The sequence below is a fragment of the Streptomyces cavernae genome, from assembly GCF_004023625.1.
Classification (GTDB): domain Bacteria; phylum Actinomycetota; class Actinomycetes; order Streptomycetales; family Streptomycetaceae; genus Streptomyces; species Streptomyces cavernae.
The window spans coordinates 346,029-403,699 of the sequence record NZ_RPDJ01000002.1; the positions used below are offsets into that span (position 1 = coordinate 346,029).

Annotated in this window: 43 protein-coding genes and 5 pseudogenes (1 of these 48 only partly in view); 27 read left to right on the top strand and 21 right to left on the bottom strand. The window is 69.5% G+C overall.

What is annotated here, in order from left to right; all coding sequences use genetic code 11:
• A protein-coding gene (locus tag EF387_RS13950; protein ID WP_128376839.1) for a PIN domain nuclease crosses the window boundary here: on the top strand, positions 1-252 show its 3' portion. Its footprint begins 156 nt before the window's first position; 252 of the gene's 408 nt are visible here — the last part of the coding sequence; its start codon lies off the left edge, out of view; its stop codon occupies positions 250-252.
• Between the two features lie 144 nt (positions 253-396).
• Here the strand turns inward: EF387_RS13950 and EF387_RS48310 are convergent.
• A pseudogene (locus EF387_RS48310) lies at positions 397-527 on the bottom strand (dihydrofolate reductase family protein); the annotation flags it as partial.
• 290 nt (positions 528-817) lie between these two features.
• Here EF387_RS48310 and EF387_RS13965 point away from each other — a divergent pair.
• The 3 genes and pseudogenes from EF387_RS13965 to EF387_RS50000 all read left to right on the top strand — a co-directional run.
• Entirely contained in the window at positions 818-1,519 is a 702-nt protein-coding gene (locus EF387_RS13965; protein WP_238431502.1) for an MBL fold metallo-hydrolase, read from the top strand.
• An 853-nt stretch (positions 1,520-2,372) separates the two neighbouring features.
• The gene (locus EF387_RS13970) at positions 2,373-2,702 is read left to right on the top strand and encodes a transposase (RefSeq protein ID WP_128376841.1); all 330 of its coding nucleotides are present in this window, start codon (positions 2,373-2,375) and stop codon (positions 2,700-2,702) included.
• 362 nt (positions 2,703-3,064) lie between these two features.
• Positions 3,065-3,402 (top strand): annotated as a pseudogene (locus tag EF387_RS50000) (outer membrane protein assembly factor BamB family protein); the annotation flags it as partial.
• A gap of 55 nt (positions 3,403-3,457) precedes the next feature.
• On the opposite strand, the gene EF387_RS13985 reads toward EF387_RS50000, so the two are convergent.
• The 4 genes and pseudogenes from EF387_RS13985 to EF387_RS14005 all read right to left on the bottom strand — a co-directional run.
• The gene (locus tag EF387_RS13985) at positions 3,458-4,141 is read right to left on the bottom strand and encodes a DUF2625 domain-containing protein (protein ID WP_202918249.1); all 684 of its coding nucleotides are present in this window, start codon (positions 4,139-4,141) and stop codon (positions 3,458-3,460) included.
• A gap of 49 nt (positions 4,142-4,190) precedes the next feature.
• Positions 4,191-4,967, bottom strand: coding sequence for a YwqG family protein (locus EF387_RS13990; protein WP_128376842.1), 777 nt, complete (start codon positions 4,965-4,967; stop codon positions 4,191-4,193).
• Positions 4,968-5,053: 86 nt separating this feature from the next.
• Positions 5,054-6,019 (bottom strand): NucA/NucB deoxyribonuclease domain-containing protein, encoded by a 966-nt coding sequence (locus EF387_RS13995; protein WP_128376843.1) that lies wholly within the window; start codon positions 6,017-6,019, stop codon positions 5,054-5,056.
• A 283-nt stretch (positions 6,020-6,302) separates the two neighbouring features.
• A pseudogene (locus tag EF387_RS14005) lies at positions 6,303-6,404 on the bottom strand (RNA polymerase subunit sigma); the annotation flags it as partial.
• 42 nt (positions 6,405-6,446) lie between these two features.
• Here EF387_RS14005 and EF387_RS47090 point away from each other — a divergent pair.
• From EF387_RS47090 to EF387_RS14015, 3 genes are all read left to right on the top strand, one after another.
• Positions 6,447-6,923: a hypothetical protein gene (locus EF387_RS47090; protein ID WP_162467132.1), complete on the top strand. Its 477-nt coding sequence runs from the start codon at positions 6,447-6,449 to the stop codon at positions 6,921-6,923.
• Positions 6,920-7,204, top strand: coding sequence for a transposase (locus tag EF387_RS47095; RefSeq protein ID WP_162467133.1), 285 nt, complete (start codon positions 6,920-6,922; stop codon positions 7,202-7,204). The genes EF387_RS47090 and EF387_RS47095 overlap by 4 nt, the downstream gene beginning before the upstream one ends.
• A gap of 279 nt (positions 7,205-7,483) precedes the next feature.
• On the top strand, positions 7,484-8,386 hold the full coding sequence (locus EF387_RS14015) for a D-alanyl-D-alanine carboxypeptidase family protein (RefSeq protein WP_420802569.1): 903 nt from the start codon (positions 7,484-7,486) through the stop codon (positions 8,384-8,386).
• A gap of 73 nt (positions 8,387-8,459) precedes the next feature.
• Here the strand turns inward: EF387_RS14015 and EF387_RS14020 are convergent.
• Positions 8,460-9,259, bottom strand: a pseudogene (locus EF387_RS14020) (IS5 family transposase); the annotation flags it as partial.
• 209 nt (positions 9,260-9,468) lie between these two features.
• Here EF387_RS14020 and EF387_RS14025 point away from each other — a divergent pair.
• Positions 9,469-10,161, top strand: a complete 693-nt coding sequence (locus EF387_RS14025) for a response regulator transcription factor (RefSeq protein WP_128376845.1) — start codon at positions 9,469-9,471, stop codon at positions 10,159-10,161.
• Positions 10,158-11,609 (top strand): HAMP domain-containing sensor histidine kinase, encoded by a 1,452-nt coding sequence (locus EF387_RS14030; RefSeq protein ID WP_128376846.1) that lies wholly within the window; start codon positions 10,158-10,160, stop codon positions 11,607-11,609. Before EF387_RS14025 ends, EF387_RS14030 begins: the two co-directional genes overlap by 4 nt.
• Positions 11,610-11,816: 207 nt before the next feature.
• Here EF387_RS14030 and EF387_RS14035 read toward each other — a convergent pair whose 3' ends face one another.
• A complete protein-coding gene (locus tag EF387_RS14035) occupies positions 11,817-13,964 on the bottom strand; it encodes an MMPL family transporter (RefSeq protein WP_128376847.1) in 2,148 nt (715 codons plus the stop codon).
• A gap of 86 nt (positions 13,965-14,050) precedes the next feature.
• A complete protein-coding gene (locus tag EF387_RS14040; RefSeq protein ID WP_128376848.1) occupies positions 14,051-14,413 on the bottom strand; it encodes an aromatic-ring hydroxylase C-terminal domain-containing protein in 363 nt (120 codons plus the stop codon).
• On the opposite strand from EF387_RS14040, the gene EF387_RS14045 reads away from it, so the two are divergent.
• A complete protein-coding gene (locus EF387_RS14045) occupies positions 14,381-15,151 on the top strand; it encodes a Rossmann-fold NAD(P)-binding domain-containing protein (protein ID WP_128376849.1) in 771 nt (256 codons plus the stop codon). The two genes, EF387_RS14040 and EF387_RS14045, sit on opposite strands and share 33 nt — an antisense overlap.
• A gap of 92 nt (positions 15,152-15,243) precedes the next feature.
• On the opposite strand, the gene EF387_RS14050 is transcribed toward EF387_RS14045, so the two are convergent.
• The gene (locus tag EF387_RS14050; RefSeq protein ID WP_162467134.1) at positions 15,244-15,888 is read right to left on the bottom strand and encodes a TetR/AcrR family transcriptional regulator; all 645 of its coding nucleotides are present in this window, start codon (positions 15,886-15,888) and stop codon (positions 15,244-15,246) included.
• 311 nt (positions 15,889-16,199) lie between these two features.
• On the opposite strand from EF387_RS14050, the gene EF387_RS14055 reads away from it, so the two are divergent.
• The 3 genes from EF387_RS14055 to EF387_RS14065 all read left to right on the top strand — a co-directional run bounded on the left by EF387_RS14055 (position 16,200) and on the right by EF387_RS14065 (position 20,368).
• Positions 16,200-17,012 carry an SDR family NAD(P)-dependent oxidoreductase gene (locus EF387_RS14055; RefSeq protein ID WP_128376851.1) on the top strand — a complete coding sequence of 271 codons (813 nt, stop codon included), beginning with the start codon at positions 16,200-16,202 and terminating at the stop codon, positions 17,010-17,012.
• 61 nt (positions 17,013-17,073) lie between these two features.
• Positions 17,074-18,507: an amidase gene (locus tag EF387_RS14060; RefSeq protein WP_128376852.1), complete on the top strand. Its 1,434-nt coding sequence runs from the start codon at positions 17,074-17,076 to the stop codon at positions 18,505-18,507.
• Complete coding sequence (locus EF387_RS14065; RefSeq protein WP_128376853.1) at positions 18,500-20,368, top strand: purine-cytosine permease family protein; 1,869 nt, start codon at positions 18,500-18,502, stop codon at positions 20,366-20,368. The genes EF387_RS14060 and EF387_RS14065 overlap by 8 nt, the downstream gene beginning before the upstream one ends.
• 68 nt (positions 20,369-20,436) lie before the next feature.
• On the opposite strand, the gene EF387_RS14070 is transcribed toward EF387_RS14065, so the two are convergent.
• The 3 genes from EF387_RS14070 to EF387_RS14080 form a co-directional block, all read right to left on the bottom strand.
• Positions 20,437-22,083, bottom strand: coding sequence for a glycoside hydrolase family 27 protein (locus EF387_RS14070; protein ID WP_128376854.1), 1,647 nt, complete (start codon positions 22,081-22,083; stop codon positions 20,437-20,439).
• An 88-nt stretch (positions 22,084-22,171) separates the two neighbouring features.
• A complete protein-coding gene (locus EF387_RS14075) occupies positions 22,172-23,581 on the bottom strand; it encodes a non-reducing end alpha-L-arabinofuranosidase family hydrolase (protein WP_128376855.1) in 1,410 nt (469 codons plus the stop codon).
• 164 nt (positions 23,582-23,745) lie between these two features.
• Entirely contained in the window at positions 23,746-26,052 is a 2,307-nt protein-coding gene (locus EF387_RS14080; protein WP_128376856.1) for a beta-L-arabinofuranosidase domain-containing protein, read from the bottom strand.
• Between the two features lie 361 nt (positions 26,053-26,413).
• Between EF387_RS14080 and EF387_RS14085 the strand changes: the two genes are divergently transcribed.
• A complete protein-coding gene (locus tag EF387_RS14085; protein ID WP_128376857.1) occupies positions 26,414-26,656 on the top strand; it encodes a hypothetical protein in 243 nt (80 codons plus the stop codon).
• Between the two features lie 361 nt (positions 26,657-27,017).
• Here EF387_RS14085 and EF387_RS14090 read toward each other — a convergent pair whose 3' ends face one another.
• Positions 27,018-28,451 carry a glycoside hydrolase family 43 protein gene (locus EF387_RS14090; RefSeq protein WP_128376858.1) on the bottom strand — a complete coding sequence of 478 codons (1,434 nt, stop codon included), beginning with the start codon at positions 28,449-28,451 and terminating at the stop codon, positions 27,018-27,020.
• A gap of 782 nt (positions 28,452-29,233) precedes the next feature.
• Between EF387_RS14090 and EF387_RS14095 the strand changes: the two genes are divergently transcribed.
• Complete coding sequence (locus EF387_RS14095) at positions 29,234-30,787, top strand: sigma-70 family RNA polymerase sigma factor (RefSeq protein ID WP_128376859.1); 1,554 nt, start codon at positions 29,234-29,236, stop codon at positions 30,785-30,787.
• 419 nt (positions 30,788-31,206) lie between these two features.
• The gene (locus EF387_RS14100; RefSeq protein WP_420802565.1) at positions 31,207-32,100 is read left to right on the top strand and encodes a LamG domain-containing protein; all 894 of its coding nucleotides are present in this window, start codon (positions 31,207-31,209) and stop codon (positions 32,098-32,100) included.
• An 868-nt stretch (positions 32,101-32,968) separates the two neighbouring features.
• On the opposite strand, the gene EF387_RS14105 is transcribed toward EF387_RS14100, so the two are convergent.
• A complete protein-coding gene (locus EF387_RS14105; RefSeq protein ID WP_238431503.1) occupies positions 32,969-35,974 on the bottom strand; it encodes a hybrid sensor histidine kinase/response regulator in 3,006 nt (1,001 codons plus the stop codon).
• A gap of 221 nt (positions 35,975-36,195) precedes the next feature.
• Here EF387_RS14105 and EF387_RS14110 point away from each other — a divergent pair, with 221 nt between their 5' ends.
• From EF387_RS14110 to EF387_RS14140, 7 genes are all read left to right on the top strand, one after another.
• Positions 36,196-36,885, top strand: coding sequence for a response regulator (locus tag EF387_RS14110; RefSeq protein WP_238431504.1), 690 nt, complete (start codon positions 36,196-36,198; stop codon positions 36,883-36,885).
• The gene (locus EF387_RS14115) at positions 36,882-37,730 is read left to right on the top strand and encodes a glutamate ABC transporter substrate-binding protein (protein WP_128376862.1); all 849 of its coding nucleotides are present in this window, start codon (positions 36,882-36,884) and stop codon (positions 37,728-37,730) included. The genes EF387_RS14110 and EF387_RS14115 overlap by 4 nt, the downstream gene beginning before the upstream one ends.
• 729 nt (positions 37,731-38,459) lie before the next feature.
• On the top strand, positions 38,460-39,236 hold the full coding sequence (locus tag EF387_RS14120) for an amino acid ABC transporter ATP-binding protein (protein WP_128376863.1): 777 nt from the start codon (positions 38,460-38,462) through the stop codon (positions 39,234-39,236).
• A 62-nt stretch (positions 39,237-39,298) separates the two neighbouring features.
• Entirely contained in the window at positions 39,299-40,141 is an 843-nt protein-coding gene (locus EF387_RS14125) for a glutamate ABC transporter substrate-binding protein (RefSeq protein ID WP_128376864.1), read from the top strand.
• A gap of 80 nt (positions 40,142-40,221) precedes the next feature.
• Positions 40,222-40,890, top strand: coding sequence for an amino acid ABC transporter permease (locus EF387_RS14130; RefSeq protein ID WP_128376865.1), 669 nt, complete (start codon positions 40,222-40,224; stop codon positions 40,888-40,890).
• A complete protein-coding gene (locus EF387_RS14135) occupies positions 40,887-41,762 on the top strand; it encodes an amino acid ABC transporter permease (protein ID WP_128376866.1) in 876 nt (291 codons plus the stop codon). Before EF387_RS14130 ends, EF387_RS14135 begins: the two co-directional genes overlap by 4 nt.
• A 194-nt stretch (positions 41,763-41,956) precedes the next feature.
• Complete coding sequence (locus EF387_RS14140) at positions 41,957-43,384, top strand: aspartate ammonia-lyase (RefSeq protein WP_128376867.1); 1,428 nt, start codon at positions 41,957-41,959, stop codon at positions 43,382-43,384.
• A 529-nt stretch (positions 43,385-43,913) separates the two neighbouring features.
• Here EF387_RS14140 and EF387_RS14145 read toward each other — a convergent pair.
• Positions 43,914-45,182, bottom strand: a complete 1,269-nt coding sequence (locus EF387_RS14145) for a DUF418 domain-containing protein (protein WP_238431505.1) — start codon at positions 45,180-45,182, stop codon at positions 43,914-43,916.
• Positions 45,183-45,683: 501 nt separating this feature from the next.
• Between EF387_RS14145 and EF387_RS14155 the strand changes: the two genes are divergently transcribed.
• Both EF387_RS14155 and EF387_RS14160 read left to right on the top strand, forming a co-directional pair.
• Entirely contained in the window at positions 45,684-47,471 is a 1,788-nt protein-coding gene (locus tag EF387_RS14155; protein ID WP_128376869.1) for an ABC transporter ATP-binding protein, read from the top strand.
• A 72-nt stretch (positions 47,472-47,543) separates the two neighbouring features.
• Positions 47,544-47,795 (top strand): hypothetical protein, encoded by a 252-nt coding sequence (locus tag EF387_RS14160; RefSeq protein ID WP_202918251.1) that lies wholly within the window; start codon positions 47,544-47,546, stop codon positions 47,793-47,795.
• 500 nt (positions 47,796-48,295) lie between these two features.
• Here the strand turns inward: EF387_RS14160 and EF387_RS14165 are convergent, their stop codons facing one another.
• Positions 48,296-49,414, bottom strand: coding sequence for a sensor histidine kinase (locus EF387_RS14165; RefSeq protein ID WP_128376870.1), 1,119 nt, complete (start codon positions 49,412-49,414; stop codon positions 48,296-48,298).
• Positions 49,411-50,106: a response regulator gene (locus EF387_RS14170; RefSeq protein WP_128376871.1), complete on the bottom strand. Its 696-nt coding sequence runs from the start codon at positions 50,104-50,106 to the stop codon at positions 49,411-49,413. The genes EF387_RS14165 and EF387_RS14170 overlap by 4 nt, the downstream gene beginning before the upstream one ends.
• A 164-nt stretch (positions 50,107-50,270) precedes the next feature.
• On the opposite strand from EF387_RS14170, the gene EF387_RS14175 reads away from it, so the two are divergent.
• The gene (locus tag EF387_RS14175; protein ID WP_128376872.1) at positions 50,271-51,476 is read left to right on the top strand and encodes a DUF418 domain-containing protein; all 1,206 of its coding nucleotides are present in this window, start codon (positions 50,271-50,273) and stop codon (positions 51,474-51,476) included.
• Positions 51,477-51,738: 262 nt separating this feature from the next.
• On the opposite strand, the pseudogene EF387_RS48320 reads toward EF387_RS14175, so the two are convergent.
• A pseudogene (locus tag EF387_RS48320) lies at positions 51,739-51,901 on the bottom strand (PIN domain-containing protein); the annotation flags it as partial.
• 172 nt (positions 51,902-52,073) lie between these two features.
• On the opposite strand from EF387_RS48320, the gene EF387_RS14185 reads away from it, so the two are divergent.
• The gene (locus EF387_RS14185) at positions 52,074-52,730 is read left to right on the top strand and encodes a response regulator (RefSeq protein ID WP_128376873.1); all 657 of its coding nucleotides are present in this window, start codon (positions 52,074-52,076) and stop codon (positions 52,728-52,730) included.
• Between the two features lie 201 nt (positions 52,731-52,931).
• On the opposite strand, the gene EF387_RS14190 is transcribed toward EF387_RS14185, so the two are convergent.
• The 3 genes from EF387_RS14190 to EF387_RS14200 form a co-directional block, all read right to left on the bottom strand.
• Complete coding sequence (locus tag EF387_RS14190; protein ID WP_238431506.1) at positions 52,932-54,152, bottom strand: sensor histidine kinase; 1,221 nt, start codon at positions 54,150-54,152, stop codon at positions 52,932-52,934.
• Between the two features lie 239 nt (positions 54,153-54,391).
• Positions 54,392-55,660: a DUF418 domain-containing protein gene (locus EF387_RS14195; RefSeq protein WP_128376875.1), complete on the bottom strand. Its 1,269-nt coding sequence runs from the start codon at positions 55,658-55,660 to the stop codon at positions 54,392-54,394.
• A gap of 185 nt (positions 55,661-55,845) precedes the next feature.
• Positions 55,846-56,877, bottom strand: a complete 1,032-nt coding sequence (locus tag EF387_RS14200) for a MerR family transcriptional regulator (protein ID WP_128376876.1) — start codon at positions 56,875-56,877, stop codon at positions 55,846-55,848.
• Between the last annotated feature and the right edge of the window lie 794 nt (positions 56,878-57,671).

Here is a 57,671-nt window from a genome sequence, read left to right on the forward strand (position 1 = left end):
CGAGATGAGCTGGCAGAGGAACTGGACGCGCTCTGCCTGCTCTCTCCGGTTCCGAAGAACGCATGGCGGTGGGTCGACACCGCTCAGTACAAACTGACCCAGCGCGGCCAGCATCGGGCGGCGGGAGCAATAGATCTGTTGGTGTGTGCGACAGCTGTGCACCATGGGCACACCGTCCTCCACGTGGACAATGACTTCGGGACGGTGGCCGGAGTCCTCAAGGAAGTTCAGCAGCGAGACGCACGAGCCTGATCGCCTGAGGAAGGGCCCACGTGCGTCGGTCCTTTGACCTCTCAGCCCTACCTGATTCTGCTGGCGGGTATGCGAGTCGAGGAATGGCGGCGACCGGGGCTGTAACGGCCCAGCGGGACAGCGGTGTGGGTGGTGTCCGGTCCTCAGGGCGGCCACCTCAGCGGCGAGAGTCGCGCCACCGATCGCGATGTCACCCTCCCCGGCTCGGCTCGCAGCCGCTCGATCTCCTCCGCCCGGCCTCCGGAGGCCGGGCGGGCATTCCCCTGCACCGCCGCTGCCAGCGGCGGAACAGTCCGTAGAGCGTCTGCCAGGGTCCATCGCAGGGCGGGAGGCCCCGCCACGGAGCGCGGGTCCGCACTCGCCGCCGAATGAAAAAGCCGTCGTTCGCACGCGGCACCACGAGGCCCCCGCGAGCCGCTCAACGCTGCGCGGTGGTCGGCGCGGGGCTGGGCCTTCGATGACATGGCTTGACTCAGCTCGCGCAAGGCTGCAGACGCTCCCCAGGGAACTCCGCCGATGCGCCGGTGGACATCGCCGGAATCCTTCCGCGCGCGGCAGACAGACCATGGAAGGCGCGAACCGCCTGGTTCTTCACCTGTGGCGTCAACGAGGCGAGCGGCACGGCCGAATCCCGTGCCGAGAAGGCATCCTGACCGACACCGTCATCGACGCCTGCCCGCCGATCTGGCAGCCCGTGCCCGACTGGGGCGCGGTCACCCGGCGCGCCCCGGACCTCACCATCCGCACAGCACTCACCCTGCACAGCGACAGCCATCCCATCGAACTCCACCACCCCGGCCACCCCGCGCACACCAGCGGCGACCTGATCGCCTGGCTCCCCGAACAACGCGTGCTGTTCGCAGGGGACCTGCTCTTCCACCGTGTCACCCCACTGGTGTTCATGGGCTCCCTGGACGGCGCTCTCCGCTCGCTGGACTGGATCGCCTCCTTCGCACCCGGGCACGTGGTGCCGGGCCACGGCCCCGTCATCGACGCACACATCCTGCCGGCGGTCCTCGACCAGCACCGCGCGTACTACCGACTCGTACACACCACCGCCCAGACCGGCCTGCGCGACGGCCTCACACCCCTGCAAGCGGCGCGCACCTGCCGCCTCGGCCCCTTCGCCGACCTGCCCGACGCAGAACGCATCGTCCTCAACCTGCACCGCGCCTACGCCGACACCACCGGCCACCCCTTCGACCTCCCCCAGGCATTCAGCGACGCGATCGCCTACAACTCGGGCCCCCTGCACACCCGGGTCTGACCCGGCGTCGGCCTACGGCCTACCTCACGAAGCGTGCATTGCCCCACCACCATTCGAGCCCCTTCCCGAGCTGGCGGGAATCGACTGCGTGCCCCCTCGAAGTCGTCCATCCGAGGGTGCGTTCGGGACGCGTTCGGGACGCGTTCGGGGCACAAGGATAGGAACAGACCGACAAGGACTGAGTAGCTCCGACATAGCTCATCCGGTCTGACCTGCAAAAACGCTAAGGATGAGCGTTGATCGGCAAGGGCCGCCAAGATCCTCAAGGGACTCATAATCCGTCGGCCGTGGGTTCGAGTCCCACCCGCGCCACCAGTGCAGGTCGCTGACGTGCGGAAACGTCCCTTCCAGGGGCGCCGGAACCCCAACTCGGGCTGAACGGACTGAATCCGCTGCTCGCGAGTTCGGGATCTCGTGAGTCTCGTGCTGTTCGGAAGTGCCTTGATTCCTCTGACCTGCGACGGAACAGCTGAGCAAGATTGTTGTTGGCCTCCGGGTCCGCTGTCCTGGGACTCGAAGCCAAGGTCCAGGGACCAGACAGGGACCAAGACGGAGCCGACATGGTGCGTCGCCTGTGTGGGATCCAGGGCCGGGGCACTTCTCATCCACTGGCTGTAGGCCGTCGTCCGCGATGTACCCGGTCGGATGCCGCGCGCACGAGACGTAGTGGATGGTGGTGCGTCTTGGTGCTGTCAGTCGGGACGGCGCGTGTTGCTGATGGCGGCTGATCGGCGATCCCGGTTGTTGAGGGTCCGCTGTGCCGAAGAGCGGTAGTCGCCCTTGCCGCTCATTGATCGTGGCGTCGGCAAGCGCACTGGACTGTCCGGAAACGGCCCGAACAGAAAACGGCCCTGTGTCGGGTCATGCAGCGCGTAGTGTCTCCCCACCCGAACTCGACGCCGCCACACGGCATGTCCGCGACTTCGCCGCCATGATGCGCGACCTGCGCGGTGACCAGCTTCCCGGCTGGATGGACCGCGTCCTCGCCGATGAACTGCCCGCCCTGCACAGCCTGGTGAACGGGTTGCAGCGTGACCTCGATGCGGTTACCGCGGCCCTGACCAGCCCGTGGAGCTCGGGCCAGGTCGAGGGGCAGGTCACGAGAGTCAAACTCCTCAAGCGCATGGGGTTCGGCCGGGCGCACCTCGACCTCCTCCGCCGGCGAATCCTCCTCAGCCCGTGATCACGGACGACGTCACAAGATCGTTGACAGAGCCCGTAATTCCACAGGACAGTTCTCCGCCCCGGCCCCGGTACCACTGGACCACGGACCCGACTTCTACGCCCCGGCGCTGCTCCCCCCGACGGCCGGTGGTGCTGTGGAGCTGGGTCTGGGAAGCCCGCCACCCCGACTGGGCAGCCGCCTCCGGCTGGGCCGGCGTCCTCACCGTCCCCCGCGAACTCACCCCCGCCGACGACGGCACCGGGGGTGGGCAGTGGCGCGGCCGAAGCCAGGGGAGTCGTGGTGAGCGTGGCCGCGACGGGCGCGGGGTACAGCGCGTGACCAAGGCCTCCGGATACGGACCAGCCGAGCCCTCACCAGCGCGGTCGCCCACTTCGGGGCGGTGCGTACCTTGCCCAGCACACGCCAGTTCTTCAGGTGGGCGAGCCTGCAGCGGCAAGGGGCTGTACACCCTGGACGCGGTCACCGGCACCCCCGAAGTGGCGTTCCCAGGCGGGCCGCGACATCGTGCCCGGTGGTGGCCGAGGAGCGTATCCACTTCGGCGCCACCGACCACATGCTGTACACCCTCAAGGCCGACGACGGCCACCTCCGCTGGAAGCTGGAGACAGGCAGCGAGATCACCGGCTCCTCGGTGGTCCAGCGCAGACCCGTGCGTGTCGCGGTGGACGCGGAGAAGGGGACGGCGCGTACGTTCTGAGGGCGGCGGTGGGGGCTCCGGCGGTCCCGGCGATTCCGGCAATCGGAACCGAGGGCTACTCGGCGGTCAGCCCCAGCTGGCTCCGCCATTCGTGAGTGAGCCCCCACAGTTCGGCGACGGGCACCACGTTCTTCGAACGCCGCGCCCGCTCGCCCCCCTCGGCTGCCCACAGCGGCGGGTACACCAGGATCCCCTGGTCCCCGGACAGGTGGGCGACCTGCTCCCGCCAGTCCGGCCAGCGGTTGTCGGCGTAGTAGGCGTCCAGGTCACCGGTGAGCGCCCAGGACAGGAAATCCGAGTACGGCAGCTCCAGGTCGTCCCACTCCAGTGTGTCCGGAGCCAGGTAGTGCACGTCGCCAGGGTCGCCGTCGAACGCGCCGCCGTTGAGCGCGAAGAAGCCGCCGACCGCGTCATGGGCGACCAGCAGAGCCTTGCCGGACAGGCCGAAGGTGTCGACGGTGCCGTCGTTCCATGACCTGAGACTCCCGGACATCCGCTCCGAGCCGGATCCCAGCACCCGCAGCCAGCCGGAGTCGATCAGCAGCCCCCCGGTCTCGTAGGCGATCGCCCCGAGCGGCGAGCGGACGGTGACCTGCAACTGCTGGAGGGTCTGCTCGGCCTGCCGTTCGTCTCGCGGGAGGACCTCGACGCGGTCGCCCGCCGACGCGAGCCATTCCTGGATCATCGGCCAGGCCGGTTCGTCGGTCTCCAGCAGCTCCGCAACTGACTTGCGTGTCACGACTTCCCCTTTGTGCGGTGTAACGACAGTCAACCACGCCCCTCCGGCATCAGCCGGACTGCATCACGAGGTGGACGTCGGAGAAGTCCGCTTCCCGGAGCGCCTGCTCGCGGACGAAGAAGTACAGCATCCCGCCGTCCCCCCACACCATGTCCTTCGACTCGGCGAGCTGCAGCAGCAGCCGCCAGTCATCGGGCGCGGACCCCCGCCCGGTGTCGGCCAGGCACTCCTGCTGCAGGTCGCCCTGCAACTGCCAGGGATGTCCGAGGAGTTGGTGCGCCCCCTCCGCCGCGTACAGCTCGTCGACGCTCTCCAGCAGGTCGGTGTACGCGTCGGACTCGTCCTCGTCGAGGGCGAGTGCCTCCACGGCGGCGGACTCCAGCGGCGGGAGGGTGAGCCGGTGGGCGAAGCGCAGGTTCCGGGGAGCAGGGCTCCCGGCCACCTGTGTCGCGCCGTCGGAGCCTCGAGGGCCGCCGGGACAGTGGATCACCCGCCAACTGCCGGGTTCGGGCGGGTAGTCCTCGAGCGCGGATGCCTGGAAGAAGAACAGCAGCCGGCCGTCGCGGGGCAACTCGCCCGCCCCGTCGAAGGGCCGGAGCTCCGCCGGTCGCAGGTCGGCGAGGAGCGGCAGCGGCTCGCCGCGCCAGGTCGGCCAGTCGAGCCCGGCGGGGAGCCCGGCGGCGGGGCCGAAGGCGGAGCGGTCCGCCGTGGCGCTCTCCTGCTCGGCCTCGGCGACGGCGACGGCCGGCCTCAGCAGACCGGCCAGTTCCTCCGCCGACCGGGCGACTCCGCTGTCCCGGATCAGGGAGTTGATCTGATCCCTCATGGTGACCTCCCGTGGAGGGCCCGGACAGTTCTGCTGTCCGGGCCCGGTCCGTGAGCCGTGGGTTGGTGGGCCAGTGGTCTCGTGGGTTATGGCACGAAATTTATCTGGAACTGCGTGCCGTCGGGTTGGCCGCTCAAAGCCTTGCCGACGGTGGATCCGGATCCCCGGTTGTCGCTGGGGTCGATGGCGCGCACGCTGGCCCCGGCGCCGCCCTCGGCGGTCATGGCGAACGGATACTCGTCGCGGTCCTTGCCCTTCACCCTCTTGTGCCCCTTCAGGGAGAGCTTCCGCCGCTTGTTGCACTTCGTGTCCTTGTTGGCGGTGCCGGGCGGGTCCCTCCGGTCCAGCGTCAGGACCGCCGGCGCGCCCGCGGCGATGGCGTCCTTGATGTGCTGTGTGGACTCGGGGTACTTGGACTCGCTCAGGTCGACCTTGACGACGTTCCCGGCGAGGGGCACCACGTTGTTGCCGTCGCCGGAACCGCTGCCCGCCGCCGGTGCGGCGTGCACCGCGGCCTCGTCCAGGCACGGGTCGTAGCCGTCCTCCTCCGAGGTGATCACATCGCTGATCAGCTCTTCGTTGGCGTCGTTGGTGAGCGTTGCCTGGATCGTGCGGATCTCGCTGTCGATGTCTTCCAGCGCGGTGGTGATGCTGATGTCGTCGTCGCAGTCCAGCGACTCCTGGTCGGTCGACAGGATGGATTCCTGCTGCTCCCACTCGGGAAGCGCGCTCGCCAGGAGATCGTCCAGCCGGAACGCGGCGGTCGTGGCGTTGACGCTCGGACCCTCGTCGCGCATGAGCTTCAAGTCGGCGTCGATGCGGTCGCTCTCGTCCAGGAGCTGCACGTTGAAGGTGTTGGCCACGTTGTGGAGCTCGATGCAGTTCTGCGGGTCGACGATGGCCGCGTCCGCCGAGTTCGAGTCGTCGAGGGTGACGTAGCCGAAGAGGAGCGCTCCGATGACCGCGGGTACTCCGAGCAGGACCATCAGCGGGCGTTTGCGTCGGTGCCCGGCACGGCGGGACGACCTTTCCGATGTTTCTGACTCAGGCATGACAAATCCCCTGTTCTGCGGAAGCGCTCCGCACTGTGCGAGGAGGGAGGCCGGGAATTCCAGGCGGCGGTAACGCTAGGGACTGCCGATGAGGCAGAGTCAGAGGCAAACGTCCCAACCCGTGAGTAAGGTGACGGGGCTCACCGCACCCGATGCCCCCCGGCCGCGCCTCCGTCCCGCGAACAGCTCCGCCGGCCGTTCCCCCGGCAGGTTCCCCAGCGACACGAGATACGGCGCGATGGCCAGGGGCGTGAGATCACGCCGCCTTCTTCGCCGCCCAGCACTCCGCGAACGCGGTCAGACCGGCGCGCGGTCCGTCGGCCTCGCCGACGCCGACCGCCCGGTCGAGCCGGACGACCGGACTGTCGGTCAGGCCCGCCGGCTCGACTTTTGATCTCGGTTCCGCACCCGGCTGGCCGGGCATGGCATGGAACGGGTGGTCTCCGACCGGCTTTTGGAACACTGCAAGGTCGAGGGCCTGGTGGCCGCCGGGGGCAAACAGCGCACCGATTCCACCCATGTGATCAGCGCGGTGCGGGACTTGAACCGTCTGGAGCTCGCTGGGGAGAGCGTGCGGGCGGCGCTGGAGGCCCTCGCGGTCGCGGCACCGGGCTGGCTGGCCGGACAGGTCGATGTGGCCGAGTTCGCCCACCGCTACGGGCCGAGGGTGGACGGGTGGCGCATGCCGTCCTCGCAGACGAAACGCGACCGGCTCGCGCAGGTCTTCGGGCTCATCACCGCTCCGCTGAAGCAGGGAACTCGCATGGTCACCCCTGTCCTGCTGGACCACTCGGCCCAAGCCAAGGCCGCGGCCGGCTTCGACAAGGACGCCTTCACCATCGACTGGAAAGCCCGCCAGGTCCGCTGTCCCGCCGGAAAGAGCAGTGCGCACTGGAACCGGTGAAACAGCACGGCGCGGACGCGATCGTCATCACCTTCAGCGTCCGCACCTGCCGCCCCTGTCCCTTCCAGGAAGAATGCACCAGCTCCGCGCTGGGCCGGCGCGTGCTCACCCTGCGCCCCAGAGAACCGCATGAGGCCCTCGTCCGGGCCCGCGCCGAGCAGAAGACCGAGACCTGGAAGACCAACTACGCCCTGCGTGCGGGAGTGGAGGGCACCATCAACCAAGCGCTGGACATCACCGGCATACGCCGGGCCCGCTACCGCGGACCGCCGAAAGTCTGACGTTGATTCATATGAACATCCTGCGGGGAGATCCGTATTCCATAGTGGTGGGACTCGTGGGGATCCTGCGACAGGAGTGGCGAATTCCCCGTTCCGGAGTCCAAGGCGTAGACGAACACCGCACTTGTTGCTTCACCGCGAGCGCTGCCCCTGGTCGGCCGCCCACCAGCCAACTTTCCCCCACGTGAGGTCAGTGAGTTGAGCCACCGACGTGTCACCAAGAGGACCGGCGTCCTCGCCGCAGCCGCGGCGGCCGCCGTCGCCGCAGCCGCGATCATCCTGCCCGCCGCCAGCGCGAGTCCGGATGCGACTTCGACGGCGAGACCGGCCGTGTCCGCCCCTGCCTTGAAGGCGAAGACCACCGCTGCCCTGTCCGAGGAGATCACCGCCCAGGGTGCCTTCCTCGCCGACGGCGCCGAGGGAAAACCGCTGTGGAGCAAAGCCGCGGACACCCCGCGTTCCCAAGCGAGCACAACAAAGATCATGACAGCTGTCGTGGTGTTGGAGACCTCCGGTCTGGATCTCGAACGCCAGGTCAGTGTCAAACAGGAGTACCGCGACCATGTCACCGAGAACAACGCCAGCACGGCCGATCTGAAGACCGGCGACACACTGACCGTCCGCCAGCTTCTGCACGCCCTGCTGCTGCCGTCGGGCTGCGATGCCGCGTTCGCGCTCGCTGACACGTTCGGCACCGGCGAAACCATAGACGCCCGCACGAAGTCGTTCATCACCGCGATGAACGCCAAAGCCGCCTCGTTGGGCATGACGAAGACCACATACGACTCCTTCGACGGCCTCTCCCCGGACGACAGGACCACACCGCGCGACCTGGCCACCCTCGCCCGGCACGCCATGGCCGACACCACCTTCGGCGACATCGTCAAGAAGCAGAGCACCAAACAGAACGCAGCCAACGGCCGCACCTACACCTGGTTCAACACAAACCAGCTTCTCGGCTCCTATCCCGGAGCCATCGGCATCAAGACCGGCACCAGCACCCCGGCAGGTCCCTGCCTAGTCTTCGCCGCCACGCATGAGGGCCGCACCGTCATCGGAGTCGTGCTCAACGACCCCAACCGTTTCATCACCGCAGCCACCCTGCTGGACTCGGTCTTCCAGTCCGACACCGCAATCACCATGAAGCTGCGTCAGCTGCCGCCGGGGGCCCAGACCGACTGACCGCCCCGGGGTCCCCCAGCAACGCTCGACGACGCAGCGGCACCCGCTCAGAGCGGCCAGGCCAGCCCATGGGGGCCCCGGTCAGCCGGCGCAGTATCACCGCGGTCATCGCCCAGTACACCCGCGACTCCGAACTGCGTGGTAGGTGCTCGTAGTCGCGCACAAGCCTGCGGTGCAGCATCAAGATCCCGTAGGCGCGCTCCACGATCCACCGTTTGGGGATCGGCACGAACCCGGTCCGGTCCGGGTTGGCTGGACGATCTCCACCTCGATGCCCACCGCCTGGCCGTGCGCGGCGACGGCGTTCTTGAAGCCCTGGTCGACCAGGGCCTTCTCCACGGTGTCGGTGTCAGCGGCGACCCTGTCCAGCAGCGCGATGCCTGCGGCGTTGTCGTGCGCGGACGCGGCGAGCACCACCACCGCGATCACCAGGCCCAACACGTCAACAGCCAGGCCGCGCTTGCGGCCCGGTATTTTTTGCCGCGTCACACCCCGTCGACTGCGCGGGCACCCGGCCGCGGCGTGCACGCGCTGGGTGTCGAGCACGACCAGGCTCGGGTCCGCCTTCCGCCGCGCCTTCTCCCGCACCTGCCAGCGCAGCAGGTCGTGGATGGTCTGGTCGGTGCCGTCGTCGCGCCACTTGGAGAAGTAGTACATCACCGCGCCGCGCGGCGGCAGATCGTGCGGGAGCAGGTCCCACTGGCAGCCGGTGCGGCCCTGGTAGAGGAGCGCGTTGACGATCTCCCGCATCTCGTACCGGCCCTGGTGGCCGCTGATCGAGGGGTGTGCGGCCTTCCATGCGGTGATCACCGACTTGATCAGCGCCCACTGCCCGTCGGACAGGTCCGTCTTGCAGGGCTTGCGCTCACTCACGGGTGTCCAGCCCAGCACGCCCGAGCCCGCCGACCGGCTGAGATGCCGCAGTCCCACACGTTCAGGCGACGACAAATCACCTACCGGATCTCATACCGCCCTCTTAGGTATCCGTAAGAGCGCGGTCCCCAGCGACGCTCTAATCCTGGCCTCAGGTTGATCGGGGACAATGAGCGGCAAAAACATCGACTGGAAGGGGGCGGGCCGGCGTGCGGATCATGATCGCGGATGATGAAGCGGCCATCCGTGAGTCGCTGGAGCGGGTGCTCCAGGTCGAGGGTTACGACACCAGCACCGTCGCCAACGGTCTCGCCGTGCTCGACGGGGTCGGTGGGGCCGACGGTGACACGCTGGATCTGCTGATCCTCGACGTGATGATGCCCCGCCTCGGCGGGTTGGAGACCTGCCGGCGGTTGCGGGCCGCGGGTCGGGATCTGCCGGTGCTGATGCTGACCGCCCGTGACCAGGTCTCCGACCGGGTCACGGGGCTGGACGCGGGCGCCGACGACTACCTGCCCAAGCCGTTCGCCACCGAGGAGTTACTGGCCCGGGTGCGGGCCCTGCTACGCCGGCGCACGCCGACCGACGGGGAGTCGCAAATCCTGTCGTTCGCCGACGTCCGGCTCGATCCCGACAGGTTCGAGGCGTGGCGGGGCGGGCGGCCGCTGCGCCTGACCCGGACCGAGTTCTCCCTCCTGCAGGTCCTCATGAGCAACGCGACCCGGGTCTTGACCCGCGACGCGCTGTTCGAGGCGATCTGGGGCTTCGACATGAGCGCCACCGCCAACAACCTCCAGGTGTACGTGAGCTACCTGCGCCGCAAGATGGAGGCCGAGGGTGAGCCGCGATTGATCTACACGCTGCGCGGCCTGGGTTACGTGCTGCGGGAGACTCCTCCGTGAGCAGGCCCGCCGGCCGGGAAACGCGCCGGCTGACCCGATGGTGGCGCCGGCGGTCCCTGCGGACCAGGCTGACGGTGATCGCGGCGACGGCCATCGCGGTCAGCGTGTTCGTGGCCTTCCAGGTGGCCAGCGAACTACTGGGCTGGGAGCTGCGGGACACCGCCGAGAATCAGCTACGCGCCGACTCCCGCGTCCTGGCGACAAACGCGCAGCGCGCCGGTCTGGCGCAGGTCCAGCTACCGCCGTATCCCGGATCCGGTCGGCTGGTGCGGGTCATCCTGCCAGACGGCTCGACCCGGACGCCGGTCGGCCAACCCGCGCTGCCCCCCGTCAGCGAGCACGCCGGGCGCGTGGCGCAGGGCGCGTCGGCCGGCCTGATGGAGTCCAACGACAGCGACGAGGACGGCTACCTCATCTACACGCTGCGGGCAGGCGACGGCGCGGTCCAGGTGGCCCAGGTCGCCGACGACAGCCCGATCAACCAGTTCGGATTTGGCATGCTGCTGATCGGGCTGCTCTGCGTGGTCGGCGGCGCCCTTGTCGGGCGGACCGTGGCGCGGACCGGGCTGGCACCGATCGACCGGCTCACCGCCGCCGCGGTACGTGTCGCGCACACCCGGGATCTCGACGCCGACATCCCGGATGAGGGCGGCGGGGAGATCCGGCGGCTGATCCAGTCGATCAACGACATGCTCGCCGCACTCCGGGACTCCCGGCGGGCCCAGCGACTGCTTGCCGAGGACGCCGCCCACGAGCTCAAGACCCCGCTCACCAGCCTGCGCCTCAACGTCGAGCTGCTGATCCGGCTCGATCGGCGCGGCACCCTGGACAGCGCACTGCCCGCGGAGAGCCGGACCCGGCTGCTCAACGATCTCGGCGCCCAGGTGGCCGAGTTGAGCACCCTTGCCGCCGAGCTGACCGACTTGGCGCGCGGTGACGTCAGTGACGAGAACACCGAGCTGCTCGACCTCGCCGATGTGGTGGCGGCCGCCGCGACCCGGGCACGTTCCCGCGTGCCCGACATCGAGGTCGCGCTCGACGTGACCTCCGTGTGGGTGAGCGGGCGTCCCGCCGCGCTCGAGCGGGCGGTGCTCAACCTCATCGACAACGCCGGCAAGTGGTCCCCCGCGGACCAGCCGGTCCAGGTCCGGCTCCGTGCCGAGAGCGCGTCGGCGGTGCTCGAGGTCGACGACGCCGGGCCGGGCATCGACGCCGCCGACGTACCGCGGGTGTTCGACCGGTTCTACCGTGCCGACAGCGCCCGGGCGTTGCCGGGATCCGGTCTGGGGCTGTCGATCGTGCAGCGGGTCGTCGACGCCCACGGCGGCCGGGCCATCGTCGCCCGCTCCGCACGCGGTGGCGCGCTGCTTCGGGTCGACCTTCCGGCCGCGGCCCCACCCGCCCCGAGCGCGCGGCTCACCGCCGGGGATGACACCGCGGTGCACTGACCCGCCCCGGCGGCGCGGCGCAGGACAAGGGACGGCGGCCCTCGGGCATGGCCCCCGCGCGGCTCACCGTCGGGGCAGGACACCGCGGTGCGCCGACCCCAGCCCCGGCCGCACGGCGCAGGACCAAAGGGCGGCGGCCGTCGCGCCCATGAAGAGATCCGGGGCGGGCCTGGGTCCCCGTCCCGGATCTCGTCCGTGCCGCCGCGCTCACCGTTGCAGCGCGGGCTCCTCGTCGTCGGCGAGCGGCTGTTGACCGTCCGGCAGCTCCGCCGCTGGACGGGACAGCCGGCTCGGCCACCACATCCGCCGGCCGATCAGCAAGGTGAGGGCGGGCACCAGGACCGACCGCACCAGCAGGGCGTCGAGCAGCACGCCGAAGGCCACCAGGAACCCGACCTCGATCAGCATCACCAGCGGAAGTGTGACGAGGACCGCGAACGTGGCCGCCAGGACCAGGCCTGCCGAGGTGATGACGCCACCGGTGGCCGAGAGGGCTTTGAGCATGCCCTCTCTGGTGCCGAGACGCACGGTCTCCTCCCGGGCCCGGCTGGCCAGGAAGATGTTGTAGTCGACGCCGAGCGCCACCAGGAACAGGAATGCCAGCAGCGGCACCGAATTGTCGACACCCTTGAACCCGAGGATCGTGTCGAAGACGAACACGCTGCCGCCGAAGGCTGCGGCGAATGAGACGATCACGGTGGCCATCAGGACCAGCGGGGCCAGGATCGCGCGCAGCAGCAGCCCGAGGACGATCAGGACGACCGCGAGCACCAGCGGGATCACCAGCTTCTCGTCGCGCTTGGTGGTCACCTCGGTGTCGAGGTTCTCCGCACTCGGCCCGCCGACGATCGCCTCCGCCCCGCTCACCGCGTGCACGGCGGTGCGCACCCGCTTGATCGTGTCGTACTCTGCGACGGTGTCCGGCGCGTCCTTCGGGAACACGGAGATGTTGGCCCAGCCACCGCTGGTCTGCTCCGGGATGGCCAGGGCCACACCGCGAGTGTCCTTGACGATGTCGAGCACCCGCTCCTGGTGCGCCGGCCGCGTGAAGATCGTCATCGGCTGGCCGCCGAGCTCCGGGAAGTGCTGGCGGAGAACGGTGAAGCCGGTGACCGACTCAGGCGCGGACAGGAACTGGTCCTGCTCCCGCAGGGCGCCGGTGTTGCCCGCCAGCCCGATGGCGAGCACGCCGAGGACTCCGAGCGAGCCGAGCGTCGCCACCCACCGGCGGCGGCTGATGGCGGTGCCGAGCCGTCCCCACAGCCCCGGCTTCTCCTCCACGGCCGTGCTGAACCGCGGGATGGCCGGCCAGAAGATCCGCCTGCCGAGCACCACGAGCACCGCCGGGAACAGCGTCAGCATGGCCACCAGCGCGCACAGGATGCCGGCCGCACCGATCGGGCCCAACCCGCTGGTGCTGTTCAGGTCCGCGACGAGCAGGCAGAGCAGGCCGGCGACCACGGTGGCCGCGGACGCGACGATGGCCGGCGCCGCGCCGCGTAGCGCGTGGACCATCGCGACCCGGACGTTCTCATGCTGGTGCAGTGCCTCCCGATATCGAGCGATGAGCAACAGCGCGTAGTCCGTGCCGACGCCGAATACCAGGATCGTCAGCAGCGCCGAGTTCTGGTCGTTGACCACGATGCCGAAGCCCTTGACGAGCAGGTAGACGGTCCCCATCGAGGTCAGTGCGGCCGCGCCAACGGCCACCAGCGGGATGATCCACAACACCGGGCTGCGGTAGGTGAGGATGAGCAGGAGCGTGACGACGACGATGGTGGTGAGGAGGACCTGCACGTCGATGCCGTCGAAGACGGCATCCATGTCGCCGTCGATCGCGCCCGGGCCGGTCACGTCGAGTTCCAGGCCGGAGGGGCGGTCCTCCGCGGCGTCACGCAACGGGCCGACGATGTCCTCCGGTGCGCCGTAGGCCGTGCTCACCTCGAGGGTGAACATCATCGCCTTGCGGTCGGTGGAGGGGCTTGTCGGTGAGCCCTCGTCGTCCTCGCCGGCCGCCGTCGCCTTCGGCGGGTACCGCTTGGCAAGGGTGTTGTAGTGGCGCTCGACCGTCGCGCGGTCGGCGTCGGTCATGCCGCCGGCGCGGTGGTACACGAAGACGAACGTGTTGTTGTCACCGCCGGGGAGACTGTCGTCCAGCACCGCCACCTTGGTGGACTCGGCACTGGCCGGCAGGGTGTCTACGGCGCTGTCGGTGGTGACCGAGCTCAACTTTCCGCTCAGCGGGACCATGCCCGCCGCCAGCACCAGCCACAAGCCAATCACTAACCACGGCACCCACCGGCCTGCCAACCGACCGGCCGGCGCTTCCCCGGACGGCGCTGCGTTGACTGCCATCACTAGCCTCCTACATACGGGTTGCATCGCTTATCTGGATGCCTAGTTCCTACTGAGCGAACCTGAGACGACTGTTAATACGGTGCTCAGGCCGGTTGGCCGAACCATGTGCCCAGCGCACGCACCAGCGTGGTGGCGTCGAGGTCCTGCCCGGCAGGCAAGGCCCAGGCGACACAGCCGTCGGGCCGGATGAGCAACGCGTCGACGTCCACCCGGCCCGTGCGGGCGGTGACGGTGTTGACCCGTCCGGTCCACGCGGCCGCGGCGTCGCGGACCTCCGCGCGGTCGACGAGGTCGAGCAGGAGCCCACGACCCTCACGCAGCAGGTCCGCCGACCGGGTCACCGCGGTGACGACGTCCGGGTCGGGCCGCTCCAGCGTCAACTTCATGTCCGGGCACAGGGTGCCGACGAGCCGGTGGTCGTCGCCCAGGTCATACCGGACGTCCATGCCGGCGAGCATGTCGGCGACGTACCGGTGGGCGTCGCCGAGGTCCATCAGGTCGGAGCCGTCGAGGCGATGGGCGACGCCCTGGCCGGCTCCGGCACCGGCAAGCCGCTCGTCATCGCCTCGGGCACGCTGATGCTCGCGCTCGGCGGCATCAGCGGACGGGCCGGCACCGAGGCCGACTTCGTACCGTCCGGGCCGCGGATCGACACCGAGAACGCAGTGATCGCGATGGCCGAGCGCGGCGTGCGCTCCTCGGCCGTGCGGCTGCCTCCGCTGGTGCACAGCGACCTCGACCATCACGGCTTCACCCCCGCGCTGATCGGCTTCGCCCGCGCCAAGGGCTACTCCGGCTACCCCGGCGACGGTGCCAACCGCTGGCCGGCCGGCCACACCCTCGACGCCGCCCGCCTGTTCCGCCTCGCGCTGGAGAAGGCCCCCGCAGGTTCCCGCCTGCACGCCGTCGGCGACGAGGGCATCCCGCTGCGCGAGATCGCCGCGGCCATCGCGCGCAACCTCGACGTCCCCACCAAGTCCGTCCCCGCCGAGGAAGTGCCCGACTACTTCCAGTTCCTCGCCACCTTCATAGGCCTCGACAACCTCACCTCCAGCGCCCGCACCCGTGAGCTCCTCGGCTGGGAGCCGGCCCACCCCGGCCTATCGCCGACACCGACGCAGGCCACTACTTCGCCCGACTTGTATGGGGGTAGCGGTGTTCGTGATCCCGGGTTCTGCCGCTGACCGGGTTCGTCGGCGGTGAGCGGCAGGCGAGATCAGCGATGCCGCCGAGTTGCACGGAGAGGTGTCGTGCGTCCGGACTGCCGGGATGGGACCTACAGCCGCGCGGCGTTGCCGCGGAGCCCGAGCCTTGTGATCGTGCGGCGGAGTGCGGTGCGGATCGCCTGCGTCGTCGACGGGTCGAGCGGTGTGGCGAGGTGGTCGATCTCCAGACCCGCGATGACCGAGAGAATGATCTCTGAGTCCGTCTCGGGATCGTCCGAGCCGAGCCGGCTCGCGACGTGGCTGACCTGGATCTGCAGCGCCTGGCGCCACGCCCGCGAGACGCGCGCGAGATCCGGCCTGCGGGTTGACTCGATCAGGAACTCGTACTCCGCGACCAGGCTCGTGCGTGCCTCGGTCAGACCGTGGTGGATGAACGCCGTGAGGTGCTCGGCGATGTCGTCGGCATGGTCGCCGTTCTCGACACCCGCGAAGGCGGCGAGGACCCGGTCCGCCTCCCGGCGCGTGTGCAACTCGAACGCCTCAAGGATCAGATCGTCCTTGGTCTTGAAGTAGTACCCGAGAGCTCCGAGCGGCAGCCCCGCTTCCGCCGCGATGGCACGCATGGAGAGCCCGGCGAGTCCCTTGTCCCCGATGACCCGCAGGGCTGCTTCGAGGATGGCCGCTTTGCGGACCCCGCCGCGCTCGGTCAGGGCGGGGGTGTCTCGTTGCTGGGCGGATTCGCCGGGCCGGCTCATGTCTGTCGTCGTCCTTCTCGCCTGTGGGTGACCGCCGGGCGTCGCCCGACGGCAATGGCCGCACGGTAGCAATCGGGGGCAACCTGCCTGCGTGGTGCGCCGCGGCATCCTGTCGCTTCACCGGTTGAACTGGAACGAACGTACCACTCGGATCAAGAAAAGTCGGCGGTTCAGCTCGGGTCCGTGATGGGTCTATCCCCTTGCAATGCAGGTGAACTGACCATTGCCGTGCGGTCTTGCTTCCCTTACTGTGACGAACGTTCAACTCAGTTACGCCATGAGGCGTCCAGGGATTCGAGGGTGGGCACCACATGAACCCGACCAACGCCGACGGCCGGCCCGTCGCGATCATCACCGGGGTCGGCAGTGCATCCGGCATCGGTTTCGCCTGCGCCAAACGATTGGCCGACGACTACTCGCTGCTGATCACCTCGACCACCGGGCGGATTCACGAGCGGGTGGCCGAGCTGGCGGGGAGCTGCCCCGTCCGTGGGGTCGCAGGCGATCTCACCGATCCCCGGTTCGCCGAGTCGGTGGTGGCTGAGGCGCTGGATGCCTTCGGCCGGATCGACGTTCTCGTCAACAACGCCGGCATGGTCTCGGTGGCCGAGCCCGAAGATCCGTCCAGCCTCGCGACGGCCTCCGACGGGCAGTGGCGTTCGGCGCTCTCACGAAACCTCGACACCACCTTCTACATGACCCGCGCCGCGCTCCGGCCGATGCTCGACCGCCGGTACGGCCGGGTGGTGAACATGTCGTCGCTCTCGGGTCCGGTGATGGCCTACAAGGGCGACGTCGCCTATCACGCGGCCAAGGCCGGCCTGATCGGTCTCACCCGCTCGACAGCCATGGACACGGCTTCGCGGGGGATCACGGTCAACGCCGTCGCACCTGGCTGGATCGCGACCGGGGGACTCGACGAGCACGTCGACGCCCTCGGGGCGGCAACGCCGGTCGGTCGTGCCGGGCGTCCCGATGAGGTGGCCGCACTGGTGGCGTTCCTGGCCTCGCCGGAGTCGTCCTACGTCACGGGACAACTGTTCGTGGTGGACGGCGGCAACTCCATCCAGGAGGAGCGCGGGCTGAGCCCGGCAGGCGGTCCCCTGACGCTGTTCGCGCAGTAGCCAACTATTCGCACATTTTGCCTAGTTCGCCCGTGCTGCCCATCGCCAAGAGGAGCGAAGGATGGACCTGAACTATCTGTCGGCCGACGAGATGCTGGGGGCGTTTCGGCGGCGCGAGCTGTCCCCGGTGGAAGTCCTGGACTCCCTGATCGAACGGGTCGCCAAGACCAGCGAGGTCAACGCGGTCGCCGAGGAGATGTTCGACGAGGCCCACGATGTCGCGCGGGCTGCCGAGGCCAGGTACGCGGGGAAGGGCCCGGCGCCCCGGGCGCTCGAAGGCGTCCCGGTCGCGGTGAAGGAGGAGATGCCGATCGCCGGCAGGTCCCATCGCTTCGGCTCCCTGCTGACCGAAGGCAACGTCGCGACGCAGACGCAGCCGATGGTCCAGCGACTGATCGACGCCGGTGCGGTCCTGCACCTGCGGACCACGACGCCGGAGTTCTCGATCGCCGTGACCACCCACTCCGAGCTGTGGGGCGTCACACGCAATCCATGGAACCTCGACTACAGCCCCGGCGGTTCGTCGGGCGGCTCGGGTGCGGCACTGGCTGCCGGACTCGCCCCACTGGCCACCGGCTCCGACATCGCGGGCTCCATCCGGGTTCCGTCGGCTCTGTGTGGCGTCGTCGGGTTCCGACCCCCCTACGGACGGGTGCCGTCGCTGCCGCCGCTCAGTCTCGACACCTACTGTCAGGACGGGCCGATGGCCCGCACGGTCACCGACTGTGCTCTCTTCCAGAACGTCATCGCCGGACCGGACCCCGTCGACCACGTCTCGGTACCCGCTGCTCCACCGCTCCCGACGACCTTCGGATCGTGTGCGGGACTGAAGGTCGCGCTCGCGGTCACCATCGGTGACTTCCCCGTCGTTCCCGAGGCGGCGGCCAACGTCGAGCGATTTGCGAGCGCCCTGCGGGACGCCGGAGCCGAGGTGACCCCGGCCGAGATCCCGATCACCCGTCAGTCGATCATGGCCACCGCCATGGCGCACTACGGCCTCCTCCTCGGGCCGTCCCTATTGGAGTGGGCGCCGGCTGACCATCCGCGCTGGTCCCGGAACGTCCTCGATGTCGTCGAGGCGTGCGGGGCAGCCCTGGAGAACATCGGCGCCCTGCGGATCGCGGAAGAGGAAGGCCGCATGCACGCCGTGCTCGCCGAGATCCACCGCGACCACGACGCCATCATCTGCCCGACCATGGCCACCACCGGCTACCCGGCGGACGCCACGTCCGCGGAATCCGTCGAGCTCGCCGAGGGCGTGCGGTTCGCCAACATCGTGAGCCAGTGCCTGACCCAGCTCTTCAACATCGCGAGCCGCCATCCGGTCCTCAACGTGCCCTCGGGTCGCGCGGGCAACGGGGTGCCGACCGGCGTGCAGATCGTCGCCCGACCGTTCGACGATCTGACCGCGTTCCGCCTCGGGGCGGCCGCCGAAGCACGTCTCGGCCTCTGGAACGACCCGGACTGGCGGCCGAAGCTGGCGCACCATGGCTGAGGCACAACGGTCGTTCACCGACGAAGGCGCGGTGGACGTGGCCGCCTCCGCCGCACCTGGAACACCCGCCACTGAAGCCGGCATCGAACTGCATCACGTCGATCCGGTGCCCGAATCCCACCGACGAGGCCGCCCCCGCGACCTCTTCCACGTGTGGTTCGCCTCCAACCTCAACGTCGGCAACGCCATCTTCGGCGCGATCATCTGCTCGGTCTGTCGCAATATCCCGCTGGCGCTGCTCGCCGCCGTCATCGGCAACCTGGTCGGTACCGTCCTCATGGCCCTGCACTCGATCCAAGGTGCCAGGCTGGGGATTCCCCAACTGATCCAAAGCCGCGGCCAGTTCGGATACCTCGGCGCCCTGGTACCCGTCGTGGTGGGGTCCGTCATGCATGTCGGTTTCACGGTCTCGGTCTCGCTCGCGGGCGGTATCGCGCTCAAGGTGGCCACCGGCGGGCGGATCCCGCTGCCCCTGGCCATTTGTCTGATCGCCGCGCTGAGCGTGCTCCCCGCACTGATGGGAAACCGAGCCATCCACGTCGTCGCTCGCTACGCGACGTGGCCGCTCGCCATCAGCCTGATCGTCGTCAGCGGCTACACGCTCGTCCGAGGGGGCGACGTGGCGGCGACGTCCGGTCCGGTGTCGCTCGCGTCGTTCCTCGCCGGCACCGGAGTCGCCGTGACGTTCGCGCTCACCTACGCCACCGCCGTCTCGGACTACTCGCGCTACCTGCCGAGCGACGCGTCGGGCCGGGCGGTCTTCTGGTGGACGGCGGCCGGGGTGTTCCTGTCGTCCACCTTCTGCTGCGTCATCGGTGTGCTGCTCGCGGCCAAGTTCGCTGCCGCGGACGTCTTCCAGAGCGCCAGTGCCGCGCTCGGCGGTGGCGCTCTCGCCACTGTCGTCCTGGTGGTGACCGCGCTGGGCCTGGCCGTGACGGCCAGGCTCCCGCCGACGCCCTGCGGATCGCGGGCCGGGTCGCCGCGGTGGTGGTCGCCCACCCCGGTGCGATCACCTGAGCGGACGTTCCGCTGCTGCCGGCCGGGTGAGGAACTCCGGTCACGGGACTGTGCTCCGCTACCGGCCGGGCCGTGGGGCTGGCATCGCTCCGACCTGCGCGGACATGTTGGTCCGGCGCCGGGTCAGGCCACCGTGGGCGGCGTGTACGAGGGGTTGGACGCCGAATTCGGGACGTCGGCAGGACGCGAGAATCGGCAGTGCTGTCCGGTGACCTTCGAGTACGCCCCGCCGCCGGGGGTCGGCGGGTCGGTACGGCGGTCCACTCGAGTGCGCCACGACCCGAGCCGGGTGCCGGGGAAACGGCCCAGTCCGTGGGCCGGGTGCAAGTGCACGGAACGAGGGCCGCTCGTCAGTGGGGCGTCGCCGCGATGCCGCCGCCGGGCAGTGCGGTCGGCGAGGTCTTGGTGCCCGTCCGTCCGTGCGACCGCGCAGGCTCTACTGCTGATGGCGACGGAGCCCCGTCACACGCTCGCCACCGGGCCCCCGACGACATCGGTCGACTCACACTCGCGCAGGGATGCGGACGACCCTCAGGGAACGCCCGCCGATGCATCGGTGATCGCCGGGATCCTTGAGCTGAAGGCAGGCAGACGTCCGCGCCGGAATGCGCCGGGGCCGCCGGCGGCAACCGCCGACGACCTGCTGGCCTTCCCGATCGAGTCGGAAACCGACGAGACCGTCCTGCCCGTCGAACTCACCGCATGGCCTCAGAACCAGATCACCGAGGGCCGTCGGTACACCACCTCGGCGGACGTGACCTGCCGCGGGAGCACCCGGCCGGTGACTGCGGCGATGGGCTCGAAGTCCCGGTTCCCGTGCAGGAAGGCAGTCCCCGCAGCTTGACCTGCTGTCGTGGGACTGCCCTCAACGATCGGGCGTCTCCCTGCGCGGTGGTAGGTAGGGGTGGCGGGTTACGGGAGCGTGGTCCACTTCTGGTTGTTCTGGCCGTTGCAGGTCCACAGGATGACTGGGGTCCCGCTTGCGGTGCCGGCCCCGTTGACGTCGAGGCACAGCCCGGCGTGGACGTTGCGGATCGACCCGTCGGCTTGCGTGGTCCACTTCTGGTTGTTCTGGCCGTTGCAGGGCCAGATGATGACCGGCGTGCCGTTGGCGGTGCCCTGGCCGGAGGCGTCCAGGCACTTGTCGCCGTAGACGCGGATCTCGCCTCCGGCCCACGTGGTCCAGAGCTGGTTGGCGGCGGTGTGGCAGTCCCAGATCAGCGTCGTCGTCCCGGCCGCGGTGGAGGCGCGATCCACGTCCAGACAGCGGCCGGACCCGGTACCGCGCAGCCGCGAGGTGGTCGCGGCCAGCGGGCTGCCGCCGGTCATCTTGAACACGGCGACGCCGTGCGCGGGGACGCTGGCCGAGACCTGACCGGAGGTGCTGGACGTGCCGCCGGTCCACAGGTCGGTGAGGGTGAACGGCCCGCCGCTGCGGCCGACTTGTGCGGCCGTGGTGGTCACGGTCGCGGTGCTCTCTCCCCGGTTGAGCAGGCCGACGGCGACCGAGCCGTCGGACAGGGGCTTGGCGAACACCTCGGTGCTGCCGTCGTCGCGCACCCGGCGTCCGCCCGCGCCGAGCGAATCCTGGTTCACCGCGAGCAGGCGGGGGTTGCGCAGGATCGCGCTCACGTCGGCGGACATGGTGCGGATGTCGTTGCCGGCCATGAGCGGGGCGCCCATCAGCGACCACAGGGCGAAGTGGGAGCGGGACTCCGTCAGTGACAGGCCGGGTCGGCCGACGACCAGCATGTCGGGGTCGTTCCAGTGGCCCGGGCCCGACTGGGCGGCCAGCGGCGCGGTGACGTCCAGGACGTTGCCGACGCCCATCGGATAGCTGTTGGTGTTGGTGTTCTGCCAGATGTCGAGCAGGTCCTCGGTCGTCCGCCACAGGTCGGCGACCTCGCCCCAGTTGTACTTGTCGCCGGTGGGGGAGTGGAAACTGTTGGGATTGATGCTGTAGACGATCGGCCGCCCCGTGGCGCGCAGGGCGTCGCGCATGATGGTGAACTGTGCGATCTGCTCGCTGAGGGTGCCGCTGCCGGAGCACCAGTCGTACTTGAGGTAGTCCACGCCCCACGAGGCGAATGTAGCGGCGTCCTGGGCCTCGTGGCCCTTGCTGCCGGTGGAGCCGGGGTAGGTGCCCACGCCCTGGGCGCACGTTTTCTCGTTGGGGGCCTGGTAGATGCCGAACTTCAGGCCCTTGCCGTGGATGTAGTCCCCGAGTGCCTTCATACCGCTGGGGAACTTGGTCGGGTTGGCCCGCAGGTTGCCCGCGCTGTCGCGCTGCGGGTCGAACCAGCAGTCGTCGACGACGACGTACTGGTAGCCCGCGTCCTTCATGCCCGAGGACACCATCGCGTCGGCGGCCTGGCGCACCTGCGCCTCGGTGATCCCGCACCCGAAGCTGTTCCAGCTGTTCCACCCCAGCGGCGGGGTGAGCGCCGGGCTGCCCGGTGCGGCCTCGGCGGTCGTGCCGGCGGAGGCGGTGACGCAGGCGGTGAGCGTCAGCGCGGTGGCTGTGAGGAGACGCAGCAGTCGTCTGTGTATGGGAACCATGGGGGTCCTTCCTGGGAGACAAGGCGGAAGCCGCTTGTGACCGTGCCTCACAGGCACGGTCACAAGCTTCTGGTCGTGTGCCCGCGGGTCAGCGCTGCAGGGTGAGCAGACCCGGCCGGTACGGCAGTTTCAGGTAGTCGGGGTCGTTCGCGTTGGGGTCCCTGCCCTGGTAGAGGAACTGCAGGTTGCAGGGGTCGATGGTCATGGTCTGGTCAGGGTTGTTGCGGACCAGGTCACCGTGGCTGATGTCGTTGGTCCAGGTGGCGCCGCTGTTGGCCTTGCCCGCGAAGGGGCTGCTCTCGCTGCCGGCCTGCACGGTCCACGGACCGTTCAGGCTGGAGGCGGTGAACGAGCGGAAGTAGCGCTGCCCGTTCGTACCCTTTGCCTCGACGAGCATGAGGTACTGGTTCTGGCCCTGGACCTTGTAGACCTCTACCGCCTCGAACAGTTTGTCCTCCGTGTCGCTCATGACCGTCGTGTACGACGAGCCGAAGCTGCTCGGGAAGTTCCCGATCGGCATGGTCGACTTGAAGATGCTGCCCTTGTCATTGGCGAAGAACAGGTGCATGTTCTGGCCGTCGCCGATGATGGTCGGGTCGATCGGGCCGCCTACGGGGAGGCTGGCGGTGAACAGCTCCTGCGGCGCGGACCAGCCGTTGGGGTTGGTCGGGTCGCTGGACGTGCGGTAGGTGAAGGACCAGTTGGTACCCCACCCGTTTGAGATCAGCACCCAGATGTTCTTGGGCGCGAAGTAGAACAGTCTGGGCGCCACCGCGAGCTGGTTCATCTGGGTCTGGCCGGCCGAGGCCATGTCGGACCAGTTCGTGAAGGGACTGAACATCATCGAGCGCCATCCCGATGACGTAGCGTTCGTCGCGTAGACCAGGTGCTTGCCGTTGTACGTCACGGTGGTGAAGTCCTTCAGCGAGTACCACCCGTTCGCCGGCTGCGCCAGCGGACCGGTCGAGGTCCACCGGTACGTCGACGGAAGAGAGCACGTGCTGCCCGTCCCGGACAGGCCGGTCCACTTCTGGTTGTTGCCGCCGTTGCAGTTCCAGAGCTGCACTGCCGTGCCGTTGGCCGTGGCGCCGCCGCTGACGTCCAGGCACAGCCCGGACTCCACGGCGACGATCGTGCCGTCGGAGTTCGCCCGCCACTGCTGGTTGGTGCCGCCGTTACAGGCCCAGATCACCGGCCGGGTACCGGCCGTGTTGGCGTGGCCCGGAACGTCCAGGCACTTGTTGCCGTACACGGTCAGCTGGTTGTTGTCCGTCAGCGTCCACCGCTGGTTGGTCCCGCCGTGGCAGTCCCAGATCTGCACGTTCGTGCCTTCGGTCTGGCTGGCGCCCGACACATCGAGACACCGGCCGGAAGCGACACCGCGCACTTCGCTGGTGGTGGCCGCCTGAGCGGGGTTGGCGACGAGCGTCGCCGTCGAAGCGACCAAAGCCGCGAGCAGCACAGACAGATGTCTGCGGCTGAATGTACGTCTGAGCACGGGGATCTCATTCCTTGAGTTGAGCGGTTCCGGTTGGCCCCGTCAGAGGCTGTCCGGACTGATGTGCTGCGACCCGACCCTGCGTTCGGAATGTCGAACGATGATCGAAGCGTCGAGCAAGCTGAAGGGCGGAGAGCGACCAATACCTGGTTCCGGGGCGGATCTCAGTTCCTCACGATGCGCCACCGGTTGTCGGCGGTACCGTCGTCCGAGTCCTGGACTGCGAACGCGCCCACAGCGGTGGAGTTGTTCGCGATGGCGAGCAACTTGCCGCTGTTCTCGTTGCGGATCTTGTAGGTCCCGTCTCCCTGGTCGAGCAGCGTCCATCTGTGGTCGGCTGTGCCGTTGTCCGACCACTGCAGGACGGTCGCGTCGTCTGCCGTGGACATGCCCAGGACGCCGAGCACCTTGCCGCTGTGGGCGTTGCGGAAGCGGAACCCGTTCCCGTCGGTGATCATGTACCAGTCGTGGTCGGCGGTGCCGTTGTCCGCCCACTGCAGCGCGCGGCCACCGTCGGCCGTGGACATGTTCTGGATGCCCAGCAGGAGACCGCTGCCCACGTTGACCAGACGGACGCTGCCGCTGGCGTTCCAGTAGACGGTGTAGTTGTGGCCGTGCGCGTCGTGGAAGGGGCCCAGGTTGACGGTGGAGCCGTTGGCGGTGGCGGTGAAGGCGAGCGAACTGCTGCTGGTTCGTGTGATCGACGACGTGTTCAGTGTCGGGAGGGAGCTGAGCGCGGAGTTGCCGTAGTTGCCGGACAGGACCACCGGGCCGTAGGTGATCGCGGCGACGTTGGTGTTGTCGTTGGCCCCTCGCATGACGATCCGCATGGGCAGGCGGACGGTGACCGTGTCGCCAGAGCTCCAGGAGCGGTTCAAGGTGGCGTAGCTGCCGGGGTTGGTGGTGATGTTCTGCTGCGTGCCGTTGACGCTGATGGTGGCCCCGGTGGTCCAGCTCGGGATGCGGATGCGCATGGCCCAGGTTCCGCTGACATTTCCGGTGACCTGCAGGGTCGTGGTGTCGCTGACGGGGTATGTCGTGGTCTGGGTGACCGTGATTCCGCGTTCTGACCAGTTGAGCACCGAGGGCACGAACAGGTTCACGATCAGTGTGTTGTCACTGCGGTAGTAGATGGAGTCCATCAACCTGGTGTGCATCTCCAGGCCGGTGCCCTGGCAGCACCAGAAGGTGCCGTAGTCGGTGCTCCAGGTGCCGCCGCCCCACGCCGGGCCCACACCGCGTCGGGCTCCCGGGTTGAGCGGGGTGAAGTAGGTGACGTGGCCGTGGCTGTCGGCCGGGTTCTGCTGGCCGATCATCTGGTTCAACCACGCCCGCTCGTAGTAGTCGAACAACGCGACCCGGTTCGGGTCCAGCGCGAACAGTTCCCGGGTCAGGAGGAGCATGTTGAAGGTGTTGCAGCTCTCGCACGTGTCCTTGTTCAGGTAGCCGGCGATGGCGTTCGGGGCGCGGAAGTGCTCCGCCTGGCTGTTGCCGCCGATGGCATAGGTGTGCGAGTTGACGGTGAAGTTCCAGGCGTTGGTGGCGATGTCCCGGTAGCGGGTGGTGCCGGTGGCCTTGTACTCCCGGGCGGCCCCGATCCACTTGGGCACCTGGGTGTTGGCGTGCAGTCCGCCCAGCCGGTCCTGGTTGGACGCCAGCGGGTCGAACACCGCGGCGTGGTCGAACCGCCGGGCGGCGGTGAGCCACCGCGCGTCGTTGGTCTGCTGGTAGAGATCGGTCAGCACGGTGTTCATGCCGCCGAACTCGGTTCCCAGCATGGTCTGCATCTGCTGGCTGGTCAGGCGGCCGGTGCGCCAGTCGACCCATCCCGCCAGGGCGAGCAGCACGTCCCGGGCCTGTGTGCTGCCGATGTGGCGCCATACGTCCAGCAGGCCGGCGAGGGTCTTGTGGATGGTGTAGTACGGCACGTTGCCGTTGCTCAGGGTCCGCTGCTCGAGAGCGGTGAAGTCGGACTCGGGGTAGCCGGAGAGGTACCCGGCGTTGAAACCGGCGGCGCTGTTGTTGGCCTGGCACTTGGCCAGCTCCGCAACCATGTGATTTGCCTTGTCCCGGCAGGTGGTGTCCCCGGTCACCGCGTAGAGCTGTGCCCATGCCGTGAGGAAGTGCCCTTGGACGTGGGTGCGGAAGGGGAAGTCCGGCGCGTCCCAGCCGCCGGTGGCGGCCGCGCCGTTGGTGGACAGCCGGTGGTTGGCGCGGAAGTTGTACAGCAGCCGGTCGACTTCGACGAACCGCAGGTAGTTCTGCGTACGGTTCTGGTTGTCCAGCCAACGGCTTGCGGTGAGCCGGACCTGGTCGAGTGCGAAGGGGTGCGCGGAGACCCCGATGTCGGCCCTTGCGGGCGGGATCGCCGCGTGGGCGGGAGAACCGCCGATGAAGGATCCGGTGGCAGAGGCGGCGGCGGTGGCCCCGGCTATTTGCAGGAGGCGCCGTCTGCTGACGGAGGAAGACATCGTGAACCTTTCGGTGAGGGGAGAGATGTGGAGCCATACGTGGCAGGCGACGACATCACAGCGGAGCCGTTGGTGGCGGCCACCGTTCCTCTGCCGTGCCGGCGAGAACCGATGCGCGTGAGAGTCCTCCGGCTCTGCGGTTGGTCCTGTTTGCTCGTCGGAACTCCGCCTGGAGTCGGCGACTGCGGGCCAGGCGGCAGCCCTGCTGGGCAACGAGGCCTGGGATTCATGGAAGTCTCGGTCCCAGCAGCCCTCTCCACTGACACATGGGATGGATTAACGGACAGGAACGTTGCATCTGTCTAGTCCTGCGACACGAAAGGCTTGGCTACTTGCGGGTTTGCGTCCGATGGAACCCGCCGTGGTGACTCCCACCGGTTCGCGGTGTCACCGGTACCGATGGGCTGGGCGCCCCGGAACACCGGTCGCCACGGGCGCCAAGGTCGTCGACATAGCCGACACCAAAGGCGGCGGCGCGGCCCGTACGGCCCTCTTCCAGGCCAACGGACAGAAGGCCGCCGAGGTCTCCTTCATCGGACACGCCAGAGGGGCAGCGGGGGCGAGCACGTGGGGAGCGGAGTGGCTCAGTTCTCCCCTCGCATGAGGCTGTCCACCGACCGTGCCGCCGAGTACCGTCACCGTGGTCCGTGATCGTGCCGCCGGGACTGCGCGCGACGTCGTCCCTGACGAGCCCTGGTTCCGGCTGGAAGACTCCCGCCGCTGACGGTCGGCGGGCTGGACGGGGCGGTCGCTGTGGCCACCACCGTCGCACCGCCGCCGTCACCGGGGCCGTGGTCCTCGGCCACGGCCCCGGCCTGGGGCGCAGGGTTGTGACCCAGTGCTGCACTGCTGAACGGCTGTTTCGTTCAGCGGCATCAGGAGACGGTGAACATCTGGTGGTCGGCGCCGTCGAACGGGCGTTGCTCCAGCTGGTCGCCCTGGGCGCTGCCCGCGGTGAGGTCGGGTCAGTTCGTCACGCGGAAGGTGGCGTCGCTGCGTCCTGTCGCGGTGGTGATCGGATCCAGGCGGAGTTGGTAGGCGTAGTGCCGGATGTAGCGGTCGGGGTGGTTGTAGGACTGGAAGGAGGACCAGTTGGAGTCGGCGAGGCCGGCGACCTGGCGGAAGGTGGCGTCCGCGGCGAACTGGGTGGTGCCGTCGTTGCGGACCAGCTGGAAGTCGTAGTCGGAGTGCCGCAGGAAGTGGCCGGGGAAGTTCACCGACTCGAAGGAGACGGTGCCGGAGCCCGCCAGGCCGGGCCTGATCCGGAACTGGGAGTCCGGGCTGGTACTGACGTTCTGGTCGATGCGCACGTCGTAGTTGGCGTGCCGCACGTACCGGTCCTGGAAGTTGTACGACTGGAGCCGGTTGGCCGGGGTGCTGGGCCAGCGGGCGAGGACGCGGGACTCCTCGGCGGCCGTGAGGTTCAGGATCGAGCCGTGGCGCTTCTTGGTGATGCCCATGTTGTAGGTTCCCGACGCCGGAATCCGGTAGGTGCCGGGGGCGGAGGGGTTGGTCGTGGTGACCGGCATGTACCCGCCGCGGGAGGCGTACTGGTCGAGGTAGAGGGCCCACTCGTTGCGGTCGCGGAACTTCATCCACATCGGGCCTTCGACCTGTGAGCCGGTCAGGCCGATGCCGGAGAGGTTGCCGAGGCTGGTCCAGGTGCCGAGGATCGAGTTGCTGCCTTCGAGGGTGATCTGGCCGTCGCCGGAGGCCCGCACGTAGCGGTAGTTGCCGACGCCGGCCGGCATCTCGACGATCTGGGTGTCGATGAGTTCCTGGGTGCCGGGGCGGTCGATGTAGATCTGCGGGGTGGTGATGGTGCGGAAGTCGGTGGTGCGGGCGTAGAAGATGCGGTGCTTGGTCTTGCCGTCGAGGGGCACGTTCGTCGCCCAGTACAGGACGAAGTCGTTGGTGGCCGGGTTCCAGATCGCTTCCGGCGCCCAGGCGTTGCGTCCGTCGGGGATCGCGCCGGCGACGTTGAGCAGCCACGGCTCCGACCAGTTGATCAGGTCCGTCGACTCCCACACCACGATGCTGCGGCTGCCGTTGTTGATGGAGCCGTCCACGGTCGACCCGCAGCCCCAGCACAGGTCGGTCGCGATGATCCAGTACTTGTCACCGCCCGGCGATCTCACCAGTGCGGGGTCACGCACCCCCTTCGTGCCGACCGTGGAGCGCAGGATCGATGCTCCGTCGTTGAGGTCGTTCCAGTGCAGGCCGTCCGCGCTGTGCGCGAGGTACATCTGCTGACCGGTCGACCCCTCTCCGGTGAAGTGCAGCATCAGATAGCCCGGGTCGGCAGCGGCCGCCCGCTGAGGGGTGGCCAGCGAGTGGGAGGTGAAGAAGAGGCCGACGGCGACCAATGTCGCCGCGAGCCGGGTGAGCAGCCTTGGCATGTGCGTGTCCTGTCTTTCTACGGGTGCCGGGCCGGGGTGGAAGCGGGGGCCGGACGCGTGACCACTGGAAGCCGCCGGCTGTGCCGCAGGTGCGTTGTCCGAGCAGGGCCAGGTCCGCGGTCGAGGCGCCGACGTCGTTGACACACTTGCCGCTGTGACGGGCTGATCCGGTGACAGCCGTCGGTCGCGACCCACGCGAACTGCTGGTCGTGCCGAGGCGGGAGGCGTACTGGAGTGATGCCTGTGCCATCGGCGGAACTGCCGAGCGGGTTCGGGAACGTCGTGGGGGCCGCCTGCGCGACGGGGGCAGCCGACCCCGTCCCGGCCGTCGCACCCCCGGCGAGGACGGCGAGCCCCGTCGCCGTGGAGAACGGCCGGGGGACGATCTGTTCCGCACCGGCGGATGCGGGAGCAATGCTCATGACAGAGACATCCTTGTTTCATGTCGCGGAGCGGAAGCGGATGCGAGCCGGAAGTGCCGGTGAGTGGGCACTCTGTTCGATATGTCGGACATTGTTCGTGAATCCGGCGAAAAGTTAGAGGGATGTAAAAGCAGGTGTCAAGAGAGATGAAGGCAGCGGAAACACCGTGGCCTCCGTCTGTCCTCGGGATGGGGTGTACGCACAGGAGACGCATCGGCGCGTCGCGTATAACGGAAAACACGGAACGGACGAAGGCGTGGGGCGGCACCGGAGCAGCGACCCACGCACATCCTCCGGATACGCTCCTGACACACTGTCGTCCTCGACACATCGGCAAGGTGACGGGACGGGTGGGGTGGGGTGCGCTCGCAGGACAGGCGGGAACGGCCGGATGTCACTGTCGTCATGGCGGCGCGGGCCGGCGACCGGCAGGCCTCGGAACAGCTGATACGGGACTGTCTGCCGTTGGTCTACAACATCGTCGGGCGGGCGCTGGACGGGCACAGCGACGTCGACGACGTGGTCCAGGAGACGATGATGCGGGTCCTGGACGGGTTGCCCGGACTGGAGCAACCGGATCGGTTCCGGTCCTGGCTCGTCGCCATCACCGTGCGACAGATCCGTGACCGGTGGCGCAGAGGGCGCACCTGGCTCACTGCGGAACCCCTGGAGGAGAACGCCCGGGAAACAGACCCGCAGGCCGATTTCTCCGACCTGGCGATTCTGCGGCTTGCGCTGTCGGACCAGCGGCGTGAAGCGGTGGAGGCGACCCGCTGGCTGGAGGACGAGGAACGCGAGGTGCTCGCGCTGTGGTGGATGGAGTGCGCAGGTGAACTGACCCGCGGCGAACTCTCGGGGGCATGCGGCCTCACCCCGCAGCATGCTGCGGTTCGAATCCAGCGGGTCAAGGAACGGCTGGAGACGGCGCGCACCGTTGTACGAGCAGTGACGGCCTCACCGCGCTGCCCGGACCTGGCCGCCGTGCTCGCCTCGTGGGACGGGCGGCCGTCCGCGCTGTGGCGCAAGCGGCTGGCACGCCATGTCCGGGACTGTCCGCAGTGCCTGTTGAGCTCGTCCGACCTGATACCGGCAGAGGGGCTGCTGGCCGGCCTCGCGTTGGTGCCGATGCCGGTCGGACTGGTCGGCCTGGTGCTGGCCAGGACGCTGGGGGCGGACTCGGCCGGGGCGACCGTTGGCGCGGGCACGGGTACGGCGAGCGGCGCAAGTCGTATGGTGCGGACGATCGGCAGGCTGGCCGCCAAGCCCGCGGCGACGGCAGCCGCAGGTGCCGTCACGCTCGCTGCTGCCGGAGTGGCCTGGTACACCGCCGCGGGGTCACACGAGCCGGTCCCGCGGCCCGCCGTCGCGGCCCCGCTGCCGTCCGCCGCCTCGTCCATGCCGCCGTCCCCGAGAACGTCCGCCTCACCGACACCCACACCGACGCCGACAGCATCCCCGGCGACGACCGCTGAGGCGCGGTTTTCGGGGCGGCATGCCCTACGGTCGGTCGACAACCCCGGCGAGCACGTGAGCCAGTCCGGCCGACTCGGCATCCTGGGCCCGGTCGGCGCCACCAGTTCCGCGGCCACCCGCCAGGCGGCCACCTTCACCTTCGTTCCCGGCCTGGCCGACCCCAGCTGCTACTCACTCAGGGACGCCACGGGCAGGTATCTGCGGCACTACGCCTTCCGCATCCGGCTGGACACCGACGACGGATCCGCCATCTTCCAGAAGGACGCCACCTTCTGCCCCCGTTCCGGTTCCACGGCCGGTTCGGTCTCCCTGGAGTCGTACAACTACCCCGGCCGCTACCTCCGCCACCGGGACAACCTCCAGCTGTGGCTCGACCCTTCCGAGAACACGGCCGCGCACCGGGCCAGCCGCTCCTTCGTCCTCGTGGCGCCCTGGACCTGACGCTGAACGGCCTTAGGGGTGCCTTAGGGGTCCTTGCACTATGCCCGCCCGGGTCGCGTGGTCTGGCACCGCACCTCGCCGCGTTGCCGGAGAGCCCAGGTAGCGGATCTACCTGGGCTCTCCGGCGCCTTGCGATGCACGGCACCAGACCACGCGACCTCATCGGACGCTCATAGTGCAAGGACCCCTTAGCCCTGAAGGAAGTTGTTCGACCTGCCGGACATTGTTCGTAAAGTGTTGACGTTGACTCACGACTCAATCCACACTCACGCAGCGCGATGTCATACGGGCGGCACGACAGCACCTCGGCCGAGGTCGTGAGCCCTCTCCTCAGGCATGCCTTCGTCACGAGATGTGAACCCATGCACAAGGTGAGACCTCGGCGCCGCCGAAGATTTCGGCCGGGCGCCGCTGCAACCGTGGCCGCCGCCGCGCTCCTGGCTGGTGCCCTGGGCCTGTCGGCTCCCGCCCAGGCGGCCGAAATCACCGACGGTCTGGCTCTCTGGTACAAACTCGACGCCACCTCGGGCACCGTGGCGGTGGACTCCTCGGGCAACGGCCGTAACGGAACCGTCAACGGCACCGCGGGCTGGTCGGGCTCCGGGGAAGGGCTCACGTTCAACGGCTCCGACACCTACATCAAGGTGCCGGACAACATCATGAGCGGCATGAACTCGATCACCGTCTCGATGGACGCGCAGATCGACGCGGCCCAGGCCACGCCGTACTTCCTCTACGGCTTCGGCAACACCGGCAACGGTGCCGGGAACGGGTACCTGTTCACCACCGGCAACTCGTACCGGACCGCCGTCGCGTCCGGGGGTTTCTCCACCGAGCAGAACACCCGGACCTCCGCCGCGCTGCCGCGCTCGGTCTGGAAGCACGTCACCTGCACCCAGACCGGAACCACGGGCGTCCTCTACCAGGACGGCGTGGAGGTGGCCCGCAACACGTCGGTCACCGTCACCCCCGGTTCCATCGGGTCGGGCATCACCACGGCCAACTACATCGGCAAGTCGCTGTACAGCAGTGACAAGCCCTTCAAGGGCAAGATGCGCGACTTCCGGGTCTACAACCGCGCGCTGACGCCCATCGAGGTCTTCGAACTCAGCGGGAACACCACGGGCATCACCGCGGCCACCCACCCCTCGCTGAAGATCGACGCCCTCATCGACGACGCCAACAGCAGGATCACGCTGCCGATGAAGGCGGGCGCGGAACTCACCGCGCTCGCCCCGCAGTTCGCCCTCGCCCAGGGCGCGACAACCAGCCCGGCCTCCGGCACCCCGCGGGCGGTCAGCCCCTGGGCCTGATCGCGGTCCGATCGCCAGGTGGCCCGCACCGCGAAACCCCTGCGGGCCACCGGCCTGGCCCGGCGGCCGTACTACCTCCGACACGCCGGGATCTCCGGCTGCGCACCGGCATCAGGCCGGAGCCGGTACCGGTTGCGCAGTGAAGCCGAAAGCAAGGTCCAGGCGACGTGCGGGGGACGTGAGGAAATTGGAGCGGACCCGCAGGAAGCCGGGCGGCCTGACCGGCGGCGCCGTCACCCTCCACCCCGCCCCGGCCTGCCGGGCACCGCTCTCCGGCCGCTCGTTCGGCTTGAGATGTCGAACGTCGAGCAGGGTAGGTCATCAGAGGCTCGTGTACGTCGGTTGTGACGGGCCCGGGCGATTGGCATGTTGGCACATGCGCCCAGTCTCGGTCGCCGGCCGCCCACCGAGTGTTCGGGAGCTGCGCCATGACACGCGGTTCCTTTGTTCTCGCTGTGACTCAGTGGTGCGCACGGATATCAGCAGCCACACCAACGCCAGGCACGTCCACTACATGAGGTGGGTGAAAGCGGCGGTGGGTGAGACCGCGGTCCATGGGATGCCCACTACGACGCGGGCACCGCCTGGCGGGGTGTTGCCTCGTACGGCCTCGCCACCCGCTGTCGTCGAAGTCCGAGAGAATCCGGCCGTTTCCCGGCCACCGCTCCTCGCCCCACCAAGCCGGACAGTGTCAAGCACGCCCATGAGCCTCGTCCTCCCGTGTCACCCGGCCGTCCTTCCCATCCGCGAGTCACCGGGCCGACCACCGCCATCAGCACCGGCGGCACGCCCCGACGAGGCATCGCCGACCTCATGACCGCCTCGATGGATCTCGATCTGCGGGTCGGGGAACAGGCCGGCCGCACCCTCAGTCGGCCCGGCCCTTTCCGGCCATGCCCCGGAGTTCGTCAACGGCCAGGCGCAGCTCGTGGTCGAGCCGGGCCAGAGCGTCATCGCCAGTCGACATCGGGGAGCGAGTGTGCGCGGCTTGTTCGAGGCGCCGGCAGAGGTCCGCGGCGCGGGAGGCCCCGATGGTGGCGCAGCTGCCCTGGAGGCGATGCGCCGCCATGCCCGCCGTGTGGAAGTCCCCCGCGTCCACGGCGTCCCGGAGACGTCGCAGGGTCTCCGGGGCCGCGGTGGCAAAGGCCTCGGCGATCTCGGCGACTGCCTCCGGGGGCATGTCCGACAGCTGTGCGGTGATCTCCGGTTCCTCCGGCCCGGTGGGCTCGCCGGTGCGCATCCCCGTCCAGACGGGGACCCGGGCGAGCACCTGCTGCCAGTCCACGGGTTTGGTGAGGTGGTCGTCCATGCCCGCCTCCAGACAACGGGCGCGGTCGTCCGGCATGGCCGCCGCCGTCATGGCGACGATCGCAGCGCGTTCACCGTCCGGCTGGCGCCGCCGGATCTCGGTGGTGGCCGCGAGGCCGTCCATCCCGGGGAGCTGGCAGTCCATGAGAACGAGGTCGTACCGGCCGTGGAGCGCCGACCGCACCGCCTGCTCGCCGTCGCCGACCACGTCGACATGGTGGCCGGCCCGCCGCAGCACCAGCTGGGCCACCTGGGAGCTGACTTCGTCGTCCTCGGCGACCAGGATGCGAACCGTCGTCTCCGCGGCGGTGGACGCCCGGTGCCCCGCCCTGGGCACGCTGTGCTGCGCAGTGTCCGGGTGGCCCCCCTGGTCGCCGTCCGTACCCAGGGTGTTCTCGACCGCCGCCAGCAGTCGGCGGCGGCTCACCGGGCGGGTGACCGACTGGACGGCCCGCTCCTGCGGACGGGAGGCGGCCGGCCATGCGGCCCCGGTGCGTCCCGGGCTGAGCAGCACGATGACACCGGTGGCACCGAGCAGGGGGTCGGTGAGGACGGCTTCGGCGAGCGAGCCGCCTCCGTCGAGCGTCATATGCAGGTCGATCACGGCCAGGTCGAAGGGCGTCTCGTCGGCAGCCGCGCTGCGCAGCGCCGCCAGGGCAGCCGCCGCGTCCGCCGCCTGGTCCACCGCCAGACCCGCGCCGGTCAGCATGCGGTCGGCCAGGGCGCGGCTCTCGTCGTCCGCGTCCGCGATGATCACGCGGCGGCCGCCCAGCTGTCCGGTGGCTGGGGCGGTCCCCCTGAGGACGGGCACCGGCAGGGTCACCCAGAAGCGGCTTCCCACTCCCTTCACGCTGTCCAGCCCGATCCTGCCTCCCATCAACTCGACCAGCTGCTGGCTGATGGCGAGGCCCAGACCGCTGCCGCCGGTGCGGCGGGTGATAGGGGAATCCAACTGGCGGAAGGTCTCGAAGACGCGGTCGCGGTCCTCGGGGTCGACCCCGATGCCCGTGTCGGTGACGGTGAACCGCAGGACCGCCGGGTCGCCGGCCGGTGGACCGCCCGGCGCGGAGGCCGGCCCCTCCAGCGCGACCTTCAGGTCGATACCGCCCTGGACGGTGAACTTCAGCGCGTTGCCGAGGATGTTGGTAAGCACCTGCCGGAGCCGCACCGGATCGCCCAGGACGTGCTGGGGCAGGTCCTCGGCGAGGTGCAGTGTGAGCCACAGCCCCTGCCGGTGGGCGTGCGGGGCGAACGGCGCCACCACCTCGTCGCACAGCCGCGGCAGGTCGAAGGGCACGGTCTCGATGCGCAGCCGACCGGCCTCGATCTTCGACAGGTCGAGGAAGTCGTCCAGCAGACGGAGGAGGTTCTGCGCGGACTCCTGCACGGTGCCCGCGTAGTGCCGCTGCTCGTCGTCCAGCCGGGTGTCGAGCAGCAGGGTGTTCATCCCCAGGACGCCGTTGATCGGCGTGCGGATCTCATGGCTGACCTTGGCCAGGAACTCGGACTTCGCCGCTGACGCGGTCACGGCCTCGTCCCGGGCCCGGGCCAGTGCCTGCGCGTACCGTGCCAGGGTCCGCTGCGCCCGCCGACGGCCGCGGCTGGTGTGGATCTGGAAGGCCAGCCCGACCAGGATCAGTCCGGCGAGGAGGGCCGCGACGGTCAGCACCCGGTTGCGCAGCCGTCCGGCGGAGGCCAGCGCCTCGCCGGCGGGCACCTCCGCGGTGACCGTCCACCCGATGCCGGGAATGGGCCGGGAGGCCGACAGCACCAGCCCGTCCAAGCCGCGCTGGGTGGTGAAGAGCGTACGGCCGGCCAGTGCCGCGTCCACCCGGGGGTCCTCGCGCAGGGAGGTGAGCGCGTACAACCTGCCCCTCGGGTCGGCCACCAGGACACCGGTCTGGTCCGTGATGAGCAGTTGGATGCCCTGGGCCGCGGCCGCCTCCGAGGCGAAGGTCTGGATGGCGTCCAGGCTGTAGACGACGGCCAGGATGCCGACCTGCCGGCCGCGGGTGTCCCGGATCGGGGCTGCGACGGCCACCGCCCGCGACACGCCCCGCATGGCGGGCGTGTACGCCTGGGACACATAGGCCTGTTTCTGCCTGCTGACCGCGCGGTACCAGTCGGTGCCTCGCACGTCCGATATCAGCTCGCTGGGCGGTTGCGCGCCGATCAGCCGTCCGTCGGCTCGGGTGACGATCACGCCGCTGATGCCGGCCCGCATCCGCGCCAGTTCGCGGAGGGTGCCGGCCAGGGCCGGCGCGGGCGTGCCGGAGCCCGGGGCAACCGCGGAGCGGACGCCCGGCCGTTCGGCGTACGCGCTGACGAGCTGCTTCAAGGAGCCGATCTGCTGCTCCACCACGACCTGGCTCACCGAGGCCGTCGTCTGGACCCGGTCGCGTACCTCACTGCGTACCGCCTGATCGGACAGCCTGATGCTGGAGGAGGTCAGGAGGCCGAGCGGAAGCAGGCCGAGCAGGACCCACAGCAGGGCCACCGCCAGCAGCCAGCGCAGGTCGCCGTCACCGCCTCGACCGGACCGTGCGGACGCGCGCCGTCCGGTCACGGCAGATCGCCATCCCAGCGCGCTCACCTCCGGCGGAACGGGTGGACCTAACAGTTGTGCCGCGGTCGTGCGGCGAGTGTTGCCAGATGCTAATGCGGACCGTCAACAATTGGCGCGACGCCGTGAGCACAAGGAACAAAAGGCCCAGGACACGCCCCTCGGTCCGGAATCCTGTGACCCTGCAGCGTCGGCATGGCCGCCACATCGGGAGGAGCATGGCGATGGCGGTGAGGGACATCACCCTTCTCATCGTGGATGACGACCCGGTCGTCACCGCCACCCTGCGTGCGCAGGTCAAACGCATTCCCGGTTTCAGGGTGGTGGCGATCGCCCACACGGGCCGCGAGGGGTTGGCGGCGGCCCGCCGCTTCGCTCCACACCTGATACTCCTGGATCTTCATCTGCCCGATATGCCGGGGCTTGACATGGCCCACCAGCTTCACCAGCCGGGGCGTCCGTCGCCGGACATCATCGTGATCTCGGGCCGGAGGGACTCGGCCGCCGTGCGCGCAGCCATGCAGCGCGGCGCCCTGCACTACCTGGTCAAGCCGACCCGGACAGGGACGGTGGAGCAGACGCTCAACCGGTACGCGGCGGCCTTGGCGCGCCTGACCTGGGGCGATCGGGCGGTGGAACAGCAGGAGATCGACCGGATCTTCCGCTCGCTGCACCTCGACCCGGTCAACCGCCCGAGGAAGGTCTCGGCCCCCACCGAGCAGTCGATACTCGATGCGCTGGCCGCCGCCGAGTCGGACCTGTCGGCGCAGGAGACCGCCGAGGCGGTGGGGATCAGCAGGGCGACCGCCCGGCGATACCTGGGGTACCTCACCGAGCAGGGGCAGGTCGTGGAGAGCCTGCGTTACGGCGCGACGGGCCGGCCCCAGCACCGGTACCGTCTGTGGGCGCCGTGATCGTCCGCAGAACCGTGCTGTCCGCCCTGGGCTGTCTGGTGCTCGGCGCCTGCGGCCCGGCGGGGGAGGACGGCTCCGCGGCACGCTTCCCCAAGGACTCGACCATGGCCCGCATCAGGGAACGGGGCGTGCTCACCGTCGGCATCAAGTTCGACCTGCCGCTGTTCGGGTACAAGGACCCCTCAACGGGGTGGATCACCGGCTTCGACGCGGACATCGCGCGCATGGTGGCCCAGGACCTCACCGGCAGTGAGCACAACATCCGGTTCATCGAGACGATGCCCCGCAATCGGGAGGACTTCCTCGACCGGGGCGTGGTGGACATCGTCGTGGCCACGTACTCGATCAGCGACGAGCGCCGCAAGCTGGTGGACTTCACCGACCCCTACTACTACTCGGGGCAGGACGTACTGGTCCGCAACACGGACACGGACATGCGCACCGTCGCCGACCTCGCCGGCAAAGCGGTGTGCACGGGCGCCCGTTCCACCCCCCTGGAGCGGCTGAAGGCCCGGCTTCGGCATGCCCGGCTGGTGGTGGTGGACAACTACAGCGAGTGTGTGTCTCCTCTGCTCGAGGGGCGGATCGACGCGATCAGTACCGACGACTCGATACTGCTGGGGCTGATGAGCGAACACCCGGACTCCCTACGGCTGCTGGGCAGCCCCTTCGGCAGGGAGTCGTACGGCATCGGTGTGCGCCGCGGCGACAGCGCCTTCCGTGGCTATCTCAACGGCCTGATCCGCCGTTTCCTGACCGACGGGGGCTGGGACGAGGTCTTCAGGAACACCATCGGCGTGATGGGCGTGTCCCCCAAGACGGCCAAACCGACGCCCTCACGCTGAGCACAGCCACGCAACTCCCTTGCGGCGACAAGCCGCTCCCACGGGGAACGGCCGCGGGCGGCCCGGGCTTCCGCATGCCGGATCCCGCCGGAACGACCAGCGAACACCCCGACTCCGTACGGCGTCGGTGCGCCCGGACGCCGTGGGAGTGCACCGGCTGCCGGGCCAGACGGCCGAACCGACGCCTCCGGCGCCCTCACGCTGAGCACAAGGCGCACAAGTCCCTTGCGGCGACGAGCCGCTCCCACGGGGAACGGCCGCGGGCGGCCCGGGCTTCCGCATGCCGGATCCCGCCGGAACGACCAGCGAACACCCCGACTCCGTACGGCGTCGGTGCGCCCGGACGCCGTGGGAGTGCACCGGCTGCCGGGCCAGACGGCCGAACCGACGCCTCCGGCGCCCTCACGCTGAGCACAAGGCGCACAAGTCCCTTGCGGCGACGAGCCGCTCCCACGGGGAACGGCCGCGGGCGGCCCGGGCTTCCGCATGCCGGATCCCGCCGGAACGACCAGCGAACACCCCGACTCCGTACGGCGTCGGTGCGCCCGGACGCCGTGGGAGGGCACCGGCTGCCGGGCCAGACGGCCGAACCGACGCCTCCGGCGCCCTCACGCTGAGCACAAGGCGCACAAGTCCCTTGCGGCGAAAAGCCGCTCCTACGGTATCGCCATCGCCACCGGGAACGGCATCGCGGCGGCAGATCACCAGTAAAGGGAGAGGCGTGTGCCCATGACCAAGAACCTGCCGGCAGGACGGCAGCAGGAGGCGAACACCCATCTGGTGGTGCTCGACAAGGTCAACAAGCACTATGGCCGACTGCACGTTCTGCAGGACATCGACCTGGCGGTGAGCCGGGGTGAGGTTGTCGTGCTGATCGGACCTTCCGGGTCCGGCAAGTCCACTCTGTGCCGCACCATCAACCGGCTGGAGACCATCGACTCGGGCATCATCATGATCGACGGCACGCCCATGCCCTCCGAGGGCAGGCAACTGGCGCGGCTGCGCGCCGAGGTCGGCATGGTGTTCCAGGGGTTCAACCTCTTCGCCCACAAGACAGTTCTGGAGAACGTCACCATCGCCCCGGTGAAGGTCCTCAAGCAGGACCGGAAGGCCGCCGAGCAGCGCGCCCGCGAACTGCTCGACCGCGTGGGCATCGCCAGCCAGGCCGACAAGTACCCCGCCCAGCTGTCGGGAGGTCAGCAGCAGCGGGTGGCCATCGCCCGGGCCTTGGCCATGGACCCCAAGGTGATCCTCTTCGACGAGCCGACCTCCGCGCTCGACCCGGAGATGGTCAACGAGGTGCTCGACGTGATGACGTCCCTGGCCCGCGACGGCATGACGATGCTCGTGGTCACACACGAGATGGGCTTCGCCCGCCGGGCCGCCGACCGCGTGGTGTTCATGGCCGACGGCCAGATCGTGGAGCAGAACAGCCCCGACGCCTTCTTCTCCCACCCGCGCAGCGAACGCGCCAAGTCGTTCCTCGACAAGATCCTCACCCACTGAGCCGGCCCTCGCGCCGACACAGCCACGCCTATCCACTCACCACGGGAAACCAGGGGTTCACCATGTCCAAGAGACTGATCGCTGCCGCTCTCACCACCGTGATGGTCGCGCTGGGCACCAGCGCCTGCGGGGGCGGTAGCGGAAGCGACAGCAACGCGTCCGTCGTCGACAAGGCCAAGAACGACAAGAAACTCGTCATCGGTGTGAAGGCCGACCAGCCGGGCCTGGGACTGCGCACCCCCGACGGCAGCTTCAAGGGCCTCGACATCGACGTGGCCACCTATGTCGCCAAGGCGCTCGGCGCGGACCCGAAGAACATCACCTTCAAGGAGACGGTGTCCGCCAACCGCGAGGCGTTCCTGGAGCAGGGGCAGGTCGACATGGTGGTGGCCACCTACTCCATCACCGACGAGCGCAAGGAGAAGGTCTCCTTCGCCGGTCCGTACTTCGTGGCGGGCCAGGACCTGCTGGTGCGGGCCGACGACAAGTCCATCACCGGCCCCGACTCGCTCAACGGCAAGAAGCTGTGTTCGGTCGCCGGCTCGACCTCCGCCCAGAAGATCAAGGACAGCTACGCCAAGCAGGTGCAGCTCCAGGAGGAGCGGAGCTACTCGGCCTGCGTGGACCGGGTGCTGGGTGGTCAACTCGACGCGATCACCACCGACAACGCCATCCTGGCCGGCTACGCATCGCAGCACCCCGGCAAGCTCAGGCTGGTCGGCAAGACTTTCAGCACCGAGAACTACGGCATCGGCCTGAAGAAGGACGACAAGAAGGGCCGGGACGCGATCAACGACGCCCTGAAGAAGATGTTCGACAGCGGCAGTTGGAAGGGCGCGGTCGAGTCCAGCCTGGGCTCGTCCGGTTTCAAGGTCCCCGAGACCCCGCGCCTCGACCGTTACTGACAGCAACCGCTGGACGGCGGGCAACCGGCGACGGCGGGCAACTGCCCGGCCCTTGCCCGCCCCGACGAATTAAGGCCCTGATGGACGCACTGATAGTCGAGCGAGGGACGATCCTCGCCGCGTTCTGGATGACCCTGCGACTCACCGTTTTCAGCGCGCTCGGCTCTCTCACCCTCGGTACCGTTCTCGCGGGCATGCGCGTCTCCCCGCTTCCGGTACTGCGCGCCGCGGCCCGGGCGTACGTGACCCTGGCACGCAACACACCGCTCACTCTGATCCTGCTGTTCACCAGCCTGGGTGTGGGCGCCAACCTCGGTGTGGAGTTCTCCGACCGCGTCGACACCAACAACTTCTGGCTCGCCGTCGTCGGCCTGACCGCTTACACGTCGGCGTTCGTGTGCGAGGCCCTGCGGGCGGGCATCAACACCGTCCCCCTGGGGCAGACGGAGGCGGCACGGGCAGCCGGGCTGAGCTTCGTCCAGACGTTGCGGCTCATAGTCCTGCCCCAGGCGTTCCGTGCGGTGATCATGCCCCTGGGAAGCATCCTGATCGCCCTGACCAAGAACACGACCATCGCCCTGGTGGCGGGTGTCGCGGAGGCATCCGTCCGGATGCGGGAGATGATCGAGGTGTATGGCGACCAAGTGATCCAGATCTTCCTCGGGTTCGCCGCCGGCTTCGTCGTGCTGTGTCTCCCGACCGGCCTGTTCTTCGGCTGGCTCTCCCGTCGCCTGGAGGTGGCCCGATGAGCCACTCGAACCTGTACGAGGTCCCCGGTGCGCGGGGTATGCGCCGCAACCGGCTGCTGGCCGCGGTCTTCGCCGTCGCGCTGGCCGGCCTGGCGTACGTGATCTACACGCGGTTCGACGCCAAGCAGCAGTGGGACGCGGAGAAGTGGCGGCCCCTGCTGCGGGGCGAGGTCTGGACGACCTTCATCGTGCCCGGCCTGCTCGGCACGCTCCAGGCCGCGGCGCTGGGCATCGTGTTCTCAGCCGTCTTCGGGCCGGTGTTCGCCACAGCCCGGCTGTCCGAGCACCGTTGGATCCGCGTCCCCGCCGCGTCGATCGTGGAGTTCTTCCGCGCGGTCCCCTTGCTGTTGCTCATCTTCTTCGCCTTCTTCGGCTCCTACGCGATCATCGGGGTCAACGTCTCCCCGTTCACCGCCGTGGTCTTCGGCCTCACCCTCTACAACGGCTCGGTCATCGCGGAGACCCTCAGGGCGGGCGTGAAGAGCCTCCCGTCGGGGCAGATGGAGGCGGCGCAGGCGCTCGGCATGCGCAAGGGCAAGGTCATGCACCTCATCCTTCTGCCGCAGGCGATCACCGCGATGATGCCGGCCATCGTCAGCCAGTTCGTCGTGCTGCTCAAGGACTCCGCCCTCGGGTTCATCGTCGGCTACGACGAGCTGGTCGACCGCGGCCTGAACGGAATCGCCGCGAACTTCTCCAACGTCATCCCGGCGGCCATGCTGGTGGCTTCGATCTTCATCCTCCTCAACATGGCGCTCGACGCCGTCGCCCAATGGCTGCGGCGCAAGATCAGCAGCGGCCGTGGGACGGGGTCCACGAAGGGCGGCGACACCGCCGTCGCGCCGGTGGCCGAGCCGGTCGGTTCCGTCTGACCCGAACCACAGGCCGAGCGGTCGCAGTTCGCGGACCCGCCCGGGTCGGCGGCGTGGGCGTTCCTCACCCGCCCCGGGCCGTTCCGCCGCGTCGACGGCTCATCTCTCCAACGGTCGGCTGCACGTCCTCAGCGGCACCACACCGGCCATCACCCCAAGCCCGGCCCTCGCGGCCGGATTCAGGAGTACGCATCATGGCGGAGGACCCGTTCCGCATCGAGCACGACCTTCTCGGGGACGAACCCGTACCGCAGTACGCCTACTTCGGCATACACACCCTCCGGGCGGTGCACAACTTCCCCATCACCGGCATCCGCATCTCCGCCTACCGCGACCTGGTCAACGGCCTGGCAGCGGTCAAGCAGGCCGCGGCGGCGGCCAACCGCGACCTGGACCTGCTGGACCCCGCGAAGGCCGAAGCGATCATCAGCGCCTGTGAGGAGATCCGCTCCGGAAGGCTCCACGACCAGTTCGTCGTCGACGTGTTCCAGGGCGGCGCGGGCACCTCCACCAACATGAACGCCAACGAGGTCATCGCCAACCGGGCACTGGAGCTCCTCGGGCACAGCTGCGGCGAGTACCGGCACCTGCACCCCCTGGACGACGTCAACGCCGGGCAGAGCACCAACGATGCCTACCCCACCGCCCTCAAGGTCGCCCTGCACGAGACCACTCAACGCCTGGAGCGTGCCATGGCCACACTGCGGCACGCCTTCGAGACGAAGGCCGAGGAGTTCGCCGACGTCGTCAAGACCGGCCGTACCCAGCTGCAGGACGCGGTGCCGATGACCCTCGGCCAGGAGTTCGGGGCCTACGCGCAGACGCTGGGCGAGGACGAGCAGCGCCTCGCCGAGGCCCGCGCCCTGCTGGGGGAGATCAACCTGGGCGGCACCGCGATCGGCACCGGTCTCAACTCCCATCCCGACTACACCGCACTGGCCTGCGCGCATCTGCGTGACATCACCGGCCTGGAGCTGTCCGTCGCCCCCGACCTGGTCGAGGCCACCCAGGACGCCGGTGTCTTCGTCCAGTTGTCCGGTGTGCTCAAGCGCATCGCGGTCAAGCTCTCCAAGACCTGCAACGACCTGCGGCTGCTGTCGTCCGGCCCGCGCGCCGGCCTCGGCGAGATCAACCTCCCGCCGCGACAGGCGGGCTCCAGCATCATGCCGGGCAAGGTGAACCCGGTCATTCCCGAAGTCGTGAACCAGATCGCCTTCAAGGTCATCGGCAACGACATGGCCATCACCATGGCCGCCGAAGCCGGTCAGCTCCAGCTCAACGCCTTCGAACCGCTCATCGCCCACTGCCTGTTCGAAAGCCTCACCAACCTACAGGCCGGCTGCTTGACCCTGGCCGAACGCTGCGTCGACGGCATCACCGCCAACCGGGAACACCTCCACGCCGTCGTCCACAACACCATCGGCATCATCACCGCCCTCACGCCGCACATCGGCTACGCCCAGGCAGGCGCCGCCGCCCAGGAAGCACTCACCACACACCGCTCGGTGGCCGAGGTCGTACTCGGACGAGGACTGCTGTCCTCCGACGAACTGCACCGCCTCCTTCGCCCGGAGACCCTGGCCCGCCCCGGGGGCCACGACCTGCAGGCATCCACGATGTGACGACGGGACGCCGGGCGATGGCCCCGGGCCGGAACCGTGACGGTGACCGCCTGGTGCCGCACACGAACAGGTGCCGTCGGCGCAGTTTTGCCGACGGGCGGATCGCCGTGCGAAGCGGGTGCCACCCCACCTCCACCGCACCGAGCCCGTGCGTGATCCTGGCCGCTCCGCACCCCGATCGCGCGCGGACTGGAGGAAACCGCTGCCCGGCCGCCTCGGGTCGTCCGGTCGCGCGGGGAAGGGCGACGGTGCGGGAGGAGGAAGCGCGGTTGCTCAACCAGCCACCGACGGACCCACGGGCCTTGTGGGCGGAGAGGTTGTCGCAGATCACGTGGACCGCCAGACCGGGCTGGTCGTCGTGCGTCACCGTCACGTCGGTGCCGACGGCGAGAGCGTCCACGGCCGCAGACCACAGAGTCGCCGTTCCGTCCTCCATGCGTCGGAAGGGAAATCCGCTGCGGGCAGGTTTGAGAGTCCTGTGAGCCGTCCGGGCCGGGGTGGCAGGGAGACGTCCCACCCCGGCCTGGTGTCATCGGATGTACTTCGTCGGCTTGGTGGCAGCGTTGAGCAGATACTCCAGGGGGCCGCGGCGGAAGAAGCGGGACCAGATCGCGGCGAACACGATCGCCCCGAGGACGAACATGAGCAGGGGCGCCCAGGACTGCTGGGTGCCGGTCCCGGCGGGCAGGGACAGCGCGGGCTGTATGACGAAGTGGCCGACATAGGCGGTCAGGGACATGGTGCCCACGGCGATGACCGGTTTGGCCAGGCGGCGCAGTCGCGGCAGGCGGTCCATCGCCACCGTCGCGCCCACGATCACGAGGATCGCGACTCCGACGCTGCCGATGATGTCGAACGTGGTGCCGCTGTGCGGCCCGGCCGTCAGGAGCAACGACGCCGGCATATCGGGGAACGACCCGCCGTCGAGGGGTACCGACCCGCTGGCGGGGGGCATCGAACCGGAGCCGCCGGACGACGGCCCGTCTTCCGCGAGGCTCCGCAACGCGCCCTTGCCGGCGAGCAGCAAGGACGTGCCGTACGCGGCCGCCGTGAGGGCGGCACCGAGGGCGGCCAGGCGCCGCTGGACAGCGCCGGAGGACAGGTCGAGGCGGCCCAGCGCCATGCCGGCGATCACGAACGACATCCACGTGAGCGCCGGGTAGAAGCCGGTGAGCAGCAGATCGAGCACTCCCACCTCACTGAGGCGGCGGAGCGGGTCGTATGCGTTGATGCTCTGCTGGACCGAGGAGGTCAGCAGCGAGGTCAGGGCGAACGCCAGCTGCGGTGTGACGATGGCGAACGCGGCCGCGATGATCGCGAGCGTCCTGGCACGCAGTCGCACCAGGGGCAGGGCGAGGAGGAAGTAGACCCCGTAGAAGCCGAGGATGATCACTCCCCCGAACTCCATCGCCATCACGGTGCCCAGCGCCAGCAGGACCACGGCGCGGATCGCGATCCGGGCCTTCGCCTGCCGGCCCGCCAGGCCGGTCTTGGGCTCGCGGCGGCCGGCGAGCAGCATCAGCGAGAACCCGGCGAGGGTGGCGAACAGGACCGACGAGTGACCGTCCGATATATACCGGATCCAGCTGGCGACGCCGGACGTGGCCGACAGCGGGGGGCCGATGTGCACGACGTACATGCCGAACACCGCCAGCGCGCGGGCCAGATCCACCCCGACGAGGCGTCCCATCGAGGGACCGGGCGAGGCCGGCACGGCGGACTCGGGGGACGTTCGGGGCGGCGGAGGCGAGTTCTCCTGCGGAGCTGAGGTCTCCTGTGGCGGCTGTGTCTGTGTCATGCGGAGAATCTCGCGGGGAGTCAGGGGGCGGACCATCCGGCAGTCTTCGGTAACGGCCCCGCCGATCGGCGGGTACCGCCCTGCCGACCGGCGGAGTCTCGTCCCGGCCGGTCCGGCGCGACCGGACGGCTGTCTTCTTCAGCCACTCGGCGGGGGTGGACCCGACGGTTGCCGGATGGGCGCGGGGCGGCTGGGCTTCCAGGCTGGAGGCATGACACGCCGTGCGCGACACAAGGAGCCCGACACTCCCCTCGGGTCATCGGCCGACGTGCCGGGCGGTGACGCCGTCCCTGGCAGGGCGATCTGCTGGAGTGCCTCGGCCTGACGCTGACAGCGGGCGCCTTCGTCCTGGTCGTCGTCCGTCCTGAGGTCTGCGAAGCGTTGGTGCACGCCCTCGCCACGAGCACAGCCGGACTCGTCCACTGAGCCGACTCCTGCTCGCGCACCGGTGTGCCGGACCGCTGATGCGGTGCCCGGCACACTGCAGAAGAAAGGAACTTCGTGAACACCGCATCCGCCCCGACGACGGATGAGACGTCCCCGTCCGCCCGAGAGACGCTCAAGGCACTGGGCGCGTACGTCCGGCCGCACCGGTGGGCCGTCGCCCTCGGCCTGCTGTGCGCCCTGGTCGGGGCCGCCGGAGGGCTGCTGCAGCCGCTGGCCACAAAGGCACTGGTGGACCGGCTCGCCGCCGGTGAGACCATCGCCGGGATCCTGATCGCGCTCACCGCGCTGGTGCTGGTGGGCACGGCGGTCGAGGCGTTCGGCGCGTATGTGCTGGAGCGGACGGCGGAGTCGGTGGTCCTGGCCGCGCGGCGCACCCTTGTGGGGCGGTTGCTGCGGCTGCGGATCGCGGAGTGGGAGCGGATCCCGCCGGGGGATCTGATGTCCCGGGTCACCTCGGACACCACGCTGCTGCGGGCGGTCAGCACCCAGGCGGTCGTCTCCGCGGCCACGGGCGCGGTGTCCTTCGTGGCGGCGATCGTGATGATGGCGTACCTGGATGTCGTACTGCTGGGTGTGACGCTCGGGGTGGTCGTGCTGGTCGGCGGGGCCGTCGTCCTGGTGATGCCGAAGATCGCGCAGGCCACCGAGCGGGCGCAGGAGGCGGTCGGGGAGATCTCCGTAGCGCTGGAGCGGTCTCTCGGAGCGTTCCGCACGGTCAAGGCGTCCGGCGCCGAGGAGCGGGAGACCGCCCGGGTGGAGGCGGCGGCACACCGGGCGTGGCGGCACGGCGTGAAGAGCGCGAAGTGGGAGTCCGTTGCGGGCTCGGCCGACGAACTCGCCGTCCAGCTGGCCTTCCTCGCGGTGCTCGCGGTCGGCGGGGCGAGGGTGGCGTCCGGGGAGATCCCTGTGTCCACCCTCATCGCCTTCCTGCTGTACCTCTTCTATCTGATCGAGCCGGTGTCCACGCTGATCGAAGCCGGGTCCTCCTATCAGGAGGGGGCGGCCGCGCTCTCCAGGATCGCGCAGGTGGAACGCCTGGCGACGGAGCCGGTGAACCGGCGGACGGGCGCCCTGCCCGGGCAGGGGGCAGCGACGCCGGGTCCGGCGTCGGTCCGCTTCGAGGACGTGTCCTTCCGCTACCGGGCCGGCCTACCGAATGTCCATACGCGGGTGAGCTTCGAGGTGCCGGGCACCGGGATGACGGCCTTCGTGGGCCCCTCGGGCGCGGGCAAGTCGACGGTCTTCGCGCTCATCGAGCGGTTCCACGAGGCCACCGGCGGCCGCGTCCTGGTCGACGGCAAGGACGTACGGGACTGGTCACTGCCCCAACTGCGGTCCGTCATCGGGTACGTGGAGCAGGACGCGCCCGTGCTGGCCGGCACTCTCAGGGAGAACCTGGTGTTCGCGGCGCCCGGCGCGACGGACGACGACATCCACGACGTCCTGGCCCGGACGAAGCTCGACACCCTCGTCGACGGACTGCCCCACGGCCTCGACACCCCGGTCGGACACCGCGGCTCGAAGCTGTCGGGCGGCGAGCGGCAGCGCATCGCCATCGCCCGAGCCCTGCTGCGCAAGCCTCGGCTACTGCTCCTTGACGAGGCGACCTCGCAGCTTGACGCCGTCAACGAGCTGGCGCTGCGGGACGTCGTCACGGAGGTGGCCCGCGAAACCACCGTGCTGGTGGTGGCCCACCGTCTGTCGACGGTGACCGGCGCCGACCGGATCGTCGTGATGGACGCCGGCCGGGTCCGGTCGGTGGGCACCCATGAGGAACTGGTGGTCCAGGACCGGCTGTACGCGCAGCTGGCGGCCACCCAGCTCCTGGCCCCCGCGCGATGACCCACCACACGCAGGTTTGTCCGGTCGTCCACTGCACCGTGCCGTGCTCGTCGTCCACTGCACCGCCGTGCCGTGCTCGGCGAATGGCCGCTGGTAGTGGCGGCGTTGCCCACGACACTGCTGCTGTGGGGGGCGGGCCTTGGCCGGTGGCGCTCCACAGGCATCGAGTACGTCGCCTTCGGCATCAACACCGTCCTGCTGCTGAGCTGGGGCGTGCTGGCCTCCCGGGCCGCGGGCCGCGCATGGGGGCGAGCTGTCATGATCGGCTGTGCCGACGCGCTTCTGGGAGTGGCCGTCGCTTTGGTCAGCACCCTGCTGAAGTGACGCGGCGACTTGTCGCAGATGCCGGTGAGGAGGGTGTGGCCGATGTCGCTGAGTCGTACATCGGCCCTGTCCGGTCTCCGTCAGGCCGCTGACGGAGCCCACAGGCGTCGGTGAGCCGCACGCGAGATCCCCGTTGATCAGTCGACTGACCGAGGACTCAGCACCCTCTTGAAGGGGCCATCGGGAGGGTACGACCGCTGCCCAGGCGCGTGGCCATGCCGACGTGCGCGCCACCACGCATTTTGAATCACGGACGCCTGGGACGCCTCGTCAAGCTCCCGTCGTCCGCCCGTGGGTGAGGCGGGTACCAAGGCTGTCAGCCTGGTGCCGGGATCTTCGCTGCCCTGACGCTGCACCGGATACGGTCAGGGCGGGGAGTTGGCGAGCGCGCAGCCCGGGTTGAGCACGGTTCAGGGCGCCAGCCCCCTTTCCCGTTGCCGACCGCGGACCACGAGTGGATCTCGTGAGCCGCAAGCCGACGGAACAGCATGAGGGGTCGGTCAGTCCGTGCTGAGGGGAATCCGCATCCGCACCTGGTAGCCGCCCTCCGCGGTCGGGCCCGTCTCCAGGGTGCCGTGCAGGATGTCGGCCCGTTCCCGCAGGCCGACCAAGCCCTGCTGTGAACCGGGGAGGGACAGGGAGGGACGCGTGGGCGGGGTGTTGGTGACGGTCACTCCTACGTCGTCGCCGTCCTGCCACAGCTCCACGCGGGCCGTGGCGCCGGGGGCGTGCTTGCGGACGTTGGTCAGTGCCTCCTGGACCGTACGGTAGAGGGCCCGTTGGGCGGGGGTGCCCACGGCGGGCGGAAGCTCACCCGACAACTCCACCTGAGTGCCGCTTGATTCCACCAGTTTGCGCAGGTCGGCAAGGGTGGGCTGAGGAGTCAGCTCGGTGGCGCGACCGCCGGAGGCGCGCAGCAGCGTGACCATGGTGCGCAGTTCGTCGAGCGTGGTGACGCTCAGCGAACGGATCGTGCGGGCGGCCTCTTTGGCGTCCGCGTCCTTGGCGGCGACCTGCAGGGCTCCGGCCCGTACGGCGATCAGGCTGACCTGGTGGGAGACCACGTCGTGCATTTCGCGGGCCAGTTGGGCGCGTTCGCGGGCGAGTACGGCCTGGGCGTGCAGGGCCCGCTCGTGTTCCCTGGCCTCCTCGATCTCGGCCAGCCGCCGCGCCAAGTCCCGGTGTGTCTGGAGAAGTTGTGCAATGAGGACCGGGGCGGCGGCAGTCGCCAGGCTGTACACGAAGGTGATCAGCGTCATGGTCCGGCCGACCTCGGTGAGGCCGGCCAGGGGCCACGGAGTGCTGTTCGCGACGGCGGTCAGGGCTACGCACACCGCGAGGAGAGGGCGGTTGCGGGACCGTTCGGCCAGTGTGAACAGCGCCGCGAGCGGAGCGACGGCGACGGGCTGCGTCAGCGAGATGGGCAGGGTGAGCAGGAACACGCCGAGCGGGAACCGGCGTCGGAAGGCCAACGCGGCGCAACCGAGCGTGGCCAGCGCGACACCGAAGCGCGTGTCGTCCCACAGGTTCAGCCACACGTCCACGGCCGCTGCCACCACCAGGACGAGGTCGACGACCGGCGCGGGAACCCGCTCCCACAGCGCGCGGGCGCGATTCATCGCCCGGCCCTCGACGGCGGGTGCTCGTCGAGCAGTCCGGCCCGCTGCGCCAGCAGGGCCGCCTGCACCCGGCTCGTCACCCGCAGTTTCGTGAGGATGGCGCTGACGTGATCCTTGACCGTGCCCGCACCCAGATGGATGCGCGCCCCGATGTCGGCGTTCGACAGCCCCTCGGCCACCAGGACGAGGACGTCGCGTTCGCGGGAAGTGAGCAGCCGGACGCGTGCCGCCTCCTCGTCGACGGCCGCCTGGGCGCCGGGGTGGCTGTGCAACAGGGTGAGTGACGCCTTGGGGGACAGCACCACGCCCCCCGCGGTCAGGGTGCGCACCAGGTGGGCGAGTTGCTCGGGTTCGGTGTCCTTGAGCAGGAAACCGGCCGCGCCGGAGTGCAACGCGGTCAGGATGTACTCGTCGGCGTCGAACGTGGTCAGCATCGCCACCACCGGAGCGTCCGGCATCGTCCGCAGCTCGCGCAGCACGGTCAGCCCGTCGACGTCCGGCATCCGTATGTCGAGCAGCACCACGTCCGGCCGCTCCCGGCGGACGGCCTCCACGGCTTCGCCCCCGCTTGCCGTCGCGACGACCTCGATGTCCTCCGAGGCGCCCAGAATGAGTTCGAAGCCCGAGCGGACCAGTGCCTCGTCGTCCACCACCACTACCCGGATCACGCGCTCCGCCTCACCTTCGTCCATGCCGTCCGGCCCATGCCGCCTCGACCCTAAGGCCCCGCGGAGCCCCGGCGGTCCGGCGAGCGACAGCTCCAGCCACACGGCGGGGTATCACCCACCAGTCGGCAGGGACATCACAGCCTCCTGCCGGATAGTCCATGATCGGCCCGGTCTCCAGCCTGAGGGGCATGACTCATCATGCGGACTCCCCACCGGCTGACGCACCGTCCCCTGCACGCGAGCGCAGAGAGCCCCCGACGGGCGCGCCAGGCGTGGGCCGGCTGGTCGGACTGGACCTGGCCCGCGGCCTGGCCGTCTTCGGCATGTACGCGGTCCACGTGGGCCCCGCCCCGAGTCAAGACGGTGTCATCGGCTTCCTGATGGAGCTGGTGCAAGGCCGCTCCTCCGCCCTGTTCGCCGTCCTGGCCGGCTTCGCGGTCGCCCTCATCACCGGGCGTCGCACGCCGAAGACGGGTATGGCCGGCCGTCAGGCCGTCGCCAAGGTCGTCATCCGGGCCGTGATCCTGCTGGCCCTCGGCACCGCCCTGACCATGACCGGCACTCCGGTCGTGCCGATCCTCGCCTTCTATGGACTGTTCTTCCTGCTCGTGCTGCCGCTGTACCGGCTGGGCGCCAAGCCGCTGGCGCTGATTGCCGCGGGTTGGGCCCTGGTGGGCCCGCAGCTGCTGTACCTGTTGAAGCCGGTGGTCGGCGGCCGCGTATTCCTCTCCTACGGCCAGGCCGACGGCCCGGTCTCGCTGTTCTTCACCGGCGGCTATCCGGCCCTGACCTGGGTCCCGTTCGTCATCGCCGGTATGGCTGTCGCCCGCTGCGACCTGACCGCCACGGCTGTCCGGATACGCCTCGCCCTCATTGGCGTCGCCCTCGCCGTCACCGGCTACGGCGGCTCCTGGCTGGCGGTGCGTCTCGTGCCCGGTGCCGCCGAAGCCGTCCGGAAAGCCGAAGAGGGGTCGGGCATGTCGTCCGTGTCGTCCGTATCGCCCGACAGCATCGGCATCTTCGGCGACACCCCCGCCGGGATGCTGGCCTCCGCCCCGCACAGCGAGGCGACCCTGTCCATCGTGGGCAACACCGGTGTGGCGATCCTGGTGATCACCGCGTGCCTGGCCGCCATGGACGCCTTCCCCCGGCTGCGCCGTCTGGCCACGCCCGTCATCGCGGTCGGCTCGATGTCACTGACGGCGTACGTCTACCACATCGTCGCCATCTGGCTCCTGGACACCGAGGCACTAACCGTCTCGCCGTTGTACGTCCTGCTCGGCTTCATCGCGTCCGTCACCGTCCTCGCCACCCTCTGGTCCCGCTTCTTCCAGCGGGGGCCGCTGGAATGGCTGATGGGCAGGGCGACCGGGATCGCCCGGCGCATTCAATGAGAGCAATCCGAAGCGGCATTGCATGGGAAGGGGAATCCGCTGCGAGCAGGTAGGTGCCTGAGGACGCTGTGAGGACGCAGGTATCGCTACGTCTGCCATCAAGGCCACCTCAGGGCAGGGTGCACGGTGCGGTCCGCGGGCGAGTTCCCTGGTTGGCCAGTCATTCCCGTGGCTCGGGCGCCCGGGCTTCGGCCGAGTCCTCGACAGGCCGTTGCCATAGGGCCACCCCGTTCCTCACACCGATTGTGGGGCCGTGGAGGCTCTACTGCCTGAGGTCGATCGTGCGGACCGGCTGTCCCGTGGTGCGGGCGAGTGCCGAAGTCGTGGTCGCGGTGGAGCAGTGTGAGCCCCGCTTCCTCGGCGGCGGCAGCCACTAGGAGATCGACGGGTCCCGCGCTTCGGTGCTCACACTTGGCGGTCAGCATGCGGCCATTCGAGCCGTGGCGGTTCATACCGTGTGGTGCGCGCCGCCATGCCGTCCGCTGATAATTGGGGCGCCAACGCCTGCGGCACTCGCCGCGTCCTGACCGGAGCCGGTTCGCGCGTTGGCCGTCGGGGACGTCGCGGCTGACTGAGTGGGGTGGCAGGGTGATTCGGGTGCTCTTGGCCGACGACGAGGCATTGATCCGCGCCGGAATCCGGTTCGTGCTCGAGATCGCCGATGACATCGAGATTGTGGCCGAGGCGGACAACGGTGCCGGCGCCGTCGAGCTCGCTCGCAAACACCTCGTTGACGTGGCGCTGCTGGACATTCGCATGCCCGGCGTCGACGGGCTGGCCGCAGCCGCCGAGATAGGAAAGGTGGCACCGCGGACAAGCGTGGTCATGCTGACCACCTTTGGTGAGGAAGAGTACGTCACCCGGGCGCTGCGCTGCGGCGCTGCGGGGTTTCTGCTCAAGGACACCCCGCCCGACGATCTGATCAAGGCTGTCCGGGTGGCGGCCGCCGGTGAGCCCATCCTTTCGCCCCGGGTCACCAGGCAGCTGATCGAACGCCACGTCAACCACGACGTGAGCCAGGCCGACGAGGCGCGGCGCCGTGTCGCGGCCCTGACCGACCGCGAGCGCGACGTACTGTGCCTGCTGCGTGAGGGCTGCTCGAACGCTGAGATCGCCAAGGCGCTGCTGATGAGCGAAGGCACCGCCAAGTCTCACGTCAGTCGCATCCTTTCCGTCCTTGGCTGCACCAACCGGGTCCAGGCGGCCATCCTGGCGCACGACGCCGGTGTCCGTCCGCCGGACAGCCGTTCCTGATTCGCCTCGTCGAGCCCATGCGAAGCGCCGGCTTGGCGGTTGCTGTCCGGGCTGTCCTCGGGTGTCGCCGATCTTGATCTGCTGGTAGGTCTTTTCGTGCTGCGTCGTGGAAGGACCCGGCTTCGGCCCCGGCACGGGAGGGGAGCATCTGCCGGTCGGCCAGAGCGGATTGCTCGAGGGTCGGGCTCATTGTCCCGGGCTTCAACGGCGCAGGGGAAGCTCGGCGGTGACGGTGTGGTCGCCGGTGACCGGGTCTGTGCCGGCGGTGAAGTCGCCGCCGGCCAAGCGGGCGCGTTCACGCAGGCCTGCCAGTCCCATGCCGCTGCTGGGCGGTGGGACGGCGGGCGGGCGGGCGGCGTTGCGTACCTTGATGGTGAGTTTGTCGGTGTCGACGGTGACGGTCAGCCGCGTGGGCGCACCCGGGGCGTGCTTGTGGACGTTGGTGAGGGCTTCGCGCACGATGCGGTTGACCGCTCGGCGGATGCCGATGTCGGCGTCGGTGAGGTCGTCGCCGCGCCAGGACAGGGTGATGGGCAGGCCCGCCTGCCGGGCCTCGGCGACCAGGTTCAGGACGTCCTCGCGAGTGCCGGCCACCGATTCGGTGCCGTCCGGTGGTTCGGCGCCGTCGAGGCGCAGGATGCCCAGCACCGTGCGAAGCTCCTCGAGTGCGGTCCGGGAGGTGGTCCGTAGCAGGTCGGCCTGCTCGTTGATCTCGGGGGCCGCGGTGCGGGTGCGCATCTCCAGGGCCCCGGCGTACAGGGCGATCAGACTGAGCCGGTGCCCGAGCAGATCGTGCATCTCACCGGCGATGCGCGCCCTTTCCTGCATCCGGGCCTGCGACTCGCCGAGCAGGTTGGCGCGTTCCAGCAAGGCGTTGCGTTCGTGCAGGGCATCCATGGCCCGGGCCCGCTCCCCCTGCCGCATGCCGATGGCGCCCGGCAGCACCACCAGCACCACATTGACGACGACGATGCGGCCGACATCCTCCAGGTCAACCGTCAGCCCGGCGACCTCGACGAGGTTGGCCGCGGATTGCACGCCAGTGGCGAGCGCCAGAGCGGCCACGGCGAGGCGGGTATCCGGCACCTGGCGGCCCACCGCATAGGCGAGCACCACGCTCACCGGCCAGAGAAAAGCCAACAGGGTCGTGCTCGGCCAGATCAACGCCACTGCCGCGACGCCGGTCCCGGCCAGCAGCGAGGTGATCGGCCAGGTGAATCGGCAGAGCAGGGCGACCGCGGCGGCCAGCAGGCCGATCGCTGTCGCGGGCTGCCCGGGCACGTTGATGACGGCCGTGACGATCGCCGTGGCGGGCAGCAACAACCACCACGCCAGCAGCAACCTGCCCTGTCGTGCCAGGTGCTGCCAGGTCGTCACCGCCTCGGCGGTGACGACCTCGGCGAGTTTCGCCCAACCAGCCACGGCACCTCCACGACGACGGCGGTGACCGCCGAGCCGGGCGGTCGCCCGACCGATGAGCACAGCCGCGTCCGGGCCACGCCGGCCGGGGTCACCAGCCACAGCAGTGCAGCGGTGATGACCGGTAGCCCGTGATCGGCGCCGACCGTACCCGAGGACGGGGGCCGTGGTCATCGTATCCGGGCTCAACCAGGGCCGACCTCGTTCGAGCGAAGGGCGAACGTGCCCTGACACGCCGCGTCTCACCGGACGAACTTCGCCAGTTTGGTGGTGCTGTTGAGCAGGTACTCCAGCGGTCCGCGGCTGAAGAAGCGCGACCAGACGGCGGCGAACACGATCGCCCCGGCGATGAACCCGAACAGCGGCACAAAGGTGCTGCTGGCCTCTTCGGGCAGCATGGTGTAGGCAGCGACGTGGGCGACATAGAGGGTCAGGGACATGGTGCCCACGGCGATCAGCGGGCTCGCCAGCCGACGCAGCCACGCCAACCGGGCCATGGCCACAGTGGCGCAGACAAGCACGGTGATCGCCACGCCGAGGCCGCCGATGATCTCGAAGGTCGTACCGCTGTGCGGCTCGGCCCCCAGCAGCGACGAGGCCAGGTTCGCGCTGTCGGTGACCTTGTTGTTGATGTAGTCGAAGGCCGGCGACCCCGGTCGCAGGGATTCGATGGACTTCGGATCCAGGTTCGCGAAGGCTTCCTTCAGAGCGGCCTTGTCCGCCTGAATGGGCGGGTACAGCCTTGCCGTCAGCCAGGCGGTGCCGTATCCGAGCGCCATCAGCGCGGCGCCGAGCGCGGCCAGCCGGCGTTGCACCGCGCCGGCGGCCAGGTCGAGCCGGGCCAGTGCCATGCCGGCGATCACGAACGGCATCCAGGTGATCGCGGGGTAATAACCGTCAAGCAGCAGGCCCAGCAGTCCGTCGCCGCCGAGCCGGGCGATCGGGTCGTACGCGTCGATGCTCTGCGCCGTCGCCTCCCCCAGCAGCCACTTCAGGCCGAACGCCGCCTGCGGCCCAACGACCGCGAGCACGGCCGCGATGATCGCGAGGGTCCTGGCCCGCAGTCGTATCAGGGGCAGTGCCAGCAGGAAGTACACCCCGTAGAAGGCGAGAATCACAAGGATCCCGGTCTTGAGCATCGTCAGCGCGGTGCCCAGCGCCAGCAGAACCAGGGCACGGATCACGATCCGGACCTTCGCCTGCCGGCCGGCCAGGCCGGTCTTCGGCTCCCGGCGGCCGGCGATCAGCATCAGCGAGAACCCGGCCAGGGTGGCGAACAGGATCGACGACCGGCCCTCGGTCAGTTCCAGCAGCCGGCCGCCGAAGCCACCCACGTCCTCGGCAGGTGGGGCGACGTGTACAGCGAACATGCCGAAGACCGCCAGCGCGCGGGCCGCGTCCACCCCGACCAACCGCCCCACCGACGGCTGCTGTTCGACCACGCCGGCGGGCTCAACCGGTGCCCCGTGCCGCGGAGGTGGCGTTTCGTGTGAGATCTCGATCTGAGTCATGCGCCCAAGGTCGCCGGTCCGCACGCCCCGACGCCTCTGCCAAGCTTCCGGACCACCCCCGCCGAATGGCCAAGGACGCCGAGCCGATCGGCCAAAGGTCGGCGCCCGCGCGCGTTCGGGCCCGCGGGACTGGCAGGAGTCGTTGATCGAGTGATCTGTATTCTCCGTGGCTCCTGCCGCTTGGGTCACCTGTGTGGTCGCTGAGGATGCAGCGGTTCCTCGGCGCGCATGGCGTCGGCGATCCAGGCGTAGGGGACGGAGTCGTGGTCCTCCTCGGTCGCGGTCCCGTTGATCAGCGCCACCAGGGACACGTACCGACCGTGGGTGTCGTCGTAGACGGGGCTCTCGGAGCCGGCTTCCTCTTCGGCGATCTGGCGCAGGATGTCGGGCACCTGCCGGTATCCGTCGGCCATCCGGTTTCGGATTTCGGGGGTGAGCGGTGTGCCGGACAGCGCGGTGGCCGCTTCCATCAAGCGTGTGACGGCCTGCTGGGACCGGGGGGACCGGGGGGACTCTCCGGCACGGTACGCGGCAAGGAGCTCCTCTATGAGCGAGGCCCCGCTGACGTGCATGAAGTCCTGAAACGGCTCGGTCGCCAGGACCCGGGTCTGCGGTGTGGAGTAGGCGTCTTGCAGGTAGGTGCGGACCGCGTCACGGAACGCCGGGTTCCGCACCAGGTCGGCCAGCTCGATCCAGGCCTCGAGCTGGGCGACCGTGGGGTCCGCGGGCAGGACCGGGCGCATCGTCCGCAAACGGTCGACGAAGCCCTCGGGGACGTCCAAGTCCTCGCCGACGTCGTTCCAGAAGTCGTCGATGGTCTGTTCGCGTTCCTCGTCGGTCATCGAGACGAGCCTGTGCATCAGGTCGGCCCGAGCGGTGGTGTCGCCCTGTTTGATCAGGGCCCTGAGCACCGCCCGCCTGGCCCGCAGGGTGCGCTCCTGGCGCTCGACGATCTCCAGGTGCGTGGTGAGTAAGTCGTGCAGGGTCGTGCCGCCTTCGAGCAGGCGGCGGATCTCGCCCAGGTCGGTGTCCAGCTCGCGCAGGGTGCGGACGAGTTCCAGCCGGGCGATGGCGCCGATGTCGTACATCCGGTGGCCGGCCTCGTTCAGGCCCGTGGGCTCGATGAGCCCGGTGTCGGCGTAGAACCGGACGGCGCTCACGCTCAGGCCGCTGCGGCGCGCGGCGTCTCCGATGGGGTAAAGCTCGTGGTCGTTCATGGGGCCACTGTGGTATCTCAAGCCGCTTGAGGCGCAAGTCGATTGCCGCTGAGACACGTAGGGGGCGAACGGGGTGCGCCCGGCAGGGGCGGCGCCTGCATCGGATCTGATCCCGATCCCGGGCCGGATGATTGGCGGGCGTCGTTGATCGCGTAGTCGGTGTTCGGCTGCCCGCTGTCGTGGATGGCGAGCGAGTGTCACGGGCCGTGGTCGCGTCCGTCCCGTGGAGCGAAGGCCGCGAGGGCGTCGGCGTCGGTCGCGAGCGTGCAGGAACTGGTCGGCCCACTCGGTGATGTCGGGGTAGGACGATTCCTGGCTGAGCCGGGGTGGCTGTGGCCCGATGTCAAGCGTCGGCGCAGGTCGCGGCAGGCGTTGTCCAGGGTCGATGGCCGATGTGTCCATCGACTGGACCGCGCCACAGCGGTCGCACAGGCGCTGGAACGCCTCGGATCTGTATGGGCCGCCGCGGTCCGTGCGGAAGTTGACTTCGGGCTTCCCCTTTTAGGGATCCTTGCACTATGCCCGCCCGGGTCGCGCGGCCTGGCACCGCACCTCGCCGCGTTGCCGAAACGCCCACGTGGCTCCTCCCCCACTCTCGACTCCGCTCGAGCGGGGGCACCCCCATCGAGGGCGCTCCGGCGCCTTGCGATGCACGGCACCAGACCACGCGACCCGATCGGACGCTCATAGTGCAAGGACCCCTTACTGTGGAAACCGCGTGCGCAGGGGTAGTTGGGGGTCATTGGCCACCCCGGTGACCGGGCCCGGGACCATCCGCTCAGCACCAGTCGCAT

Coding starts and splice junctions, on each gene's coding strand:
- EF387_RS47090 (WP_162467132.1), top strand. CDS start 6,447: ATGGAACGGGTGGTCTCCGACCGGCTTTTGGAACACTGCAAGGTCGAG.
- EF387_RS14080 (WP_128376856.1), bottom strand. CDS start 26,052: ATGTCTTCCTCCGTCAGCAGACGGCGCCTCCTGCAAATAGCCGGGGCC.
- EF387_RS14055 (WP_128376851.1), top strand. CDS start 16,200: ATGAACCCGACCAACGCCGACGGCCGGCCCGTCGCGATCATCACCGGG.
- EF387_RS14140 (WP_128376867.1), top strand. CDS start 41,957: ATGGCGGAGGACCCGTTCCGCATCGAGCACGACCTTCTCGGGGACGAA.
- EF387_RS14120 (WP_128376863.1), top strand. CDS start 38,460: ATGACCAAGAACCTGCCGGCAGGACGGCAGCAGGAGGCGAACACCCAT.
- EF387_RS14200 (WP_128376876.1), bottom strand. CDS start 56,877: ATGAACGACCACGAGCTTTACCCCATCGGAGACGCCGCGCGCCGCAGC.
- EF387_RS13990 (WP_128376842.1), bottom strand. CDS start 4,967: ATGAGGGATCAGATCAACTCCCTGATCCGGGACAGCGGAGTCGCCCGG.
- EF387_RS14175 (WP_128376872.1), top strand. CDS start 50,271: ATGACTCATCATGCGGACTCCCCACCGGCTGACGCACCGTCCCCTGCA.
- EF387_RS14125 (WP_128376864.1), top strand. CDS start 39,299: ATGTCCAAGAGACTGATCGCTGCCGCTCTCACCACCGTGATGGTCGCG.
- EF387_RS14070 (WP_128376854.1), bottom strand. CDS start 22,083: ATGGTTCCCATACACAGACGACTGCTGCGTCTCCTCACAGCCACCGCG.
- EF387_RS14040 (WP_128376848.1), bottom strand. CDS start 14,413: ATGGACGTCCGGTATGACCTGGGCGACGACCACCGGCTCGTCGGCACC.
- EF387_RS14195 (WP_128376875.1), bottom strand. CDS start 55,660: ATGACTCAGATCGAGATCTCACACGAAACGCCACCTCCGCGGCACGGG.
- EF387_RS14135 (WP_128376866.1), top strand. CDS start 40,887: ATGAGCCACTCGAACCTGTACGAGGTCCCCGGTGCGCGGGGTATGCGC.
- EF387_RS14060 (WP_128376852.1), top strand. CDS start 17,074: ATGGACCTGAACTATCTGTCGGCCGACGAGATGCTGGGGGCGTTTCGG.
- EF387_RS13965 (WP_238431502.1), top strand. CDS start 818: ATGGAAGGCGCGAACCGCCTGGTTCTTCACCTGTGGCGTCAACGAGGC.
- EF387_RS14090 (WP_128376858.1), bottom strand. CDS start 28,451: ATGCCAAGGCTGCTCACCCGGCTCGCGGCGACATTGGTCGCCGTCGGC.
- EF387_RS14165 (WP_128376870.1), bottom strand. CDS start 49,414: ATGAATCGCGCCCGCGCGCTGTGGGAGCGGGTTCCCGCGCCGGTCGTC.
- EF387_RS14110 (WP_238431504.1), top strand. CDS start 36,196: ATGGCGGTGAGGGACATCACCCTTCTCATCGTGGATGACGACCCGGTC.
- EF387_RS14145 (WP_238431505.1), bottom strand. CDS start 45,182: ATGACACAGACACAGCCGCCACAGGAGACCTCAGCTCCGCAGGAGAAC.
- EF387_RS14035 (WP_128376847.1), bottom strand. CDS start 13,964: ATGGCAGTCAACGCAGCGCCGTCCGGGGAAGCGCCGGCCGGTCGGTTG.
- EF387_RS14170 (WP_128376871.1), bottom strand. CDS start 50,106: ATGGACGAAGGTGAGGCGGAGCGCGTGATCCGGGTAGTGGTGGTGGAC.
- EF387_RS13995 (WP_128376843.1), bottom strand. CDS start 6,019: ATGCCTGAGTCAGAAACATCGGAAAGGTCGTCCCGCCGTGCCGGGCAC.
- EF387_RS14130 (WP_128376865.1), top strand. CDS start 40,222: ATGGACGCACTGATAGTCGAGCGAGGGACGATCCTCGCCGCGTTCTGG.
- EF387_RS14050 (WP_162467134.1), bottom strand. CDS start 15,888: ATGAGCCGGCCCGGCGAATCCGCCCAGCAACGAGACACCCCCGCCCTG.
- EF387_RS14065 (WP_128376853.1), top strand. CDS start 18,500: ATGGCTGAGGCACAACGGTCGTTCACCGACGAAGGCGCGGTGGACGTG.